Annotated in this window: 46 protein-coding genes (2 of these 46 cut by a window edge); 35 read left to right on the plus strand and 11 right to left on the minus strand. The window is 57.0% G+C overall.

Going from position 1 to position 57,671, the window contains the following annotated elements:
• From CDO73_RS08955 to CDO73_RS08980, 6 genes are all read left to right on the plus strand, one after another.
• Nucleotides 1-896, plus strand: partial view of an HD-GYP domain-containing protein gene (locus CDO73_RS08955; RefSeq protein WP_088488186.1) — the 3' portion only. Its footprint begins 244 nt before the window's first position; 896 of the gene's 1,140 nt are visible here — the last part of the coding sequence; its start codon lies off the left edge, out of view; the stop codon is at nt 894-896.
• Nucleotides 897-992: 96 nt separating this feature from the next.
• Entirely contained in the window at nt 993-2,714 is a 1,722-nt protein-coding gene (locus CDO73_RS08960) for a methyl-accepting chemotaxis protein (RefSeq protein WP_088488187.1), read from the plus strand.
• Nucleotides 2,715-3,089: 375 nt separating this feature from the next.
• A complete protein-coding gene (locus CDO73_RS08965; protein WP_088488188.1) occupies nt 3,090-3,731 on the plus strand; it encodes a helix-turn-helix transcriptional regulator in 642 nt (213 codons plus the stop codon).
• Nucleotides 3,732-3,749: 18 nt separating this feature from the next.
• On the plus strand, nt 3,750-4,553 hold the full coding sequence (locus CDO73_RS08970) for a pyruvate, water dikinase regulatory protein (RefSeq protein ID WP_088488457.1): 804 nt from the start codon (nt 3,750-3,752) through the stop codon (nt 4,551-4,553).
• A gap of 118 nt (nt 4,554-4,671) precedes the next feature.
• A complete protein-coding gene (gene glpX / locus CDO73_RS08975; protein ID WP_088488189.1) occupies nt 4,672-5,676 on the plus strand; it encodes a class II fructose-bisphosphatase in 1,005 nt (334 codons plus the stop codon).
• 327 nt (nt 5,677-6,003) lie between these two features.
• Entirely contained in the window at nt 6,004-6,921 is a 918-nt protein-coding gene (locus CDO73_RS08980; protein WP_088488190.1) for a cation diffusion facilitator family transporter, read from the plus strand.
• 582 nt (nt 6,922-7,503) lie between these two features.
• Here CDO73_RS08980 and CDO73_RS08985 read toward each other — a convergent pair.
• Nucleotides 7,504-8,736, minus strand: coding sequence for an MFS transporter (locus CDO73_RS08985; RefSeq protein ID WP_088488458.1), 1,233 nt, complete (start codon nt 8,734-8,736; stop codon nt 7,504-7,506).
• Nucleotides 8,737-8,944: 208 nt separating this feature from the next.
• A complete protein-coding gene (locus CDO73_RS08990; RefSeq protein ID WP_088488191.1) occupies nt 8,945-9,562 on the minus strand; it encodes a TetR/AcrR family transcriptional regulator in 618 nt (205 codons plus the stop codon).
• Between the two features lie 246 nt (nt 9,563-9,808).
• On the opposite strand from CDO73_RS08990, the gene CDO73_RS08995 reads away from it, so the two are divergent.
• Genes CDO73_RS08995 through CDO73_RS09010 form a run of 4 tightly spaced genes read left to right on the plus strand, consistent with a single transcriptional unit; the run spans nt 9,809 to nt 12,763 of the window.
• Entirely contained in the window at nt 9,809-10,594 is a 786-nt protein-coding gene (locus CDO73_RS08995) for a spermidine synthase (RefSeq protein ID WP_256972625.1), read from the plus strand.
• 2 nt (nt 10,595-10,596) lie between these two features.
• Nucleotides 10,597-11,265, plus strand: coding sequence for a histidine phosphatase family protein (locus CDO73_RS09000; RefSeq protein WP_088488192.1), 669 nt, complete (start codon nt 10,597-10,599; stop codon nt 11,263-11,265).
• Nucleotides 11,266-11,315: 50 nt separating this feature from the next.
• Complete coding sequence (locus tag CDO73_RS26475) at nt 11,316-12,188, plus strand: hypothetical protein (RefSeq protein WP_143536101.1); 873 nt, start codon at nt 11,316-11,318, stop codon at nt 12,186-12,188.
• Nucleotides 12,189-12,223: 35 nt separating this feature from the next.
• Nucleotides 12,224-12,763, plus strand: coding sequence for a YcxB family protein (locus CDO73_RS09010; protein WP_179218643.1), 540 nt, complete (start codon nt 12,224-12,226; stop codon nt 12,761-12,763).
• Nucleotides 12,764-12,924: 161 nt separating this feature from the next.
• On the opposite strand, the gene CDO73_RS09015 is transcribed toward CDO73_RS09010, so the two are convergent.
• The 3 genes from CDO73_RS09015 to CDO73_RS09025 form a co-directional block, all read right to left on the minus strand.
• Nucleotides 12,925-15,702, minus strand: coding sequence for an S-layer homology domain-containing protein (locus tag CDO73_RS09015; RefSeq protein WP_088488195.1), 2,778 nt, complete (start codon nt 15,700-15,702; stop codon nt 12,925-12,927).
• 165 nt (nt 15,703-15,867) lie between these two features.
• A complete protein-coding gene (locus CDO73_RS09020; protein ID WP_088488196.1) occupies nt 15,868-17,226 on the minus strand; it encodes a PFL family protein in 1,359 nt (452 codons plus the stop codon).
• A 45-nt stretch (nt 17,227-17,271) separates the two neighbouring features.
• Nucleotides 17,272-17,541: an ACT domain-containing protein gene (locus CDO73_RS09025; RefSeq protein ID WP_088488197.1), complete on the minus strand. Its 270-nt coding sequence runs from the start codon at nt 17,539-17,541 to the stop codon at nt 17,272-17,274.
• Nucleotides 17,542-17,856: 315 nt separating this feature from the next.
• On the opposite strand from CDO73_RS09025, the gene CDO73_RS09030 reads away from it, so the two are divergent.
• The 4 genes from CDO73_RS09030 (at nt 17,857) to CDO73_RS09045 (ending at nt 29,638) form a co-directional block, all read left to right on the plus strand.
• Nucleotides 17,857-20,703: an S-layer homology domain-containing protein gene (locus tag CDO73_RS09030; protein ID WP_088488198.1), complete on the plus strand. Its 2,847-nt coding sequence runs from the start codon at nt 17,857-17,859 to the stop codon at nt 20,701-20,703.
• A 1,067-nt stretch (nt 20,704-21,770) separates the two neighbouring features.
• Nucleotides 21,771-24,632: an S-layer homology domain-containing protein gene (locus CDO73_RS09035; protein WP_179218644.1), complete on the plus strand. Its 2,862-nt coding sequence runs from the start codon at nt 21,771-21,773 to the stop codon at nt 24,630-24,632.
• Nucleotides 24,633-25,410: 778 nt separating this feature from the next.
• Nucleotides 25,411-28,422 (plus strand): S-layer homology domain-containing protein, encoded by a 3,012-nt coding sequence (locus tag CDO73_RS09040; protein ID WP_179218645.1) that lies wholly within the window; start codon nt 25,411-25,413, stop codon nt 28,420-28,422.
• A 514-nt stretch (nt 28,423-28,936) separates the two neighbouring features.
• Nucleotides 28,937-29,638, plus strand: a complete 702-nt coding sequence (locus tag CDO73_RS09045; protein ID WP_088488201.1) for a hypothetical protein — start codon at nt 28,937-28,939, stop codon at nt 29,636-29,638.
• A 128-nt stretch (nt 29,639-29,766) separates the two neighbouring features.
• Here CDO73_RS09045 and CDO73_RS09050 read toward each other — a convergent pair whose 3' ends face one another.
• Nucleotides 29,767-30,405 carry a TetR/AcrR family transcriptional regulator gene (locus CDO73_RS09050; RefSeq protein ID WP_088488202.1) on the minus strand — a complete coding sequence of 213 codons (639 nt, stop codon included), beginning with the start codon at nt 30,403-30,405 and terminating at the stop codon, nt 29,767-29,769.
• A gap of 183 nt (nt 30,406-30,588) precedes the next feature.
• On the opposite strand from CDO73_RS09050, the gene CDO73_RS09055 reads away from it, so the two are divergent.
• The 5 genes from CDO73_RS09055 (at nt 30,589) to rlmD (ending at nt 34,843) form a co-directional block, all read left to right on the plus strand.
• A complete protein-coding gene (locus CDO73_RS09055) occupies nt 30,589-31,347 on the plus strand; it encodes an SDR family oxidoreductase (protein ID WP_088488203.1) in 759 nt (252 codons plus the stop codon).
• A 175-nt stretch (nt 31,348-31,522) separates the two neighbouring features.
• Nucleotides 31,523-32,005, plus strand: a complete 483-nt coding sequence (locus CDO73_RS09060; RefSeq protein ID WP_088488204.1) for a DUF2975 domain-containing protein — start codon at nt 31,523-31,525, stop codon at nt 32,003-32,005.
• 10 nt (nt 32,006-32,015) lie between these two features.
• On the plus strand, nt 32,016-32,255 hold the full coding sequence (locus CDO73_RS09065) for a helix-turn-helix domain-containing protein (protein ID WP_088488205.1): 240 nt from the start codon (nt 32,016-32,018) through the stop codon (nt 32,253-32,255).
• A gap of 149 nt (nt 32,256-32,404) precedes the next feature.
• Nucleotides 32,405-32,680: a DUF7660 family protein gene (locus tag CDO73_RS09070; protein WP_088488206.1), complete on the plus strand. Its 276-nt coding sequence runs from the start codon at nt 32,405-32,407 to the stop codon at nt 32,678-32,680.
• 207 nt (nt 32,681-32,887) lie between these two features.
• Nucleotides 32,888-34,843: a 23S rRNA (uracil(1939)-C(5))-methyltransferase RlmD gene (gene rlmD / locus CDO73_RS09075; RefSeq protein WP_088488207.1), complete on the plus strand. Its 1,956-nt coding sequence runs from the start codon at nt 32,888-32,890 to the stop codon at nt 34,841-34,843.
• Nucleotides 34,844-34,954: 111 nt separating this feature from the next.
• Here rlmD and CDO73_RS09080 read toward each other — a convergent pair whose 3' ends face one another.
• Entirely contained in the window at nt 34,955-35,785 is an 831-nt protein-coding gene (locus CDO73_RS09080; RefSeq protein ID WP_088488208.1) for a methyltransferase domain-containing protein, read from the minus strand.
• 142 nt (nt 35,786-35,927) lie between these two features.
• Between CDO73_RS09080 and CDO73_RS09085 the strand changes: the two genes are divergently transcribed.
• The 5 genes from CDO73_RS09085 to CDO73_RS09105 all read left to right on the plus strand — a co-directional run bounded on the left by CDO73_RS09085 (nt 35,928) and on the right by CDO73_RS09105 (nt 40,909).
• Nucleotides 35,928-36,338: a DUF6508 domain-containing protein gene (locus CDO73_RS09085; RefSeq protein WP_088488209.1), complete on the plus strand. Its 411-nt coding sequence runs from the start codon at nt 35,928-35,930 to the stop codon at nt 36,336-36,338.
• Nucleotides 36,339-36,435: 97 nt separating this feature from the next.
• Nucleotides 36,436-38,400: an ABC1 kinase family protein gene (locus CDO73_RS09090; protein ID WP_088488210.1), complete on the plus strand. Its 1,965-nt coding sequence runs from the start codon at nt 36,436-36,438 to the stop codon at nt 38,398-38,400.
• Between the two features lie 105 nt (nt 38,401-38,505).
• Nucleotides 38,506-39,492, plus strand: a complete 987-nt coding sequence (locus CDO73_RS09095; RefSeq protein ID WP_088488211.1) for a tRNA dihydrouridine synthase — start codon at nt 38,506-38,508, stop codon at nt 39,490-39,492.
• 129 nt (nt 39,493-39,621) lie between these two features.
• Nucleotides 39,622-40,173, plus strand: coding sequence for a PadR family transcriptional regulator (locus CDO73_RS09100; protein ID WP_088488212.1), 552 nt, complete (start codon nt 39,622-39,624; stop codon nt 40,171-40,173).
• Between the two features lie 10 nt (nt 40,174-40,183).
• Complete coding sequence (locus CDO73_RS09105; protein ID WP_256972626.1) at nt 40,184-40,909, plus strand: CPBP family intramembrane glutamic endopeptidase; 726 nt, start codon at nt 40,184-40,186, stop codon at nt 40,907-40,909.
• A gap of 168 nt (nt 40,910-41,077) precedes the next feature.
• Here CDO73_RS09105 and CDO73_RS27440 read toward each other — a convergent pair whose 3' ends face one another.
• Nucleotides 41,078-41,161: a putative holin-like toxin gene (locus CDO73_RS27440; RefSeq protein ID WP_373446977.1), complete on the minus strand. Its 84-nt coding sequence runs from the start codon at nt 41,159-41,161 to the stop codon at nt 41,078-41,080.
• A 223-nt stretch (nt 41,162-41,384) separates the two neighbouring features.
• On the opposite strand from CDO73_RS27440, the gene CDO73_RS09110 reads away from it, so the two are divergent.
• The 3 genes from CDO73_RS09110 to CDO73_RS09120 all read left to right on the plus strand — a co-directional run bounded on the left by CDO73_RS09110 (nt 41,385) and on the right by CDO73_RS09120 (nt 44,373).
• Complete coding sequence (locus tag CDO73_RS09110; RefSeq protein ID WP_088488214.1) at nt 41,385-42,836, plus strand: DEAD/DEAH box helicase; 1,452 nt, start codon at nt 41,385-41,387, stop codon at nt 42,834-42,836.
• Nucleotides 42,837-42,978: 142 nt separating this feature from the next.
• Nucleotides 42,979-43,533, plus strand: coding sequence for a hypothetical protein (locus CDO73_RS09115; protein ID WP_143536102.1), 555 nt, complete (start codon nt 42,979-42,981; stop codon nt 43,531-43,533).
• Nucleotides 43,534-43,665: 132 nt separating this feature from the next.
• A complete protein-coding gene (locus CDO73_RS09120; protein WP_088488216.1) occupies nt 43,666-44,373 on the plus strand; it encodes a DNA alkylation repair protein in 708 nt (235 codons plus the stop codon).
• Between the two features lie 49 nt (nt 44,374-44,422).
• On the opposite strand, the gene CDO73_RS09125 is transcribed toward CDO73_RS09120, so the two are convergent.
• Complete coding sequence (locus CDO73_RS09125; RefSeq protein ID WP_088488217.1) at nt 44,423-45,316, minus strand: prenyltransferase/squalene oxidase repeat-containing protein; 894 nt, start codon at nt 45,314-45,316, stop codon at nt 44,423-44,425.
• A 354-nt stretch (nt 45,317-45,670) separates the two neighbouring features.
• Between CDO73_RS09125 and CDO73_RS09130 the strand changes: the two genes are divergently transcribed.
• The 7 genes from CDO73_RS09130 (at nt 45,671) to CDO73_RS09160 (ending at nt 53,819) form a co-directional block, all read left to right on the plus strand.
• Entirely contained in the window at nt 45,671-47,302 is a 1,632-nt protein-coding gene (locus CDO73_RS09130) for an ABC transporter substrate-binding protein (RefSeq protein WP_088488218.1), read from the plus strand.
• A 62-nt stretch (nt 47,303-47,364) separates the two neighbouring features.
• The gene (locus CDO73_RS09135; protein ID WP_256972627.1) at nt 47,365-48,288 is read left to right on the plus strand and encodes an ABC transporter permease; all 924 of its coding nucleotides are present in this window, start codon (nt 47,365-47,367) and stop codon (nt 48,286-48,288) included.
• A gap of 135 nt (nt 48,289-48,423) precedes the next feature.
• Nucleotides 48,424-49,317, plus strand: a complete 894-nt coding sequence (locus CDO73_RS09140; protein ID WP_256972628.1) for an ABC transporter permease — start codon at nt 48,424-48,426, stop codon at nt 49,315-49,317.
• A gap of 77 nt (nt 49,318-49,394) precedes the next feature.
• Nucleotides 49,395-50,444 (plus strand): ABC transporter ATP-binding protein, encoded by a 1,050-nt coding sequence (locus CDO73_RS09145; protein ID WP_088488462.1) that lies wholly within the window; start codon nt 49,395-49,397, stop codon nt 50,442-50,444.
• Nucleotides 50,441-51,226 (plus strand): ABC transporter ATP-binding protein, encoded by a 786-nt coding sequence (locus CDO73_RS09150; protein WP_088488219.1) that lies wholly within the window; start codon nt 50,441-50,443, stop codon nt 51,224-51,226. The genes CDO73_RS09145 and CDO73_RS09150 overlap by 4 nt, the downstream gene beginning before the upstream one ends.
• Nucleotides 51,227-51,558: 332 nt before the next feature.
• Complete coding sequence (locus CDO73_RS09155; RefSeq protein WP_088488220.1) at nt 51,559-52,620, plus strand: aminotransferase class V-fold PLP-dependent enzyme; 1,062 nt, start codon at nt 51,559-51,561, stop codon at nt 52,618-52,620.
• Nucleotides 52,617-53,819 (plus strand): amidohydrolase family protein, encoded by a 1,203-nt coding sequence (locus tag CDO73_RS09160; RefSeq protein WP_088488221.1) that lies wholly within the window; start codon nt 52,617-52,619, stop codon nt 53,817-53,819. Before CDO73_RS09155 ends, CDO73_RS09160 begins: the two co-directional genes overlap by 4 nt.
• Nucleotides 53,820-53,865: 46 nt before the next feature.
• On the opposite strand, the gene CDO73_RS09165 is transcribed toward CDO73_RS09160, so the two are convergent.
• On the minus strand, nt 53,866-54,756 hold the full coding sequence (locus CDO73_RS09165) for an N-acetylmuramoyl-L-alanine amidase family protein (protein ID WP_306437517.1): 891 nt from the start codon (nt 54,754-54,756) through the stop codon (nt 53,866-53,868).
• 18 nt (nt 54,757-54,774) lie between these two features.
• Nucleotides 54,775-56,550 carry a VWA domain-containing protein gene (locus CDO73_RS09170; protein WP_088488222.1) on the minus strand — a complete coding sequence of 592 codons (1,776 nt, stop codon included), beginning with the start codon at nt 56,548-56,550 and terminating at the stop codon, nt 54,775-54,777.
• 212 nt (nt 56,551-56,762) lie between these two features.
• On the opposite strand from CDO73_RS09170, the gene CDO73_RS09175 reads away from it, so the two are divergent.
• Nucleotides 56,763-57,671, plus strand: partial view of a WD40 repeat domain-containing protein gene (locus tag CDO73_RS09175; protein ID WP_088488223.1) — the 5' portion only. It continues 654 nt past the right edge of the window; only the first 909 of its 1,563 coding nucleotides appear in the window; it begins with the start codon at nt 56,763-56,765; its stop codon lies beyond the right edge, outside the window.

Genomic DNA, 57,671 nt, shown 5'->3' on the forward strand with positions numbered 1-57,671 from the left:
AGTTTCTGCTGCGCCTGAATCCCGATATCGCCGTGGTGCTGCTCGACGTGGTCATGGAACGCGATACCTCGGGGCTGGAAGTCGTGCGGTATATCCGCGAGCAGCTCGGCAACCGGCTGCTTCGGATCATCCTGCGGACCGGACAGCCGGGGCAGGCGCCGGAGCATCAGGTGGTCGCCCAGTACGATATCAACGATTATCGGGAGAAGACCGAGCTGACGACCCGCAAGATGTATACCGCGTTGATCTCGGCGCTGAGAGCTTACCGCGATATCGAGACGATCCGCCGGCTGAACGAAGAGATCGACCGCTCGCAGAAAGAAATCATTTTCACGCTGGGCGAGATCGCCGAGACGCGTTCGAAAGAAACGGGCCATCACGTCAAAAGGGTGGCCGAATACAGCGGACTGCTGGCGGAGCTGGCAGGGCTGCCCGAATCGGAGTGCGAGTTGATCCGCATGGCCAGTCCTATGCACGATATCGGCAAGATCGCCATCTCCGACGATATCCTCAACAAGCCCGGACGCCTCACGCCCGAAGAATACGCGATCATGCAGACGCACAGCGAAGTCGGCCATTCCATGCTGAAACATTCGGAGCGCCCGATCATGAAGGCTGCCGCGTCGATCGCTCTTCAGCATCACGAAAAATACGACGGCAGCGGTTACCCGGCGGGACTCGCGGGCGAGGAGATCCATCTCTACGGCCGCATCGTGGCGGTCGCCGACGTGTTCGACGCGCTGGCGAGCGAACGGGTATACAAAAAAGCGTGGGAACCCGAGCGGATCGTCGCGCTGTTCGCCGAAGAACGGGGACGCCATTTCGATCCTCGGCTGACGGACTTGTTTTTGGACCATATCGACGAATTTTGGAAAATCCGCAACTTGTACGAATAGGCACGCGGAGAAAAAAAAGGGAAAAAGATCTTATTCATGTTTGTCGGAATTTGCCGATAAACAGGATAAGATCTTTTTTTCGGAAGGGTGGTTCCCGTGTTCAAACGCATGCGCTTCAACAATATTCCGCTCAGCTTCAAAATGATGCTGCCGCTTATTCCGCCGCTGGTCGCGCTCGTGCTGCTTGCGACGCTGTCGGTGAACTCGGTCTCGCGGCTTTCCGATCGTCTAATCGAACGTTTGTACAACGAATCGCACGAGAGCGTCAATTGGCTGCTTAACGCCGACCGCGACTTTTATCAAGCTCTGACGGCCCAGCAGGAGATGGCTGGCGCTTCCGGTCAGGCTTTGACGGATCTCAAAGCCGACTACGACGAGAATGTCGCCCAGACGGAAGAGCGCGTGCTCAAAGCCGAGGCGATCATGAAAGCTCATCCGGAACGTTTCGAGAGCTATAAGCATCCCGACTCCGGCCAAAACGCGTTCCAGTTGTTCGACGATTTCAAAACGCGTTTCGCCAGTTGGAAAGCGGGGGCCGAAGGCGGTACGCCGGAACAATTCAAAGCGGCTCGCGAAGACATCAACCAGATCGAAGAGATTCTCGATCAATACAGCGAAGACATTATCGCCGACAGTCAGGCTTACCAGCAGCATATCCAGCGCATGTTGTGGATCGGCATGGCCGTCGCGCTGGCGATCTCCGCGGTCGTAGGCGTTCTGGTCATCCGGAACGTGCGTCAGCGTACGCGGATCGCGGTCAGCCTGATTCGCAAGACGGCGGATCTCGATCTGAAATACGATCAAACGTACGAGCGTTTTCTGGACGAGAAAGACGAATTCGCGCTGCTGATCCGTTCGGAAGCCGAAGCGCGCAAAGAGTTCCGCACCATCATCGAAGAAGTCAAAAGCGGCAGCACGGAAATCGAACACGCGATGGATCGGGTAGCCGGTCAGATGTCGCAGTTGGACGACAGCGTTCAGGATATCTCTTCGACCACGCAGCAGTTGTCGGCAGGAATGGAACAAGCTTCTTCTTCGACGCGCAGCATGAGCGAGACTTCCGCGGAGATCGGCCAAGCGCTCGAATCGTTGGCGCTCAAAGCTCAAGAAGGCGCGCGTTCCTCGGAGCGGCTCAGCAGCCGCGCCCGCGAATTGAAAGTTTCGTTCGAACAGACGTACCGCGAAGGCGGAGCTTCTTACGAACGAATCAAAAGCAATCTGAAGCTGGCGATGGACGAGTCGCGCGCGGTCGAACGGATCACGCTGCTCGCCGAGTCGATCCTGCAAATCACGGCGCAGACGAACCTGCTGTCGCTGAACGCTTCCATCGAAGCGGCGCGCGCAGGCGAAGCCGGACGCGGATTCGCGGTCGTCGCGGCCGAGATCCGCAAGCTGGCGGAAGATTCCAAGCATGCCGCCGACGAGATTCAGGAAGTGACCGGCACGGTGCTCCGCTCGGTCGGAAGCTTGAAATCGAACTCCGAGAATCTGCTCGACTTTTTCGCGAGCAGCGTTCAGAACGACTACGGTCTTATGTTCAAAGCGTCGGAAGAATACGCGCTCAGCGCGGTCGACAGCGAAGCGCTGGCGACGGATCTCAGCGCGACGACCGAAGAGTTGTTGGCTTCGATGGAGAATCTGGTTCGGTCCACCGACGAGATTTCGGTATCCGCGCGCGAAGGCGCCAGCGGTACGGGCATCATCGCGGAGAAATCGGGCTTGGCGGCGGACAAAGCTTCGGACGTGTTGAACGGCGTGCGCGCTTCGAAGCAGGGCGTCGAAAGTCTTGCGCGCTCCGTTGAGAAATTCAAGCTGTAACATCGGTCATGCCGAGCATCGGGCAGACTCGCCGTCGAGGTCTCCGGGAGGAGAAAACGATGCGCGGTCCGTCCGCTCGGAGTCGAAGAAGCCGTTCGAAATCGGACGGCTTCTTTTTGTTTGCGCCGCTCGACATTAAAGACGTCTTAATCGAAAGAATTAAGCTTTTATTCATTCATTAACGTTTATAACCATCCCTTTTCATTCATATAAACAAAAATAATGATAAATAGTACGTCATATATGTTTCGTTTATCCGCTTAATGGCGTATTATATAACTACGCAAAGGCGGACGCCGATCGTCGCCGGTCTTTAGACGGCAGAAGACGGCGGCGCCCGGCCTTGAAGCGAAAGCAGGAAAGCGGAGGGTAGCCGTGATCGAATTGACGGCAAGACAACTTAAGATCGTGGACATCGTCAAGAAGCAGGCGCCGATTACCGGCGAGCAGATCGCCGAGAATCTGGGACTTTCGCGTCCGACGATCCGTTCCGACCTGTCGCTGCTCGTCATGCTGGAGTATATCGACGCCAAGCCGAAAGTCGGCTATTTCCCGGGCAGCAAAGCGGCGGGAAGCGGCGGCGGAAGCGAACAGCTGAGAGAAGCGAAAGTCCGGGACATTCAGACGGTGCCGATCATCATTCGCGAGACGACCACGATTCAAGACGCGGTCGTGACGTTGTTCTTGCAGGATGTCGGAACGCTGATCGTATGCGACGACGAAGGAAGATTGACGGGCGTCGCTTCGCGCAAAGACTTTCTGAAAGTGACGCTGGGCAATCCCGCTTCCGCTTCGATGCCGGTGAGCATGGTCATGACCCGGATTCCGAAAGTGGTCGCGACGTCGCCGGACGAGACGGTGTTGGAAGCGGCGCAGAAAATGATTATGCATGAGGTAGACAGCCTGCCGGTGATCGAAGCCGGCCCGGAAGAGACGGGCGGCAAACCGGTCATCGTAGGACGGCTGACGAAGACGGCCATCGTCCAGCTTCTCCTCAAGATCGAAACGACAGGGTAACGGGAGGACATGCAGACGATGGAACAAAGCACGCCATTTATTACGATTTGTTCGGATTCGGTCGGCGACACGGCGGAGGCCGTCGTGCAGGCCGTCATTCACCAGTTCGAGCATCGGGAAGTTTCGATCAAGCGTTACGGGAACGTTCGCAACGAAGACGAACTCAGAGCGCTGATGGAAGAAGCGGCCGAACATAAAGGATTCGTCGCTTATACGCTCGTCCAGCCCGAGCTGCGCGAGACGATCCGCGAAGAAGCGGTTCGGCTGGACGTGCGGGTCGTCGATATCATGGGTCCCATGATGCAGGCGTTCATCGACACGTTCAGCGGAGCTCCGCCGACCCGCAGACCGGGCGTGCTGCGCCGGATGGACGAGAATTACTTCCGCCGCATGGAGGCGATCGAATTCACCGTCGCCAGCGACGACGGCCGCGATCTCAGCGCGATGCTCGGCGCGGACATCGTGCTGATGGGCATCTCCCGCACGTCGAAGACGCCGCTCGGCATCTTCCTTGCCCATCGCGGCAAGAAAGTGGTCAACTATCCGGTCGTGCCGGAGATCGCGCCGCCGCAGCAGCTGCTCAGTCTGCCGAAAGACCGGCTGGTCGGCCTCACGATCGCGCCGCAGGCCATGCTCAAGATTCGCTCCGAACGGCTGCGCTCGATGGGACTGCCGGTCGGTTCCCAGTACGACAGCTTGGAACGCATCAAAGAAGAACTGGATTATGCCGAAGCGCTGTACGCAAGGTTGGGCTGCCTGGTCGTGGATATCACGGACAAAGCGATCGAAGAGACGGCGAGTTTGATTTTGTCGAAGCTTTAAGGCGGTACTTTAACGCGGTACTTTAACGCGGGAAACGGCTACCCTTAGTATTGACAAGGTACGAAAGCTGCGGGCTTCGGCCGAAAGGCGCCCGACACATCGAATGGAGGGATTGACCATGGAACGCGAATTGACTTTGGAAATCGTGAGAGTGACGGAACTGGGCGCGCTGGCGGCGGCAAAATGGATCGGCAGAGGAGACAAGAACGCGGCGGACGGCGCGGCGACGACCGCGATCCGTTCGATGTTCGATTCCGTATCCATCGACGGTACGGTCGTTATCGGCGAAGGCGAGATGGACGATGCTCCGATGCTGTACATCGGAGAGAAAGTCGGCACCAAAGAAGGTCCGGAGGTCGATGTCGCCGTCGATCCGCTCGAAGGCACGGAAGTCGTGGCCGCAGGCTTGCAGAACGCGCAAGCGGTGATCGCGATCGCGGAGAAAGGCAGCCTGCTTCACGCGCCGGATATCTACATGGAGAAACTTGCCTGCGGACCCGAATTGGCCGGCAAGCTGAGTTTGAACGATCCGGTCGAACTGACGCTGCAAAAAGCCGCGCGTTATACCGGCCGGTCGTTGTCCGACCTGACCGTCATGGTGCTCGACCGCGAACGCCATTCGGATTTGATCGCCCGTCTGCGCGGCGCGGGCGTGCGCATCAAGCTGCTCGGACACGGCGACGTGGCGGGAGCCATTGCCGCGGCGCTGCCGGACAGCGGAGTCGATCTGTACTTGGGCTCGGGCGGCGCTCCGGAAGGCGTGCTGGCCGCGGCCGCGATGCGCTGCCTCGGCGGGGATATGCAAGGCCGTCTGCTGCCGGACGGACCGTTCGAGAAGCAGCGCTGCATCTCGATGGGGATCGAGGACCCTTCCCGCATCCTGACGTTGGAAGACATGGCGGGCACGGGCGACGTCTTGTTCGCGGCCACGGGCGTGACGAGCGGCGAATTCCTCGACGGCGTGCGCCTGATCGGCAAAGACCGCGCCGAGACGCATTCGGTGATCATGCGCGCCAGCAGCCGCACCGTTCGATATATTCGCAGCATGCATTACCTGCCGCTGAAGCAGTTCCCGGCAGGCCTGCCGGATATTCCGGCCATGGGACGCGCCGTTTCGTTCTAAGTCCGATTCGGGCATTGGGAATTTGCGTTTTTTGATCTTGGATTTTGTTTGGATTCGAATCTCTGTTGGGTTAGACTCTGGAGTCCCGTTTTCGCCACTCGGCGAAAACGGGCTTTTTTTATCGGCCGTCCAAACAGGCGTATGCGGCTCGGTCTTCCCCGGACGTCAATGCCGAATGTTTCTTGCCCGCCATCAACAAAGTTAGGCAGCCGTCAGATTCTTAGGCACGCCCCATAATGTTCGCCCGCGGACATCATGTTGCCGTAGACCCACCGCATACCGGCTTGTTATGCTATTCCTGTAATTCCCGGATGCGGAGGCGGAATCATGACGGACATTTACGACAAAATCAAAGAAGGCGAACGCGGCGCGTGGCTGAGCATCGGAGCCTATCTGTTCTTGTCCGCGCTCAAGTTGACGATCGGTTACCTGTTTCTGTCCAGCGCGCTTCAGGCGGACGGACTCAATAATCTGACCGACATCGTGGCTTCGGTCGCGGTGCTGATCGGGCTGAGAATCTCGCGCAAGCCGCCGGACGCGGATCATGCTTACGGCCATTTTCGCGCGGAAACGGTAGCCGCCTTGACGGCTTCTGTCATTATGGCGTTCGTCGGACTGGAAGTTCTGGTCGGCGCGGCGCGGACGCTATCGGCTGGAAGCGGCGAAGCGCCGCAGTCTTGGGTAGCCGGGGTGGCTCTGCTGTGCGCGGCGGCGATGTACGGCGTATACCGCTATAACCGCAGTTTGTCGATCAAGACGGGAAGCTTGTCGTTGATGGCCGCGGCCAAAGACAATCTGTCCGATGCTCTGGTCAGCGTCGGAGCCGCCGTCGGCATCTTGGGTTCGCAGCTCCGCATGCCGTGGCTGGACGGGGTTACTGCCTTCGTCGTGGGTCTGATCATTTGCAAAACGGCTTGGGAGATTCTGCGCGAATCGCTGCATCGGTTGACGGACGGGTTCGATCAGCAGGAACTGAAGCGCATACGCGGCACGATCGCCGAGGTCGACGGCGTCGAAGAAGTTAGGGAACTGAAAGCTCGCGTGAACGGGAGTCAGACGGTACTGGACGTGGTGGTCGAAGTCGCCCGCGACTTGAGCTTGGTCGAAGGACACGAGATCGCGGACCGCATCGAAGCGGATTTGAAAAAGCGGCACGAGATCTATTTCGTCAACGTGCATGTGGAACCGATCGAAGCGGCCGCGCCGGACAAGAACGAACAGACGGAATCGGGAACGGATCGGTAAAAGGGCACAAAGGAAAAGGGCTCGCTTTGCGCGATACACGGGTTCTTTTCTACGATGAGCGATAAACGATAAGAGCGTTCTTCTTCTCCGCTGAATCCGCCCTGCTAACTCGATCGCCGGCGTTTTGTGAACGTACGCAGACGCGATCCATTCGCCAAACGCGTCCTGTCTTCGCCGGGCATATTCTGTCTTCGCAAAATGTTGTCGAAATCCATCATTTTTGCCGAAATCAGCGATTAACCTTCGAATTGTTGCCGAAATCCATCATTTTCAGCTCTTTACCGGCAAAAACGAGCGTTTATCCGAAAAATGATGGATTCTCGCAACATTTCCGCACTCGAAGCTCGTTTACTTTTGAAAAAAATGGATTTTTGCAACATTCCGTTTGATCGAGACGCCGATCCGCCTATTCGATACCTTGAATCGCTTCTTTTGCGAGTTGCATGAAAAGAAGCGAACTTCCGCTCATGCCAAAAACGGCCGCGCTTTTTTCGCGAGGCCGTTATGAAAGCTTCTGCAAACCAATAAAACAAAAACATGCTCGTGCGCCGACTGAACATCATGCGAGGTTGCGTTCCGCCGTCAAGCGCGCGGGCTCGCCGTCTCGGCGCCCATGGCTTCCGCGCGCTCGCGGTCGCTTCGGCCGACGCGCAGCACCAGCAGGAAGCAGAGGAACAGCACGATTGCCGCGGATACGTACGGATAATTGAGATTCACGTCGAACAGCGCGCCCGCGACGATCGGTCCGGCGATATTGCCGAGACTGCTGTACGCGGAGTTCAGACCGGCGGCGAAGCCTTGCTGGTCTCCGGCGCGACGGGAGATCTGCGTGCCGATCGCCGGCCGCAGAATATCGATCGACAAGAACACGATGAACGTCACGGTCACGATCAGCCAATATTCGTGCACGAACAGCGTCAGCAGCACGAATACCGAAGCGGCTGCCAGACAGACCGAGATCACCGACTGCTCGCCGAAACGGTTCAGCAGCCAACCGAAGATGGTTGCCTGCACGACCGCGCCCGCGATCGAGCCGAAGGTAATGATCACGGCGATATCGCGCGCCGTAAAGCCGAACTTGTGATCGACGAACAATCCGAAGACCGTCTCGTAATTCGCCAAGCCGAACGCGCTGACGAACACGATGACCAGACTGAGGAAATACGGCAGCCGGTAAGAAGAAGCGAGCTGCTTCAGCAGGCTGTCGCGTTTGCCGACCGCTTGAGCGGCCAGTTCCGCGCGGCGTTCCGGACTCAGCGATTCCGGCAGCACGAACAGCGTCACCACGCCGGAGATCAGAGCGGCGATCCCCGCCGCGAAGAACGGCACGCGGATGCCGAACTCCGCCAAGAAGCCGCCGATCCCCGGCCCGATGATAAAGCCGGTCGTAATGGCCGCGTTGATGAAGCCCATGCCTTTGGCGCGTTCTTCGTCGGTCGTGATATCGGCCGTGTACGCCATAACGGCCGGCATGATCAGTGCCGCGCCGATACCGCCCAGAATCCGCGAGACGAACAGCAGCCACGGCGCTTCGGCGATGCCGAACAGGAACTCGGAGACGGCGAAGATCGCCATGCCGACGATAATCACTTTCTTGCGTCCGATTCGGTCCGATACCCGGCCGCCGATCGGCGAACAGATCAACTGCGAGACCGAGAACGTCGCGGTCAGCAGACCGACGATGCTGCCGCCGATATGCAGCGTATTCATGAACGTCGGCATGATCGGCACGACAAGGCCTATCCCGGTGAAAACAAGGAAAATATTGAACATGAGCAGCAGCAGGGCCGCCCGGTTGCGAAGCATCAAAGCCATGATCGTCATCCTCCGGAATTCATTCCATTGAAATAAAAGTACAGATAACACGCTTAACACGCGCAAAAAAAGCAATTGACCTCATCAATCATACTGAACGTTCGGTCTGTAATAAAGCGGCCGGAATGCGGAAAAGCGAAACGGGCCGAAAAGAAAACGGAGCCGAAGCCTACGAAGCGCAAAACGCGGCGTCAATGAAAACGCGGCGCTAACGCTCCGGTTCCGATACGGCCGCCGTTTCGGCGACGCCGTGCAGGAAGACTTCGATCGCCAGACGATAAGTCGTAAGCGCCTGCTCCGTACTGGAACGCCGCGAAATCTGGCTCAGCCCGACAACCAGTGCTTCCAGCACCAGAGCGAGACCGGCGGTGTCACCGCTGCGGAATTCGCCGCTGTCGATGCCTTCTTGGATCAGCGCTCGGTTGAACGCCAGATGGTTCGCGACCATCTCTGCCAGACGGTCTTCGACTTCGCAGGTCTTGTCGTCGCCGACGAAGAACTCGTCCGCCGCTTTGGTCAGCGGATGGTTGAGATCTTCGTTGACCATCTGCTCGGCGAATCCGTACATTTTCTCGGCGGCCGAGGCGTATCGATGCTCTTTCTCCTGCCACTTGGCGATCCAGTCCCGATCCCACTCGTCCAGCAGATACAGGAACAAGCCTTCTTTGCTTTTGAAATGGTAATAGATATTGCCTTTGCTGCTGCCGGTCGCGGCCGTGATGTCTTCGATCGAGGTCGCTTTATATCCTTTCTGCACGAACAGATGCCGCGCGGCGTCGCCGATGCGTTTGCGCGTTTGTTCGCTTTGCAGTTGTTTTTTGTTCAAAAGATAACCTCCTGCTTGCTGCCTGAATGAGGCTTGATGATGCAAGGTATGATACGTTTCGATAATCCTGAACTTTCGTTCAGTATCTTAACACGAACGCTTCGAAAAAGGCAAACGAAAAGAACGGAAGCAGCGAATCGCGCGCGGCTTTGCCGTCTTCCCGTTTTTTTCTTATAATCAAAAAAGATATTCGCCGAGGAACCGGGCATAAGCTCGTATCCGGAGTGACGGCGGGGAGGCGGCAGAGTGATAGAGCGGTTGGATCGGGTCCGAGAAAGCGGTCATGAGGTGACTGTAGAAGACACGGACGAATTATACGGGGAAAAAGGCCGATTCCGCGTGCTTCAGTTTGCCGACGGCGACGTGCAGGGAGCGTTGGATCTGAATCGGCCGGAGCGAATCGTGCTGGAATATCCGCGCGCGATCATTCATCTGATCGAGCGGAATGCGCCGGAGTTCGAGAGAGCGTTTATCATCGGGCACGGAATCGGAACGATCGCCGGCCGTTTTGCGGATCGGGATATTCGAACGGCCGAGATCAGCCCCGCGATCGCGCGATGGAGCCGGATCTATTTCGGTTATGATGGACCCGAAGTGTCGGTCGGCGACGGTCGCGAGCTGCTGGCGCAAGAGCCGGACGGTTCGCTCGATGTCATCGTGCTGGACGCGTTTACGGAAAAAGGCAAGCCCTGGCATCTGTTCACCCGGGAGTTCTGGAAGCTCGCCGAGCGAAAATTGCACGGGAACGGGCTGCTGCTGTTAAACGTGTTCGGCCGCGGCCGCCGGGATTCGTTCGTCGACGCCGTATGGGCGGGATTATCGGAGACGTTCGCTTACCGGCGAGGGTTCGTGCTGCCGCCGGATCGTCCGTATGAACCGGCCAATCGCGTGTTGATCGCGTCCAAACGGCCGATCGCGGCGAAGTTGGGGCAGATGGCGGGATTCGAAGAGTCGGACCCCGAGCGGGGAACGGTATTGGAAGACGAGATGTTCGGTTATTCGAGCGTAGGGGAAAGCGAGGAATCTATATAGAGATGGAGACGACTTATCGAATCAAAGACGGCAAAGGTTCGAACGGCGCGGGAACGACGCTGTATCTGACCCGGCACGGGCAAACGGAATGGAATCTCGAAGGAAGGCTTCAAGGCAAACTCGATTCGCCGCTCACTCCGCAAGGACTGCTGCATGCGAGCTGGCTTAGCGAGTCGTTGGCCGGGACCGCGCTTGACGCGATCTATTCCAGTTCCAGCCCTCGCGCTTTGCGGACCGCCGAGATTCTGCGCGGCAGCCGGCCGCTGGAGATCAAGGCCGTCGACGAACTTCGGGAAGTTCATATGGGCGATTGGGAAGGACGGGTCGGTTCGGAGATCGAAGCGGCTTCGCCGGATGCTTATCATGCGTTCTGGAATACGCCGCATCTATACGAACCGGCGAACGGCGGCGAAAGCTTCGTCGAATTGGGCGAACGGGTCGTGCCGGCGATCGAACGAATCCTGAGCGACAACCGAGGACGCAGCATTCTGGTCGTGACGCATGCCGGCGTATTGAATCTGCTGATGACGGCTTTTCGCGGCCTGCCGCTCTCCGAAATGTGGAGACCTCCGATCCTGCAATCGACCTGCTTGTGCAAGATCGTGTACGACAGCGAAGGCGCGACAGTGGAACTGCACGGAGACGTCTCGCATTATCGGGAGCAGGCGTGACGGATTCGGCCAAATGGCCCGATCCGCAAGTTCAAGGAGGCGGAAGCGCAATGTTGAAAAAGAACGATCCGGCATGGAGCAAACTGACGACGGCTTACGGAGAAGGGGCGGAGGCTTTGGAACTGCTGCTCCGCTTGGAACCGGACGCGGCGGACGAGGAGCTGCGCCGGGAATTGATCGAACTGCTGCTGCATCAAGGCACGATCTACACGGCGACGCTTGCCGCCATGCCGTATCTGGCGAATATGGCCGAGCAGACCGAAGACGACGAAGCGCTGATCGATCTGTATATCTCCGGCGGCTTGATGAAAGCCGGCCGCGAAGGCGAAGAAGGCGAGCCGGTCGAACGTTCCGGCGAATTCCGGCGGGACCGTCAGGGCGAGCTGGACGAAGCGACGGTGCGAAGCATCGCGGACGGCTACCGCGACGGCATCGCGCGCTTGGCCGCGCTGCATGAACGCGCGACCCGGCGAGCGGCGGAAGCGGCGAATGCCGGAGAAGAGGAAGACGCGGACACCGTCTACCTGCTGGCCGCCCGCGCCGCTTATGCCGGACATCTGAACGCGGCCCGGCTGCTGTTCGACTTCTCGGGCGGCGACGAATATGTCGGGGCCTGCCCGTCCTGCGAGACGGACTGGTATATCTGGCCCCGGGAAGAAGGCTCGGATGCCCGGGAAGAATACGGCGCTCTGATCGTCTATCCGTACGATCCGGTCTTGGAAGAAGCCGGAGATCGGGTCGCGGCGGAGATTCGTCCTGCGCGGCGAGATGCGCTGCGTCCGGAGCTGCGGGAACTGGCGAGCGAAGCCCGACGGCTCGGCGCGCGGGGTCTGGCCGATGCGATTCCGTCGCTGGACGGTCATGCGCACTGCCCCGTTTGCGGACAGGAAGAATCGGTATGGACCGTGCTGACGGGATGGTGAGATTAAGAATAGAAGAAGTTCAGAAGGAGCTCAATATGCAGGGAACAGAAGAATTGGATTTCCGGATCAAACTCGATAAAAAAGATTTCGTTTCGTTCAATATGGAATATCGGCGGAAGTTTTATCTGCTGTTTTCGCTCGTTTATTTCCTGCTGGCCGCCGCGATGTTTCTGCTGATCAACAACGACGAACCGCCGACGACGCTCACGTTCGTTTTCGCCGTCGTGGTCGGAGCGGCCGTCGTGGGTGCCGTCCAGCTTTCTTTCCTATTCACCATGAGATTTCAGGTCGGCCGCATGTTCAGTTCGGACCGCCTCCTACAGTATGAGCAGCGTTATGTCTTGAACGATTCGACGCTCGCGGTGCTGACGCAGGTCGGAGACAGCCGCTTCGGCTGGGACAAACTGTACCGCGCCGTCGAATATCGCAGTTCGATCGCGCTGTTCGTCGGCCGCAACCGCGCTTTGATTCTGCCCAAACGCCTGCTGGACGCGCAGCTCCCGAACGGCACGGCCGAAGTCAAAAGGCTGATCCGCTCCTGCTTGCCGCCGAAGAAGGTCAAATTCCGGCGGTAGAACAGAGCGGAAGCTTTGGCGGTTCTCGATTTCGCTATAATAAAAAGGCGGCACATTCGTCGGAATGTGCCGCCTTTTTGCGTTTTTTGCGACGGACGCGCGGCGCGGATCGATCCGATCCGCGCAAACGCGAATGTCGCGGGTCAACCTCCGTTCGGAACTCAGATCAGTCCCGAACGTTGAAGCAGGCGCTGAACCATCTGCGCGACTTCGGCGCGCAGAACTTGTTCCTGCGGAGCCAACTTGCCGCCGCCGCGGCCGTTCAGAAGGCCGGCTTGGACCGCCGCGTTCAGGTCGGCTTGCGCCCATGCCGACACGGATTGCGCGTCGCGGTATACGGACAAGGCGTTCGCGCCGGAATCCGCAGCAAGGCCCGCAATCTTCATGGCGCTCGCCAGCATGACGGCCGCCTGTTCGCGGCTGATCGGAGCGTCGGGCGCAGACGTTCCGCCGCCGTTTTCTTGCAGAATGCCGTAGTCGCGAGCCGCCTGCATCTCCCGAGCTTTGCGTTCGGAAGCCGAAGCGCCGGAAGTTTCGGAGACTTCTTTCAGCGGTTTGAGCCCCAGAGCGCGAACGAGGGTCGCGGCGAATTCGTCGCGGGTCACGCCGCGGTTCGGCTCGAACGCGCCGCTGCCCGTGCCTTCGACGATCAGGCGGGAACCCAGATCGTTAACGGCATTTTCGGACCAATGCTTCGTCACGTCGGCGAAGCGTACCGGATGCCATACGACGGCGTACGTGCTGTTGGTCAAGCTGTTGATCACGGCGCTGTAGACGCCTCCCGAACGCACCACGCGTGTCGGAACGTGGCGGACGGTACCGTCCGCGTCGACCGTTACGCCGGTCGTGATCCGGTTCGGATCGATTCCTGCCGGAAGAACGAGGCTTCGCTCCATGTAGGCGTCGAACCGATCGACTTCGACCGTCCGTCCGCCGTAGACGCCTTCGACGCGGAAATCGACCGGACTGCCGAGCACTGTCAGACCTTCTCGGTTCGCGCCGTCGGTGACGCGCGCCAGCGTTTCGGCGTTCGGAGCGACGATCGAGATCCGTACGTCGAGCTTGCTCAAATCGGCGGCAGAGCCGAGCTGCTGCGCCAAGCGGCTTACGTCGATCTGGGCCGCCGGAAGCGTATAAGACGCGTTCGGAGTCTGGATTTTCAATATTGCTTGTTTGTCGGTCATCGCTTGAACCATTTGTCCGGTCAAGCTTCCGGTCAACGCGTCCGCGTTCTCGGCGAACGGCAGCGTGATGACCGCGCCGGCGCTTTCTTCGTTCAGACGCGACGTCAATTTCGCGGGATCGACCGCGATGACCGCCGAGCTGCGGTTATTCGAGATCGTTTTCGTCAGAGTGCCGGCCGTTTCGGATTTGCCGTTCACCAGAACCGATACGCCGGTCGGCGCCGCAGGCGGATTCGCCGGAGCGGTATCCGGTACGGTCGTTACCGGAGCGGGATTCGTCACGGGAGGATTAGGCTCGGGCGAGGTGCCGCCTCCGTCGTTTCCGCCCGAAGGAGCTTTGCGCTCGATCATGATCCCGTAGCCGCGGCCTCCGTTCGATTCGGGAACGTCGATGTCGATGCGGATATCCATGTATTCTTCAGACAAGCCGAAAGGAATCTCGTAATAGCGGAGCTTGCCGTCCTGCGAGACTAAGTAAGATTCCAGCGACCGTTCTTCGAGATCGCCGAACAGTTCTTTGGCTTCGATCACGGCGTTCGGACTGATCGACTCGACCGCGAGATGCAAGACCTTCGCGTCGCGGCTCACGACTGCCGAATAGAGCTGTTCGTCGGAGTCGAACGGGATGTCGAAATCGGCTTCCTCAAGCTTGAGTTTGCTTAAGCGGTCGTCCTTCAAGGAAGGATCTTCGCGCTCGATCATGATCCCGTAGCCGCGGCCTCCGTTCGCTTCGGGAACGTCGATGTCGATCCGGATATCCATGTATTCTTGAGATAAGCCGAAAGGAATCTCGTAATAGCGGATCTTGCCGTCCTGCGAGACTAAGTAAGATTCCAGCGACCGTTCGTCGAAATCGCCGAACAGTTCTTTGGCTTCGATCCCGGCGTTCGGACTGATCGACTCGACCGTGAGATGCAAAACGCTCGCGTCGCGGCTCACGACTGCCGAATAGAGCTGTTCGTCGGAGTCGAACGGAATGTCGAAATCGGCTTCCTCAAGCTCGAGTTTGCTTAGGCGGTCGTCTTTTAAGGAAGGATCTTCGCGCTCGACAACGATGCCGTACATATAGCCTGCGTTCGTTCCGGGAACGTCGACTTCGACTGAGATGGAGATATCGCTTTCCGAGAGAGGGAAAGGGATAACCGACGGCGTGGCCGAAGCAAAATCGTCGCCGTTGACTTTGACCGTAAGCGAGGCGTTGCGGCTGTAGGCTTCGGCGTCCAAGTGAAGTTCGGTTACGTCGTAACTGACTTCCGTGTAATAATCGATCTCGTTTTCGTCGAATACAAGAGTCGGATTTCCTTCTTCGAGGCTCAAGCTTTTCAATTTAGGACTCAACAGGTTCGAACCTTCCTTGATTACATGCAGCGTATAAGGACTTTGCGAATAATAGTCTTCGAGATCGATTTCGGAAACGATGTCGATCTGTGTTTCGTCTTGGTCCAGCGTAACGGTGTAAACTCCGTTAACGCCTGCATCGTTATTGACAGTAATCACGGAGTCCGAATTTCCGGCTTCCGGTTGGAGGTACAAGACTTGGGTTTCGTCAGATACGGATACGTAATATTCCGATTCATAGGGATCGAAAGGGGTGGTCAAGTTGCCTGCGCTCAAACCGAGAGAAACCAGTTCCGACCCTCCGTCCGCTTTGGCGGGAGCGATTCCCGCGTTCGCGATCAGGCCGACGGCCAGAATCGAAGCCAACGTGCCGCGCATCCACCGTTTGTTGCCGAATAACCTCAAGATTTTGATCATCCTTTCGAGTGCTGCTCTGAATTTTTATGCAAAAAAGACTCTAACAGTCCATTCTGAACATTTTCTGAACAACGCCAGAAAAGGATGGATTTAGAAAGCGAAGATCGCGCAAAAAAGACCTCTTTCCGGATCGGAAAGAGGTCTTCTGGCGTCATACAAACATGATCAGTTCTTAAAACTATGAATCGGCGCCGGAACCCGTCCGCCGCGGTTGATGAACGGCGCGCAGTCGAAACGGTTGACCGGCATGACCGGCGCGTAGCCGAGCAGGCCGCCGAATTCGGCGATCTCGCCGACGTCTTTGCCGATGACCGGAATGAGCCGCACGGCCGTGGTCTTGTTGTTGACCATGCCGATCGCCGCTTCGTCGGCGATGATGCCGGCGATCGTCGTCGCGCTGGTGTCGCCCGGGATCGCGATCATGTCGAGCCCGACGGAGCAGACGCAGGTCATCGCTTCGAGCTTCTCGAGCGTCAGCGCGCCGCGCTGCACGGCTTCGATCATCGCTTGGTCTTCGCTGACCGGGATAAACGCGCCGCTGAGTCCGCCGACGTACGAGGAAGCCATAACGCCGCCTTTTTTGACGTTGTCGTTGAGAATCGCGAGCGCGGCCGTGGTGCCCGGCGCGCCGGCTTCTTCCAGACCCATCACGCGGAAGATCTCCGCGATAGAGTCGCCGACCGCCGGCGTCGGAGCCAGCGACAAGTCGATGCTGCCGAACGGCACGCCGAGGCGTTTCGCCGCTTCCTGCGCCACGAGCTGCCCGGCACGGGTGACTTTGAACGCGGTGCGTTTGATCGTTTCGCAGAGCGTCTCGAAATCGACGTCTTTGACTTCTTCGAGCGCGCGCTTGACGACGCCCGGTCCGCTGACGCCGACATTGATCTCGCATTCCGGTTCGCCCGGACCGTGGAAAGCGCCCGCCATGAACGGATTGTCTTCGACCGCGTTGCAGAACACGACCAGCTTCGAACAGCCGAGCGAATCGCGGTCCGCGGTCAATTCGGCCGTCTGCCGGATAATCTCGCCCATCTTTTTCACCGCGTCCATATTGATGCCGCTGCGCGACGAGCCGATATTCACCGACGAGCAGACGCGTTCCGTCACGGCCAGCGCTTCCGGAATGCTGTCGATCAGAATGCGGTCGCTGTTGGTGTAGCCTTTCTGAACGAGAGCGGAGAATCCGCCGAGGAAGTTGACGCCGACTTCGCGCGCCGCGCGGTCGAGCGTCTCGGCGACGCTGACGTAGCTGGTCGCTTCGACCGGGCCCGCCGCGATCGCGATCGGCGTGACGGAGATGCGTTTGTTGATGATCGGGATGCCGAATTGGCGCTCCAGATCTTCGCCCGTTTTGACCAGATGCTCGGCGAGCCGAGTGATCTTGTCGTAGACTTTCTGATTAAAAGTCTTGAGATCCGGGTGTCCGCAGTCCATCAGGCTGATGCCCATCGTGATGGTGCGGACGTCGAGTTTCATCTCGGAAATCATCGTATTCGTTTCTTGTACCTCGAATTTCGAGATCATGTGCGGTGGTTCCCCTTTCTAACCCTGTTTCTTTTGGTACCTTTTCTAAATTCTGTGCATGCTGTTGAAAATATCTTCGTGCTGAAGCTTGATCTCGACGCCGATGCCGAGGCCCAGCTCGTGCAGATCCGTGATCAGATCTTCGAACGCTTTGGCCGGCGAAGAGATGTCCACGATCATCATCATATTGAAGTAATCCTGCACGATCGTCTGCGAGATGTCGAGAATGTTGACGTTCTGCTCCGCGAGATACGTGCAGACCTTGGCGATAATGCCGACCTGATCTTTGCCGAGTACCGTAATAATGCCTTTCACCGATAAATCCCCCTTGTTCGCATACCGGCCGACGGTCCGATTACGGGCCGAAAACGACTTCCGTTACCGCGTCGGCGCGTTAAGTTATGACTCATTATGTCAGATAGTAGGCAAGGCTTCAATCAAAGATTTTGTGGCGAAAAATGTAAGGGCTTTAATCGGATGAAGCTAGATAGCAACAATGACTTTTGATACAAAAACAAGGCTGAAGACCTTAAATTTGAAGTTGCTCACGAATTATTCATAACTTTGTCAGCCAGACCTGTTATACTGCTCGGTAGAAGGACCATTTGCATACAGAGGGGAAGCGGGCAAATGAAGAAGACAGCGGCGGCTTACGCGGGCAAACGTTGGTTGAGGAAAGGATTTTTGGTAACGCTTACGGTAATGACGGTAGGAGCAACGTTCTCGACGGTCGGGGTAGGGAAAGTAGGGGCGGAACCGGTGGATCGCGTCGTGCAAATCGTGGCGGGGACAGGCGAGCCGGGCAGTCTTAAAGTGCCGGAGGCGGCTTGGTCGCAGCTCGGGATGCCGACGGATATTCATGTGATCGAATGGAACTCCGCTCCGCCGTTCGGACCGGTTGATCCGTCGAGAACTCCGCATCTGTTATTGTTCAATGATCCGGAGAACGGCGAGACGTGGCTGTCCGCAGGTAACGGAATCAGCTATCCGGGTTCGTTCCAGCCTCCGAGCGACTATATGCCCGTGAACTTCAAGACGCCGGACAATCAAGTCGTGACCGCGAAGGAATTCGCTTATCCTCGTAATTCAAGCTCCGGTGCCGGAGTCGGCGCGCTGTACTTTATCGGAAGCGTCGGATCATCGCCCCCTAACGTATTCCGGATCAACAACGCCCAACCGCCTTCCGGCGGACAGTCGGGTCAAGCCATGACGTTCACCGTCGAACCTCTGTTGAATCCCAATCCGTTGACTTCCGCGGCAGGATTGGCTGTCGATGAAGCGGGAAATATTTATACGTACGATGATAATGCGGGAATCGGCTACCGGATTATTCCTTCGCAGGACGGTCGACTGCCGTATACTTCGGAAGAAGTGCCTTACATGAATAATGCTTTTTTCGCGGAGCAGAATTCTCTGAAGGATATCGTGATTCGAGACGGCTACATGTACCTTCTTGACGATCTGACTATGAATCCGAGCATGGTCAGAAAAATCAAAATGGAAGACGAAGGTTCTGAAATATTCCAAATCGGTACAACGAAGCACCCCACAGCTCTAGCTGTCGATCCGTACGGAGAAGTATATATCGCCGATACAGGCAATCATCGTATCGTTCAATTCGGCAGCGAAGATTCTAGCGGCGTTCCGAATCTGATTCCGGTCGCCGGAACGGGCGTCGAAGGCAAAGGAGACCCGGGACAAGCGGCTCCGCTGACGGCTCTCGATTCTCCGCAAGGCGTTGCTGTCGCTGATGACGGAACGTTGTACATCTCCGACACGGGCAATCATCGCGTCTTGGAGGTGGCTGCTAAGCAAGCTTCGCCGACCGAGGTGACCGGGCGGGCAAGCAACGGAACCGTAGATCTGTCTTGGACCGCGGCAGATCAAGCATTGTACTACCAAGTCTATAAATATGCGGGAACATCGGCTCCGTTAGATCCGAAGTCTTGGCAGTATGCCGGACAGACCGATATGGACGAAGCGTCGCCGCCGACCGCTCTGACCGTTACAGGTCTGACCAACGGCCAACCTTATATCTTCGCGGTTCGTGCCAAAGGATGGCGCAGCACCTCCGAATTCGCCGTATCTCCGGCATTAACGCCGGTCGGCCCGCCTCCGACGAATCCGTCGAACCCTTCGACGGGCGGCGGCACTTCGACGCCGGTTACGCCGGCTCCGGCTCCTACGCCGACCAACACGACGACGATCAACGTCAACGTGCAGAACAGCGCGGCGGCGAACGGTTCCGTAGTCGCGTCGCTTGCGATCACGCGCACGACAGGCACGGACGGCACGCTCAAAGACGCGCTTCAATTGACGCCGGCTAAAGCGACAGAGATCATCGACCTGCTGAAACAGTCCGGTTCCAAAACGGCGGCGATCGTGCTGCCGGACCCGAACGACGCCGTTTCGCAATGGGACTTCACGGTTCCTAACGCGGCTTCCAAGCTGCTCGCGGATCAAGGCATCGAACTGGTCGTCTTGAATCCGAACGTGCGTATCCAAGTGCCGGCGTCTTCGTTGACGGGATTGACGGACGATCTGTACTTCCGGTTGATTCCGGTCAAGAGCACGGCAACAAGCGCCGAGATTCAGCAGCGCGCGCTGGCGAATCCGGAGATCGTCGCGCAAGCGAACGGCGGCGATATTAAGGTAGTCGGCCGTCCGATGACGATCGAGACCAACCTGCAAAGCCGCCCTGTGACGCTGACCCTGCCGCTTCCGGCAACCAGCACCTTCACGGCGGCGCAGCAGCAAAAATTGGGCGTGTATATCGAGCACAGCGACGGCACCAAGCAGCTTGTGCGCGGCAAAATCGTCACGCTGGATAACGGTCGAAAAGGGCTGGAAATCAGCGTCAACAAGTTCAGCACGTTCACGATCGTAAGCGTCAGCAAATGGGGCAGCACGCTGAACGCGGCGCCTTATATCATGGGTTACCCGGACGGAACGTTCAAACCGGCGCAGGGCATTACGCGCAGCGAGCTGGCCGCGATCGTCGGCCGGATCACCGGCATGACGGAAGGCATGGCATCGTTCAGCGACGTGAAGAACGGAAGCTGGGCGTCGACGGTGATCGGACCGGCTGCGGCCTCGGGCATCATGACCGGCTACAGCGACGGCACGTTCAAGCCGAACGCGCCGATCACGCGCGGCGAACTGGCTTCGGTATTGGCGAAGCTGCTGCCGCAAAGCGGGCTGGAAGCCCGACCGCCGGCAGCCGGTTTCCGCGATCTGAACGGCCATTGGTCGTCTGAAGCGGTCGCGCAGCTTCAGTCGCAAGATATCGTGACCGGTTACGCGGACGGCAGTTTCAGACCGGAACAAACGGTCACGAGAGCCGAAGCCGTGACGATGATTAACCGCTTGATCGGACTGGACGGCTCGATGGCCCTGCCGGACGCCGGACAATGGAGCGATGTAAGCATGAGTTATTGGGCGTACGACGCGATTCGCGCGGCTTCGATGGCGCGGTAATTCTGAAAAAGAACGGATTTATAACGATATTCGCGAGAACGCTCGAGCCTTTGGCCGAGCGTTCTTTTTTGAGTTTTAAAGATAAAATCGGTTTCCGCTTGCTTGGCGCAGGAAATTTTTTCATCGGAATAGCAAGAAATGACCGAAAAACACGGCAATTGTTCAGTAATTGTTCAGAATCGGATGATACATTCTTTTTACGAGCGAAGAGCTTGTCAATGAAAGATTTCACATACAGAGGGGAAGAATGTGAATTTATGAAGAAACGTCTGAAAGCTTCGCTGCCTCAAAGAGCCAATGCCAAAGGCATGCTGAAGAAAACGGCGCTGGGATCACTGATCGGAGCTACGGTATTAGGCATGCTTCCTAATACGATCGGGGTGAGCTATGCATCTCCTGAGCCGGTAGAGAGTCCCTTGGTCGAAAAAGGCGGCTGGCAGCCGGGGTTGCAGCCGATCAATTTCCTGAACATGAATGGCGGACAAGGAATCGAGCTTGAACATCCTCGCGGATTAAGTATTGTAAGCGTTCCTCCCGATTCCGACCCTGATCCCGATTCAGAGCCTTCGCCGACGTCTGCTTTTATTTTCAGCGATTCTTTAAACGACAGCTCTTTAATATCGAAATATCCTTTATATTTGGGACTCGAAATGCCGGGATTGTTTGCTGCATTCTCTTATGACGTTGAAGATTGGCAATCGCGTACTATCGTAACTACAGATACGGCAGTTGGTCTTGCAACGAGTTCCGATTCGATGCCGCCTTTGTTTGCTACAGGAAAAGCAGTCAATAGCAATAAAGCAGACATTTATCGTTTTTGGGAGCAAGAAGAAGAAACACCGAACGACGCGCAACCTGTTATGACAGCCAATCCGATACTGGGTGAAGATCAACAGCAAATCGTAGATCCTGAAGGGCTTGACCTTGCTGAAGACGGCGAGACGCTGTATGTTGCGGGCGGAACGGATAAATCGATTTGGCGTTTGACGCCGAATCCGGAATTCAATCCTAACGGTAACATTAACGATCCGAACCCGGACAACACATCGACGAGAACGATGCCGACGATGTATATCGCGACTAAGGTCCAGACTTTGGCTGAAAACGGAACGGATCTGTCGGATGTCGCTTACGACAACGGATATATTTATGCAGCAGACAAAGGACTCGGCCGTATCGTGAAAGTGGCATTAGACAATCCTCAGAATTATGAAGTCGTCGTTACAGGATTGGATGATCCCGAGTCGATCGCATTCGATAATCGAAATCACTTGTTGTATATTGCCGACACCGAGAACCATCAGGTGAAAATGTACAACGACAACTCCAAAGAAGTAACAGTCGTTGCGGGAACCGGTATCGGATCTCAAGAATATGACGGCGTTCCGGCAGTTCAAGCTTCGCTTACCGAACCGATGAGCGTAGCTGTAGATAAGTTGAACGGAACCGTATACGTAGCGGATCTCGGCCGTATTCAGAAGCTGACGAATCAGTTCTTCTACAAACAAACCCGAGACGACGACGGAAAAGTCTGGAATCTGGTAGAAAACGCCGAAGGTTTGGATCGTATGCGCGACGACCTTGAGGCCAACTACCGACTGGATAAAAACATTTCCGCGTCGGAATTGCAGAGCTATCTGAATTCCCAGCATCAGATCGAGCGCACGCCAAGTGAAGCTTCTTGGACGCCGATCGGAGAAAACGACGAAACTCGGTTCGAAGGACGTTTCGACGGCGGCGGGCATACGATCGAAGGATTGCAGGTTCTTCCTTACGATGCTTCCAACAACATCGGCGGATTGTTCGGATACGTCTACGGCGCCGATATCCGTAACGTGCGTTTGACCGGCGTGAATTATTCGGTATTCGAAAGCGCCGGCGGTCTGGCGACTTCGGTCAGAAATTCGACGATCGAGAAAGTATCGGTCGAAGGTACGGTTCGCGGTTACGGACAAAACGTCGGCGGTTTTGCCGGAGAACTGATTGATACGTCTGTCAAAGAAAGCTATTTTAACGGCAAGGTAGAAGGACGCAATCAGCTCGGCGGCTTCGCCGGTATGGTCATCATCTACGATCCAAGCAACGTCAGAACGATCGAAAACAGCTACGCTTGGTCGGAAATCACTGACAGATCGTACGATAATCGCTTAAGACGCAGCAGCATTGTCGGCGGCTTTGTCGGATATGTTTCGTACGAAGGACTCGATAACGGATCGACCAACTCGCTGATCCCGACGATTTTCAAGAACACTTATGCTTCGACCGAATTCAAAACCAACGCTCCTGCATTGGATGTTTCTTCCGATATCATTACGGGCTGGCCTTTCGAAGGCATAATCACGGAAGGTCAACCTCCTTACAAAGGGATATCGAGCTATTGGGATTCGACGTTCCCGACTCGCGAAGAATCTTATGTAGCTTCTAAACTCACGACGGAACAAATGAAAAAACAAGATTCTTTTGTAGGCTGGGACTTCAACAACGTCTGGACGCTGCAAACGAATGATGCCAAAAGAGCCGGTTATCCGACGCTGAAGGCTTTCGCTGCTGCGCCGACCACGCCGACCACCCCGACCACCCCGTCGAACCCTTCGACAGGCGGCGGCACGTCGACTCCGGTCGTGAACACGCCGGCACCGACGAACACGACGACGATCAACGTCAACGTGCAGAACAACACGGCGACGAACGGCGCGGTCGTGGCATCGCTTGCGATCACTCGCACCAAAGGCACGGACGGCACGGTCAAGGATCAACTCCAACTGACGCCGACCAAAGCCAAAGAAATCATCGATCTGCTGAAGACTTCAGGCTCGAAAACGGCGGCGATCGTGCTGCCGGATACGAATGACGAAGTGTCGGAATGGAACGTCGGCGTACCGAAAGACGCTTCGTCGGTACTGACGGGCGAAGGCGTCGAACTGGTCATCTTGAACCCGAACGTGCGCATCAGCGTACCGGCTTCCTCGCTGAACGGATTGACGGACGATCTGTACTTCCGTTTGATTCCGGTCAAGAGCACGGCGACGAGCACCGAGATCCAACAGCGTGCATTGGGCAACGCGGAGATCGTGAAAACGGCGAACGGCGGCGATATCACGGTGGTCGGTCGTCCGATGACGATTGAAACCAACCTGCAAAGCCGTCCGGTGACGCTGACTCTGCCGCTTCCGGCCAACAGCACCTTCACGGCCGCGCAGCAGCAGAAACTGGGCGTGTATATCGAGCACAGCGACGGCACGAAACAACTGGTACGCGGCAAAGTCGTGACGCTGGAAGACGGCAAGTTGGGCCTTGAGATCAGCGTAAACCACTTCAGTACGTTCACGATCGTGAACGTGAGCAAGTGGGGCGGCACGTTGAACGCGGCCCCGTATATCATGGGGTATGCGGACGGCAGCTTCAAGCCGGCCCAAGACATCACGCGCGCCGAACTGGCCGCGATCGTCAGCCGGATCACCGGCGTGACGGAAGGCACGGCGTCGTTCAGCGACGTGAAAAACGGAAGCTGGGCGTCGACGGTCGTGGGACCGGCCGCGGCATCGGGTATCATGACGGGCTACAGCGACGGCACGTTCAAGCCGAACGCGTCGATCACGCGCGGCGAACTGGCGGCGGCGCTGGCGAAACTGCTGCCGCAAAGCGGACTGAGCAAGGCGACATCGGCGGCGGGCTTCGGCGATCTGAGCGGCCATTGGGCGGCTTCGGCCGCAGCCGAGCTGCAAGCGGCCGGCGTAGTGACCGGTTATGCGGACGGCAGCTTCAAGCCGGAGCAAGCGGTAACGCGTGCGGAAGCGGTGACGATGATCAACCGTTTGATCGGGTTGGACGCGTCGATGACGGTACCGGGCGCAAGCGAGTGGAGCGACGTGGCGTCGGGGTATTGGGCGCATGACGCGATCCGCGCGGCTTCGATGGCACGAAATTAAGAACTGAGAAAAGATGTTTGTGCGATGTTTATGCACAAACATCTTTTTTTATGAAATGCTATAAATAATTTGCCGATTGCGCCGTAAATATATAAGGCGATTGATACCAAAAAACGTGTTGTTCAGAATTTGTTCAGAACAGGGTGTTAAAGTATCAAACGCATCTCAGAACTGTATACAGAAGGGAAAGATAGACAACATGAATAAAAGTTCGAGACCTCTATGGACGCAGAAGATCAAACCGGCTGCTCTCATGAAAAAAGCGGCTGTCAGTTCGTTGATCGGAGCTACGGTAATCGGTATGCTGCCTGCGACGACAGGTATCTCGCAAGCGGGCGCTGCGCCTTCGAAAGTCCAACCGGGAACGACGACAGGCTGGCAAATGGTCTTGGAAGAGATCAGTTCCTCTGACAACGTAACGCAATCGCCGGTAAACTTGACCTTTTCACGAAACGGCAATGATCTTGTTCTTGCGTTCGTGAACAAAGGGGATAACCGCGTAGCCCGAACGACTGCTTGGTATGATGACCAGTTGTCGTGGTTTTGGTTTTCCAGCTTTTACGATAGCGCTTCTAACCCGCTTGTGCCGCGCGACTTGGTTATGCAACCGGCAGCGAATTCGGATGACATGACGGCCTATGCAACGGTTGACGGCAATGTTGTCAGAGCTGATTTTACGGAAAATACAAGTTCGACGCGTACGGCCAGCAGCCTTTTAGCGAACGATCAAATCAAGGATCCGCAAGGAATCACCCTTTCCGATGACGGTTCCATATACGTGGCGGGCGGAAGCGAAGGCGTAGTATGGAAGCTTGTTCCTTACGCGGATCCTTCTACTCAGACAGACGGCGATCCGAACACGAATGTCAGCAACGGAACGGCTCCGGAGTTTACGGCGGTTCCCGTGGTAGGTCTTACGGGATTGGGGTACGTCAAAGACGTGACTTATCGTAACGGCGCGCTCTATGTCACGGATGCCGAAAAGGACAAGGTATATAAATTCCAAGACGGTATTTTAAGCGAAGTCGAAGGAATGTATGACGATCCGACGGCAATCGCCATAGATACGGAAGGCAATCTCTATATCGCCGATACCGGACATAACCAGATTCAAAAAGTGAACGCCGCAACCGGCAAACCGGAAGTTATCGCAGGAAACGGAAACGCGGCGCCTCAAGGTACGAATGGGCAGATCGCGACTCAAGTATCTCTGAATCATCCGGAAGGCGTGGCGGTTAGCGATGCGGGTACCGTCTACATTGCGGATACCGGAGCCAATCGTGTCGTGAGAATGACCGAAGCCTACACGTACGAGCAGCAAAAGGATGCAAACGGCGAGGTATGGAACCTGATCAAAGATGCCGAAGGCCTTGATCATATGCGAGATGACCTTTTGAGAAATTATTTGTTGACAACGGACATTTCCAAAAATGAATTGGAAACGTATCTGCATACGCAGGACCGCACTTCTTGGAAGCCGGTAGGCGAGGACGATGCGGGATTCCGTGGAAAGTTTGACGGCGGCGGCCACGCGATCGACGGTTTGAAAGTCGACGGACAAGCGGAAGGTTCTCGTTATGCCGGACTTTTCGGTACGATCAACCGGGCAACCGTAAAAAATGTAAGCCTCACGAACGTGCAAATTTCTGCGACCGGAAAAGCAGGCGGCCTGACCGGCGACGCTTACGGTTCCCGTATCGAAAGGGTATGGGTAGAAGGCTCGGTATCCGGGACCGGCTATAGCGGAGGTTTGGTCGGAGAGCTGGAAAACACGGGTGTCAGCCAAAGTTATTTCAAAGGAGAAGTGCAAGGCTCCCAGTGGGTCGGCGGTTTGCTCGGGCACGTTTTTGCAAGTGACGAAGCCGCCGATAATACGATTACCGACAATTACGTGTGGGCCCGAATCGCTCCTGCGTTATCGAGCAACGATTTTAATAGCGCAAGCACGTCCAGGTATACGGGCGGATTCGTAGGCGGCGCGACCTATTACGTATCCGGCAGTGCCGGATCGTCTTCGAGCACTAATCCCACTATTTTCAAAAATAATTACAGCTCCATAGATCCAACGTTCGGCACTTCCGACAGCAGCGAGCTGCATGCGGACGTGACCCAAGGAGTTACGGGCCCGTTTGAAGGCCAAAGCGGTGATCCGCTGCCTCCAAGTTTTTCTAACTATTGGGACAATACGTACGGAATCGACGGAACTTCCAAATTGGCGAGTGAATTGACGAATGCCGAAATGAAGAGCCCGGAAAGCTTCAAGGATTGGGATTTCCAAAATATTTGGACCACGGAAACGAAGGATTTGGCAAGACTCGGTTATCCTGTTTTCAAAGCTCATCCCGTAGAGGAACCGACCACTCCACCAGTCGATCCCACGAACCCGCCAACAGGGCCGACGAATCCGCCGGTAGAACCGACGAATCCGCCGACGGTTCCTTCGAACCCGTCGACTCCTTCGACCGGAGGAACGCCTGAGGCAACGCCTTCGACGCCGAGCGGGCCGCAGACCTCGACGGTTACCGTCGACGTCCAGAACAGTTCCGCGATCGACGGCACCGTAGTATCGCTGTTGACGCTTACGCGGACCAAAGGAACGGACGGAGTAACGAAAGACGCGCTGCAGTTGACGCCGGCCAAAGCGACGGAGATCATCGATCTGCTGAAGAAATCCGGTTCCAAAACGGCTGCGATCATGCTGCCGGATCCGAAAGACGAAGTTTCCGAATGGAATGTGAGCGTTCCGAAAAACGCTTCGAAGATGCTTACCGACGAAGGCGTCGAACTGGTCATCATGAATCCGAACGTGCGTATCGCGGTTCCGACTTCGTCATTGACGGACCTGACGGATGATCTGTATTTCCGTCTGATTCCGGTCAAAAGCACGGCAACGAGCGCGGAGATCCAGCAGCGCGCTCTGAATAATCCGGAGATCGTCAAGACGGCGAACGGCGGCGATATTACGGTGCTCGGCCGTCCGATGACGATCGAAACCAATCTGCAAAGCCGTCCGGTGACGCTGACTCTGCCGCTTCCTAAAGGCAGCACCTTTACGGCGGCGCAGCAGAAAAAACTGGGCGTGTATATCGAGCATAGCGACGGCACGAAGCAGCTTGTGCGCGGCACGGTCGTCACGCGCGAAGACGGCACGCCGGGTCTTGAGATCAACGTCAATAAATTCAGTACGTTCACGATCGTAAACGTCAGCAATTGGGGCGGAACGCTGAACGCGAAGCCTTATATTCTAGGGTACAAAGACGGCAGCTTCAAGCCTGAGCAGGATATCGTTCGCTCCGAACTGGCCGCGATCGTCAGCCGGATCACCGGCGTGACGGAAGGCACGGCGTCGTTCAGCGACGTGAAGAACGGAAGCTGGGCGTCGACGGTCGTCGGACCGGCCGCGGCCTCGGGCATCATGACGGGCTACAGCGACGGCACGTTCAAGCCGAACGCGTCGATCACGCGCGGCGAACTGGCGGCGGCGCTGGCGAAACTGCTGCCGCAAAGCGGACTGAGCGCTTCGGCAACAGCAGCGGGCTTCGGCGATCTGAGCGGCCATTGGGCAGCTTCGGCCGCAGCGGAACTGCAAGCGGCCGGCGTAGTGACCGGTTATGCGGACGGCAGCTTCAAGCCGGAGCAAGCGGTAACGCGTGCGGAAGCGGTGACGATGATCAACCGTTTGATCGGGTTGGACGCGTCGATGACGGTACCGGGCGCGAGCGAGTGGAGCGACGTGGCGTCGGGGTATTGGGCGCATGACGCGATTCGCGCGGCTTCGATGGCGCGGTGATTTTAAGATTGAGAGATCAAGACTTGAAGATCGAAAACTAAAAATCAAGAAGACGTTCGAGCCTTTGGCCGAACGTCTTTCTTTTGGGAAGCCGGTTATGGCTTCATGATTTTCGCTTATCGCGGGAACCATTTTTTACGCGCACGTAGTGATGCGACTAAAAACGGTTCCTTGTTCAGAAAATGTTCAGAACCGGATGGTATATTGAATATGTTGCAACCCGGCGGAGAACCCCAACTCTTTCCGCCGGTAACCCCCGCCGGAACCCTCCCCCCGAATCAGGGTTTCGTGCAAGAAGCCGACACCTGCACTTCCCTCCTCTGTGCAGGTGTCTTTATTATTCCTTCATCTTTTCCCGTGCCCTGATTTGTTCGATAAAATTTCTTTTTTCTGTAAAATCCGTTTGCCAAGACGAAGGGATTCGGGTAATAAAGGGGAAGACCCTACTTTCGCTTAACGATATCGACACCGACGTCCGACCGCTGCCTTTACCCCACAGAAAGGTGTGACCGCCATGACCCGCATCTCCCGCGTGCTGCTGCTCGTCGTATGGCTGGCCTTCATCGTGTATGCGCTGTTCTTCGCGCCCGGAGCGGGCAGCGGCGAAGACCCGTGGCTCAGGCCGCTGCTTACGTTAAGCGCGGACGAGCCGTCGCTGCTTGCCATGTTCACGCTGCTCGGGCTTTATCCGCTCGCTTTCGCCTGCATGCTGCTTCGGCACGACGACCGGATCGTTCCGGCTTGGCCGTTCGTGATCTTGTCTTTCGCGCTCGGAGCTTTCGCGCTGCTGCCGTATTACATTCTGACTTCGCATACGCATGCCGGCTCTCACGGACTGCGGTTGTCGGAAGGCTTGCGCAAAACGGCCGAATCGCCGATCACGCACGCCGTACTGTTCGTGCTGACGGTTCTGGTTATGGGGTACGGATTGCTGCTCGGGGATCTGGGCGTGTATATGGAAGCTTTCCGGACTTCGCATTTCGTGAACGTGATGACGATCGATTTCGGCATGTTGACGCTGCTGTCCGTATACGCCATTTACACCGGTTCCCGCCGCCGTTGGCGTCCGCAGGCGACCGCGCTGCTCGGGTTCGTTCCGGTGCTCGGACTGATCCTCTATATCTGGATGACCCGCATGGATCAGAGCGCCTCGCCTTACGTGCCGTCCCAGACTTCTTCGAGAAGCCGTCGACGCAGCAGAGCAGGCAGCGGCTGATCGGACATTCGATTCCGTGCTTTCTGCCTTTCCGACTTCCGGCATTCCGGAACGGAAAGGCTTTTCGGCGTTGTTCCGAACACGGTATGCGCGAGCGGATTCGGCTGCCGGATGCATGACCGTAATCGTTACCGGCCGCTCCGACGGATCACGTCCATGCCTTCCGGGCGCATGCGGATATAAGCCAGCAGTTGGTTCGCCATATAAGCGGGGGAGTGCGCGAATCCGCCTCGGATCCATTCCAGAATCATGCCCCAGATCGCGTAAGCCTGATAGCCGGCATAGAGCGCGCGGTCGATCGACGGGTCGGCGATTTCGATCTCTAGATCGCGCAGGCTCAGTTCTTTGATGACTTCGCAGATTCGGTCGGATAGGCCCGGAAGCGCCCGCGATTCCACGACCAGCGCATAGAAAGCCGCATGCCGGTACACATGCTCGAAGATCTTGATCCCCGAAGCGGTCAGTTTGCGCAGATCGAGCGAGTCGGAATCCCGATAAGGTTCGCGGTACGAGGCGATGAGGTCGGTCATCGCGTCTTCCACCGTCTCGGCGAGCAGTTCCTCTTTGTCGCGGTAATGCTTATAGAAAGTCCCCCGATTCAGATCCGCGCCTCTTACCAGGTCCGTAATCGAGATATCTTTGAAATCGCGCTGCCGCATCAAGGCGATCAGCGTTTCTTTGAGCGCCTTTTTGGAACGGCGAACCCGCCGGTCGACGGCATTTTCGTTGGGTTCGGGCAAAGCAGTCTCGTCCGTAAACGGGGTCATCTCGTATTCTCCTCTCGTGAATCATTCGATCATGAACAAACGCTTGCCGAAATGATGATTAATGGACAAAAGGCTTTCTTTTTACCGATTGTATGCGTTATCTCTAATTGATTATACTCAAATTGAAAGCAGATAATGAACATTTGTTGACGAAAACCATCTTAGTATACGGGGGGCTAAAGGATGAAACTTCAGGGGAAAACGGCGATCGTGACCGGGGCGGCATCGGGCATGGGACGCAGCATCGCGCTGCTGTATGCGGCGGAAGGCGCGCAAGTCGCGATATCGGACATCAACCTCGAAGCGGCGGAACAAGTGGCAAAAGAAATCGAGTCGGCGGGCGGCGAAGCGTTCGCGATCCGCACGAACGTGGCTTCCGAAGACGATATTCGGCAGTTGATCGACCGGACGGTCGAGCGCTACGGCACGTTGGACATTCTCGTGAACAACGCGGGCATCATGGACGGCTTCGTACCGGCGGGCGAGCTGACCGACGAGCTGTGGGAGCGGGTATTCGCGATCAACGCGACAGGCCCGATGCGCGCGATCCGCAAAGCGCTTCCGATCTTTTTGGCCAAAGAGCAGGGCGTCATCGTCAACGTGGCTTCGGCGGGCGGCCTGAACGGTTCGCGAGCGGGGGCGGCTTATACGGCTTCCAAGCATGCGGTAGTCGGTTTGACCAAGAACGTCGGTTTTCAATACGCGATCAACGGCATTCGCTGCAACGCGATCGCGCCGGGCGGAGTAGCGACCAATATCTCCGCGGCGATGGGCCAGCCGAACGCGTTCGGCATGGAACGCGCGATGCTCGGCATGAACGTCAATCCGCGGATCGGCGAACCGGACGAGATCGCCAAAGTCGCGCTGTTTCTCGGTTCCGACGACTCCAGCTTCGTGAACGGCGTGGTCGTGACGGCCGATGCGGGTTGGACGGCTTACTGAGATTTCGGGTTCGAGCGCGGCAGGACGCATGGCAGCGACAAGAACGATAATATTCATAACCTTTTCGGCACAACGCCGGAAAGGTTATTTTTATTCCTAAACGCCATGTTTTTATTGTAAAACGATAAATAAGCTGATAAAGTAAAACCAAAATAACCGTAAGCGAGGGATGAACATGAAACGGGGAACGACTTTTTTTCTGCGATTGGCTTTGTTGGTTATCGCGCTTCCGATACTCGCCGTCTACATTTTTATAGTGCCGGAGATCGGAAGCTTTGCCGCGGAATTGTACCCGGCTTATACTTATATGAAGTGGCTGGTCTGGATCGATCTGTACGCGACGGCGATTCCTTTCTATCTGGCGCTGTACCGTTCGTACGAGCTGCTCGGGCAGATCGATCGCGGCGAAGCATTCTCGTCGTCGGCCGTACGCGCGCTGCGATCGATTCGAAACTGCGCGTTCGGGGTCGGCGGATTGTTCGCGGCGGGGATGCCGATCTATTATCTGATGGCCGATAAGGACGACGCGCCCGGCATCATCGTGATCGGACTGGTGATCATCTTCGCTTCGTTTACGATCGCCGTGTTCGCCGCCGTGCTGAAAGCTCTTCTATATGAAGCGATCGAGATCAAAGCCGAAAACGAACTGACGGTATGAGGTGCACACAATGACGATTATCATCAATATCGACGTGATGCTGGCTAAGCGGAAAATGAGCGTGACCGAATTGTCCGAACGGGTCGGCATCACGATGGCGAACCTGTCGATCCTCAAGAACGGCAAAGCCAAAGCGGTCCGGCTGTCCACGCTCGAAGCGATCTGCAAAGCGCTGGACTGTCAGCCGGGCGACCTGCTCGAATACCGGGCGGACCCGGAAGAAACGGCAGGCCGGGATCCTTATCCGTGAGTTTGGACCCATGACTTGAGCGGCGGCCGGAAAGTTCCTTTATAAGCCTTTCTTCTCTATGGCACAAGGCTTGATCTTCCGATAAATTAAACGAGTACGCGAGGCGCGTCCGACGCGGCGCCGCAGCAGATACGGACAGGGGGATCGGCATGAATATTCATGAAGAATTGGTGACGGTAAAAGGGCGGGACGAGTTTGTCGCTTTCGTTCATCGACTGACGGAAGATCTGGAACGCAATCCCGAATCTTGGGCGAACGTGACGCTCAAGGATTATTTGCAGAGCATCGCTTCTTGGATCGAGGACGGGGTGCACGAGAACGAAGTAAGGGAGCTCGAACTGCCGGGTACGATGAAACGGCACAAAACGGACGTGGAATGGGAACGTCTGGCGTTCTTGCTGTTTGCGGCGGGAAGATACGAATAAGCGGCCGGCCTTCTCGCGCTTTGCAGGGTTCCGGCCGATCCGCGAAACCTTTTCGCTTCGGTTTTTGCCGGAGCGGACAGGTTCTTTTTTTGCGGTAAAATGGTATAGTGAACACGGAAACAATGCGAACTCGTGCCCTTAACTTCGACAAGGTACTCGACGAATGCGAGCAGTATCCAATTTTAATATAGATGGAGAATCCCAATTATGAGCGAGAACAAAGACAAAGCGACACCTAGCCGCAAAGAGCGCAAACTCCAAACGGCTAAAGAACACAAAAAGAATAACAGGCCGTCGGGCAAAAAAAAGCCGGGCATCAAACGCAGCGCGCTTCCGGGCCGCGAGAACGCGGCGGCGGCACCCGTAGCGGGCGAGCGTACGGAATCGTCCGGCGAGCAGCGCGAGCAGAAACCGGCTCTGCCCCGGGAACGCGGCGAAAAGACGGGCAGAGGCCGTGCCGCATCGTCCGCCCGAGCATCCGAATCGGCTGCGGGCACGGAGCGCCTGAGCCCGGCCGAACGCTACGAGAAGCGGCAGAGCGAGCGTACGAAAGCACCGGCGCCCGCGCGTCCGTCCGGTAAGCCGAGTGCCAAGCGCGGAACGTCGGCTTCGGGACAACCGTATGCGGGCGGCAAAGAAACGGCGTCTCGTCCGCGTCCGGCGTCTGCCGCGGCGAAGCAGGGCGGACAAACGCAGAGCGCGTTCGTTTCTTCCGCGAAACCGTCTTATTCGGGCGCGTCCGGCAAACGTCCTTCCGCTTCGGCTCCGGCGGACGCCGAGCAGGTGAAGATCGGCGACCGCTTGGTCGTGACGATCAAGCGGATCGGCATCAACGGCGAAGGCGTCGGTTATTACCGCCGCAAAGCGGTCTTTATCGACGGCGCGATCACGAACGAAGTCGTCAAAGCCGAAGTGACCGAAGCGCAGGAGAAATTCCTCAAAGCCAAGCTGATCGAAGTAGAGAAAAAATCGCCGGATCGCGTGGTGCCGCCTTGTCCGGTATTCGGGATCTGCGGAGGCTGCCAGCTTCAGCATATCTCGTACGAAGGCCAGTTGAAGGCGAAGCTGGAGATCGTGCGCGAAGCGTTCAGCCGCTACGCCGGCCTGAACGATCTCAAGATCAAGCCGACGCTCGGCATGGATCGCCCGTGGGATTACCGCAACAAGGCGCAGCTTCAATTGGAACGCCGCGACGTGCGCGGCGGGAACAGCGAGATCGTGGCCGGATTGTACGAGATCGGCAGCCACGAGATCGTGGACATCAGCGGATGCCCGATTCAGCATCCGCAGGTCAACCGCGCCATCGACCGCGTCAAAGCGGTGCTGGCCGAGCTGGACCTGCCGCTCGCCAAAGGCGGAAACGCCGCCGGCAGCCGTCGGGGCATTCGCACCGTCGTCGCGCGCCACGGCCTTCAATCCGGCGAACTTCAGATCACGCTCGTGACCGAGATCGCCGACCTGCCGCGCCAAGACGACCTGATCGAGCGCCTGCGCTTGGAACTGCCGGAGATGACCGGCTTGTCGATCAACGTCAATGCGTCCCGCACGCCGCTGATCTTCGGCGAGCGCACGACCAGCTTGTGGGGAACCGAAGCGATGAGGGAATCGCTCGGCGATCTGGAATTCGAGCTGTCGCCGAGAGCGTTCTTCCAGCTTAACCCGGAGCAGACGGTCAAGCTGTACGAGACCGTCCGGGCCGCCGCCGCTCTCACGGGCAAAGAGACCGTCGTCGACGCCTACTGCGGCACCGGCACGATCGGCCTGTGGCTCGCCCCTCACGCGGGCGAAGTGCGCGGCATCGAGGTGATCCCCGAAGCCGTGGAAGACGCGACGCGCAATGCCGAGCGCAGCGGCCGCGATAACGCGCAGTTCTTCGCCGGCGAAGCCGAAGATCTGCTGCCGCGCTGGGTGAAGTCCGGCTTGACGCCCGACGTCATCGTCGCCGATCCGCCGCGAACCGGCCTCGACCGCCGCTTCCTCGACACCGTGCTGCGCACGAAGCCGAAACGGTTCGTCTACGTCTCGTGCAACCCTTCGACGCTGGCGAAAGACTGCAAAGTGCTGCTCGACGGCGGCTACGAGATCCAATCCGTCCAGCCGATCGACATGTTCCCGCAGACGAGTCAGGTGGAGTGCTGCACGCTGTTGGTGCGGAAAGACTGATCACCGAGAAATATCGAAGCATACGTCAAAGGAGCGGGAGATTTTCCCGCTCCTTTTTTGGCATTAAGCGATCATCAAGCGATGGATGTGACAGGGTGTTTCGCGTAGTGACTAGAAAGAGGCATTTACCTTTTTGGCCATCATCTTCGCCATAGCGTGCTGATGCGAAATGCCCGACGAATCGCAGTCGAACACGATTTCCGAACTGTCTTCGATCAGCCAATCGCGATAATGGCCGAGCAGCTCGCCGGAGTGCCATTTAAAAGCATTCGGTTCTTTTTCGGGCGGGGGAGCGATAAAAGGTTTATGTACAAAGACATTCAAGACATGCAGGCCGCCCGGATTCGTGAATTTCTTGTAATTATCGAATACGTCTCGGCGATATTCCGGCTTGAGGTAATGCAGCACGCCGCTGGAGAAGATAATATCGTAATGCGTCTCCAAACGATAATCCGAAAGGTCGGCTTTGAAGACATGGATCGGTACGCCGACCTTTTCGGCAAGCGCTTTTGTTTTGGCGATTCCCGCATCCGACACGTCGAACGCGCTGACCTCGTAACCGTTGCGCGCGAAAAATACCGCATCTTTGCCTTCGCCGCATCCGATATCCAGCAACTTCAAACGCCGGGTCGGCGGCATCAGCCGCAATACCTGGTAACAAGCGCTGTTCGGCTCGGTTCCCCAGTAATAATCTTGCGTTTGGTACGCTTCTTCGTAGATCGAAATCTGTTTATCCTGCGTCGCGTATCCGAGAAGTTTGTCGATGCTGATTTCTAACGTGCTTGATAACATAGGCAGCAGGGAGATGTCGGGCAGAGACTGAGCGTTTTCCCATTTGGAGACGGCTTGAAAAGAAATCCCGAGCGTTCGAGCCAGATCTTCTTGGGTCAATCCTTTTTCTTTTCGGTAAAAGCTTATGTTTCGTGCCAATTGTTCTCGCATCCCATTCACGCTCCTTCGTATACACTTATATTATGAGGGCTGCCGAACGCGAACAATAACTTCGTATTTGATTTTTCGTACGATTCAACCGCGGGTTGAACGGCATCATCATCCCTCGCCCCTACAGAACGGAGCTGATCCCATGAACCTTTTCGACACGTTGACGCGGCACCTCCCGATGCTCGAAACCGAGCCGGCCGGAGAATGGATCATTGATCGCGAAAACGACGGAACGCCGGAGCGGCCGCTGCGCATGCCTTTCGTGAGTTATTCCGAGACCATGAGCCGCTTCCTCGACGATTTTTATTCTTTTGCCGAAGATCATGAAGAGATGGAGCTTAACCGTTACGGCGATCTTCTGCAAAGTCGCGGGATCGAATGGAACTCAGAATCGATGCGGCAAGCCGACGTTTCCGCTCTCGACGCGCAGGGCGTGCTCGCGCTGATTATGGGCGCAGTGAGAGCCGAGCGTTTCGCCGAAGGAACGCTGCTCGACTTCTTCGCAAGCGGCTGTATGTCGAAGTGGCTTCGACGGCTGCGGGAGCTGGGATAAGCGGAGAAGAAGAGAAGGCGTTGATATGCTATAGTAGCGTTAAACAACCAGAAGCAAGCGCACCCGCGAAATTCGGTAGAGGTCAGGGGGGCGGAAGATGTTCTTTTTTATCATATTGGCGATCAGTTTCGGCGTCTTTTTGGCATTGGCTTCGTTTTTGCGTATCAAACATAAATTTATCGTCTCGGCGTTCAGCGCGCTCGCGGTCAGCATGCTGATCCAATTTCTCGAACAGTTCTATTTGAGCGCGATCTTGATCGTCGCTTTCGTGTTCTATTTCTTCATCGGGAGCATCAAGACATTCAAAAGCGAGCAGATCAAACTGATGGCCGCCGTGCTGCTAAGCGCGTCGATCGTGACGCTTATTCTGTCGTTCACCTATTTCGATCAACCCGCCGCGCCGCCGGACGACGAAGTGCTTCGCGTGATGTTCGTGTATTATCCGCTGTTGATCGTGTTCGCTTCGTGTTACGCCTATATGCTGCTGAGCGTGTTCAATTTCCGAATCCTGCAATCCTCGAATCCGTTCGGGTATGTCGCCAACAAGATCCGAGGGTTTCGGCGCATGTTTCGCCTGCTGCGGATCGCTTCGCGCAAAGGGCTGAACCCTTTGATCCGGCAGGATCACGCCCGATTGCCTTACGCGATCGCCGAAGTATTGGAAAGCATGGGCGGCGTGTTCGTCAAATTCGCGCAGGTGCTGTCTACCAAGAAAGACATGCTGCCCGCGAATTATATCGAAGCGTTCTCCAGCCTGCACGATCAGGTCAAGCCGCTCGGGCAAGAAGAACTCCAAGCGATCATCAATGCCAAGATCGGCAATCTCGACGAGACGTATGCTTCTTTCGAGATGAAGCCGCTCGCGGCCGCTTCGATCGGTCAGGTGCATCTGGCGACGCTCAAGTCCACCGGAGAGAAAGTCGTCGTGAAGATTCTAAGACCCGACGTGAAGCAGAAGATGACGGTCGATCTGGACCTGTTGATTCAATTCGTGACCGGATTATCCGAACGTTCTTCCAAGATCCGCAAACTGGGGCTGATCGAACTTGCCGAAGGCTTCAAAGCGAACCTGATCGAAGAAACGGATTTCGACATCGAAGCGCTGAATACGAACCTGCTTAAGCAGGCTTTCCGGCAGCACGGGATTGCGATCCGGGTACCCAAGGTCTATTCCGAATATTCGACCAAACAAATCCTGACGCTGGAATACATCGAAGGCACGAGCTTCAATCGGGAAGTGACGCCCGAAGTCTCGGAAAAGGTCATGCATGCTTTTCTGGATCAGATTCTCGTTATCGGCATCTTCCATGCGGACCCCCATCCCGGCAATCTAATACTGACGGCGGACGGAGAGGTCGCTTTGATCGATTTCGGGTCGGTCGGTTATTTGTCGGAAGAAGAAAAAGGCGGCATGCTCGCGTTCTTGGTCGGATACAGCAGCGGCAATACGAAAGAAATGACGCGAGGCCTGATCGCCGTCTGCGAAGACGGCGAGCTGCTCGACGAACGCGCGCTCGAGCAGCAGCTCGGCCGGCTGTTGTCGGAAGCTTCGTTCTCGCACGATCCTACGGCCGTCATGATGAAGCGGTTGGTGGCGATGATCGCCGATCAAGGATTATCGCTCAGACCGACCGTCGCGGGCGCGTTCCGTTCGATCTTGACGCTGGACGGCACTCTGTCTGCGGCAGACCCGACTTATTCGCTCTCCGCATCCAGCCAATCCTACGCGCAGCGCATGGACAAAAGCCGATTGATCATGGAACGGATCGACCAGACCCGGCAGCGGATCGAAGATTACCTGCCCCGACTGTTGGAACTGCCGCTGCTGAAAGAAAACAAAATCGTGATCGCCCGCGAAGAATCCTCTGGGTTAAGCGATTTCTCGGGCACGCTGACGATCGGCCTGTTCACCGTCATCTGTATGGTCGTGATGCTGACCGGCTTTTTCGTGCAGAGCGAACTGATGCATTTCCTGCTCGGTCCTCTGTCGCTCGCGGGTTTCGGAACGGGCATGATCATGCTGATGACGTCCGTCGTCAAGCAGCTCAAACTCAGGTCTTGAACGTTCGATTTCAAATTGCCAATCGAATCGGCCTTGCGATAAAATGGGAAGACGCCGCCAAGCGCGGCGGGATTCATAACGAATACGCATAGCGAGGTTTTGAAGATGAACAACAACTTTTGGAACGAGCTTCCTCGTCCCTTTTTCATATTGGCCCCGATGGAAGACGTGACGGACGTGGTCTTTCGCCATGTCGTGAGCGCGGCGGCCAAGCCTGACGTGTTCTTCACGGAATTCGCCAACACGGAGAGCTACTGTCACCCGGAAGGCCGGCACAGCGTGCGCGGCCGATTGGCGTTTACCGAAGACGAGCAGCCGATCGTGGCGCATATCTGGGGCGACAAGCCCGAATATTTCCGTCAGATGAGCATCGGCATGGCCGAAGCGGGCTTCCGGGGCATCGACCTGAATATGGGCTGCCCGGTACCGAACGTAGCGGAAAACGGCAAAGGCAGCGGCCTGATCTGTCGTCCCGAGCTTGCGGCGGAGATCATTCAAGCGGCCAAAGCCGGGGGACTGCCGGTCAGCGTGAAGACACGTCTGGGTTTTACCGAGATTGACGAATGGCGCGGCTGGCTGACGCATATTCTCAAGCAGGACATCGCGAATCTGTCGATCCATCTGCGCACTCGCGAAGAGATGAGCAAAGTCGACGCCCATTGGGAGCTGATCCCGGCGATCAAGCAGCTTCGCGACGAGATCGCGCCGCAGACGCTGCTGACGATCAACGGCGATATTCCGGACCGGGAGAAAGGCTTGGAGCTGGCGGAAAAATACGGCGTGGATGGCATCATGATCGGACGCGGCATTTTCCATAATCCGTTCGCGTTCGAGCAGGAGAAGCGCGAGCACGGCAGCGAAGAACTGCTGAACCTGCTGAAGCTGCATCTGGATCTGCACGATCAATATTCCGCGGAGCTGGAGCCTCGCCCGTTCAAAGCGCTGCCGAGATTCTTCAAGATCTACGTACGCGGATTCCGGGGCGCGAGCGAACTGCGGGCGAAGCTGATGGAAGCCAAGTCGACGGCGCAGGTACGCGAGGGATTGGCGGAATTCGAGAGCCGGATGACGGAAGAGGCGGCCGCGGAATAAGAAAAGTATCGAGAAGCTTCAAAGGACCTTCAATCGAAGGTCCTTTTTTTATATTGCGCTTTGCGGATCACTGGTTTATGATGCTCTTATAATATATCTTAAAGATATATAAGAGTGAGGAGGCCAACCATGAAACGCATCAACACGACTCATTTCGCGATCCTCGGCCTGCTGCGGATCAAACCGATGAGCGCCTACGAACTCGTCAAGTTTTCCAAAGAAAGCATCGGCTTGTTCTGGAACGAATCTTACGGGCATATCCACAAAAGCATCAAGCAGTTGGAAGCCGAAGGCGACGCGGAGATCGTGGAAGAATCGGACACCGGACGTAAAAAGATCGTGTACGGCGTGACGTCTCAAGGGCGGGAAAAGCTCGACTCTTGGCTGGCGGTACCGCCCGAAGAATCCGTGATGCGCAACGAGCTGCTGATGAAGATGTTCGTAGCCGAAGAACGTCAGATTCCGCAGCTGATCGAATTTCTCGAAACGGAGCTGGCCGCGAGCGAACAGTTGAGCGGGATGCTGGCCGGGATCAAGTCGAGCGTGCCGGCCGGAGCCGATCGCAAGACGCAGCTCTGGCTGCTGACGCTGGATTACGGCGAACGGTATTTGCGAATGACGACGGAATGGTGCCGGCATGCGCTGGATACGCTGCGACAACCGAACGAAGGGCGAGGATAAGGACATGATCTTGAGCGAAAAAAGAACCCGCGGCGGCATAAGTTCGATCCTGCTGATCACGATCGCGGCCGCCGTCTGCGCGCCGCTGCTGCTATGGTTTCGAAACGATCCGCTGCTTGCGCTGAACGTGTTCGCCGATGCGCGGTACAATGCTGAGCTAAGCTACCAGCTCACGACGTTGGCGCTGGCTGCGCTGATGATCTTCCTCGTCTACGGATTGACGGGCCGCGCGGGGCTGTCCTACTTGAATCTGCGCCGACGCGATGGAGCCATCCGGCCTGAGCCGTGGATCGGCATCAAGCCGAAGCCGAACGAAACGTGGAAGAATCTCGGCTTCAACTTCGCGATCGTGATTACGCTGGTTACCGCCGTCGTGATTTACTTTCAGGTCGTACACGGAAAAAGCGTCAGCCTGAATCTGTTTCCCGGAATTCCGCTGATCCTGCTGTTCGCGCTCGTCAATGCTTTTTGCGAAGAGATTCTGTTCCGTTTCTCGTTCGTCGCCGTCGTGAGCCGCAGCGGTTATTCCCCGTATGTCGCGCAGGGACTGGGAGCGGCCGTGTTCGGCGTTGTACACTATTTCGGCAATCCCGGCGGCATTGTCGGCGTGCTGATGGCCGCATTTATCGGATGGTTTCTCGCCAAGTCGATGCTGGAAACGAGAGGATTCTTTTGGGCGCTCGTTATTCACTTTTTGCAGGACGTGGTGATCTTCAGCGCTTTGTTCATGGAATAGGAGAACGCGTTGAATTTTCGGATAAGCATTGCTATAATCAGGGTATAAATAAGCAAAGCAAAAGGAGCCGTGCGTCAACACGACTCCCGATGCAATAGCCGCTTTTAAGGGCGGTTGGCTTTAAGGGTGATCCATTATAAATAGACCGCTACCTTTGCGTAGGGCGGTCTATTTCTTTTTGTGGAACGAAAGAATCAACACGACCAACGTTGCGAACGAGATCATCAACATCAGAGTTTGATATACTTCCACTTGGCATCCCTCCCTTCCAGGAGATTAGCCGACCGCCCATATTAGCCTTTCTATTGCTCGCTTAGTATACCATGCAAGCGCAAAAAAGTAATTATTCGGCGACTGTTTTGCGCTATTTCGCTTCAAGAAATGTTAAAACGCCCATCCTCTTTTTCCCCGATCTGTGTTACGCTTATCCGATATCCGCACAGCAACAAGCGAGACCGAAGGAGCTACTTTAAACATGAACGAGCAAGCCTCTTTTTCCGAATATAACCTCGATCCCGAAATCATTCGCGCACTCGATACGTTAGGCTACAAATCGCCCACTCCCGTCCAGCAGCAGGTCATCCCGCAGGCGCTCGAAGGGCGCGACGTTACCGTCAAATCCCGTACCGGCAGCGGGAAAACGGCGGCTTACGGCATTCCGCTCTGTCAGCTCGTCGAATGGGAAGAAAGCCGCCCGCAGGCGCTGATCCTGACCCCGACGCGCGAGTTGGCCGATCAGGTCAAAGAAGACATCATGAATATCGGCCGTTTCAAACGCATCAAAGCCGCGGCGATTTACGGCAAGCAGCCGTTCGACCGTCAGAAACGCGAGCTGATGCAGCGCAACCATGTCATCGTCGGCACGCCGGGGCGCGTGATGGACCATATCGAGAAAGACACCATAGACCTTGAACGCATTCAATATCTGGTGATCGACGAAGCTGACGAGATGCTGAGCATGGGCTTTATCGAGCAGCTTGAGAAGATTATCCGCGAACTGCCGACGGAGCGCGTCACGATGCTGTTCTCCGCCACGCTGCCGCAGGACGTCGAGCGCCTCTGCCACCGTTACATGAACGATCCGGTCGATATCGAGATCGGTTCGCCGGGCGACAAGCGGCAGACGCAGATCGAGCACCGATTGTATCGGGTAGGCGAGAAAGCCAAGCCCGTGCTGCTGCAAAAAGTGACCGTGATCGAAAATCCGGACAGCTGCATGATCTTCTGCCGGACGAAAGATAACGTGGACGCCGTAGCGCTGCATCTCGGCCGTCTCGGTTATCCCGTCAACAAGATCCACGGCGGCATGGAGCAGGACGACCGCAACCGCGTGATGAACGAGTTCCGCACGGGCAAATTCCGTTATCTGGTCGCCACCGACGTGGCCGCGCGCGGCATCGATATCGACCGGATCACGCACGTGATCAACTACGATCTCCCGATGGAAAAAGAAAGCTACGTCCACCGCACCGGCCGAACCGGCCGCGCCGGACAAAGCGGAACCGCGATCACGTTCGCCACGCCGTTCGAAGACAAGTTCCTCGGCCAGATCGAAAGCTACATCGGCTTCGAACTGCCGGTCGCCGAAGCGCCGTCCGATTACTCCGTATCCGAAGCGCAAGCATCGTTCGACCGCAAACTGCGCGACCGCCCGGCGGCGAAAAAGACCAAAGGCGAAGAGCTGAACGCGGACATCATGAAGCTGTATTTTAACGGCGGCAAAAAGAAAAAGCTCCGTCCGGTCGACTTCGTCGGCACCATTGCGCGGATCGAAGGCATCACGGCCGAAGATATCGGAATCATCAGCGTGCAGGAGACCGTGACCTACGTGGATATCCTGAACGGCAAAGGCGCTAAGGTGCTGAAAGCCATGCAGGAGACGACCGTGAAAGGGAAACTGTTGAAAGTGCAGAAGGCTCGGAATTAGGACGAAAAGAAACGAAAGCTCAAGATCGCATAAGATCTTGAGCTTTTTGTTTTGTTCGAAAACATGTTAAATTCACTATAAGGGAATATTTTACTCTGAAGAGAGGGGCAAGCGCTATGAAAAACTAGCGAGCCTGATTTTCTTGGGATCGGCCCTTATCTTAATTTTAATCATGGGAATTCGGCTGTATGCCGAACATTCGCAGCCTCAGCATTCAGAAGCCAAGAAAGAAGAGCAGGATCGAAATCATGGATTGAAAAGAGTAAATATGGACGCAAGCTATATCGGCTTTAATACCATCGAAGATCTGGATGCCCACGCCGATCTTATCTTAGTAGGAACTCCCATTTTGCCTTTTGAAGAAAGAGAACATAAAGCCGCTTACTATCAAGACGGCGTAGTTCAGGATTTTTATACGATTACAGATTTTAAAGTAGATAAGGTTGTCAAAGATTCAAAGCAGGCAGTAAAGAACGGCATGATTCAATATTTCGAGCCTATATCTGTCGTAACCCAAGAAACGGGAGCGAAGGTCATTTACTCGATCGCAGACTACCAAGAAGTTCAACAAGGAGAAAAGTATTTGGTCTTCTTGAGAGAGAACGACAACGGACATTATGCGACGATCAATATGAATAACGGGAAATTTGCTTTGGAAGAAAAGGCAACAAGAGCGATTAACGCCCGCAGTATTTAAGAAGATCCGACTTATCAAGCTTTGAAAAAAGCGGCTCTGTCCAAGTATGATTTGAATTAAACAGCCGTCCAAATCGTGATACAATAATCCCAAATTCCTCATTCCTTCTCTACGAAAGGAGCTGCCCTATCCATGAACGCGCAGGAGGTCCTGAACGAACTGCAAGCGCTCGGCACCGAACGCACCAAAAAGAGGTATCTGTCCGAAGGCGCGCGGGAGCCGCTGTTCGGTACGGCGACCGGAGCGATGAAACCGATGTCGAAGATCACCAAGAAGGATCAAGCTTTGGCGGAAGAGCTGTATGCGACGGGCAATTACGACGCGATGTATTTTGCCGGAGTGATTGCCGATCCCGAGGTGATGACCGAAGCCGATTTCGAACGTTGGATCGACGCCGCGTATTTCTATATGATCGCCGATCATATCGTGTCGGTCACGCTGTCGGAAACGAATATCGCGCAGCAGGTGGCGGAAAAATGGATCGCGAGCGGGGAAGAAATGCGAATGTCGGCGGGGTGGAGCTGCTACTGCTGGCTGCTCGGCAGCCGCAAAGACGCCGAATTCGACACGGAGAAACTGGACGGCATGCTGAACCTTGTACAAGAGACGATTCAGGACGCTCCGGATCGCGCGAAATATTCGATGGCCAACTTCGTGGTTGCGGTCGGCGTCTCGTATATCCCGCTAAGCGAGCGGGCGCTCGAAACGGCCGAAGCGATCGCGCCGGTCGAGATCGGAACGGGAACGTCGAAAATCAAAGTTCTGCAAACGGCGGCCAATATCCGCAAAGCGCTGGACAGAGGGCAGCTCGGATTCAAACGGAAACATGTACGATGTTAGCGAAGAAGCCTGCCGGGTCGGCAGGCTTCTTTTTTATGCGCGTCTCCTTTCAATACGGCTCGATATTCAGACAGTCCGACACTTCCCCGACCCCCGGCAGCGCCTCCAGCAGTTCGAACGTCTCGCCGCCCCATTCGCCGTCCGGGTCCCAGACCTGCCGACCGATCCGCACCCGATAGCCGCCGTCTCCGTTTTCGTCCAGATACGGACCGATCCGCGCTAACGCTTCCTCGACGAATCCGTCCGGCAGCGCTTGTTCCTGTTTGCGCGACCAAGCCGTCAGGTAGTTCAACCCGCGCAGCAGATCGTATTCGAAGAACCGAGGGAAACAAGGCTTCAGCCATTCTTCGTTGATGACTTTGCCGCTGCCCGACGCGCAGACCAGCCGATGTTCGATCAGGTAGCGCGCGCCTTCGTCCAGAAAATGCTGCTCCTGCTGCGTGAACGGGCGGTGCGTATGATGCAGGATCGCTTCGAGCGGCGGCAGCGTGGAGACGATCGAGCTTTTGCGCGAGTGCAGATACGCGTCGGCGTCGCAGTTCAGCCCGCCGTCGGGCAGTTGATGCGACAGCAGCCAATCGCGAATCCACGGCATATCCGTGTCGAGATCGCAGCCGCAGTCCGAGAGAATCTTGTAGAACACGGCCAGTTCGCAGTGGCAGCAATCCCAGAGGTCCAGATCTTCGGAGCGGGAAGGCGCGTCTTCCGCGCGGATCACGAAGCGGGGCCAGACGCGCGTTAGCAGAAGTTTTCGGGCCTGCTCGACGGCAACGGCCGGAATCCGGCCTGCTTCGCCCATCTCGCACAGCGCCGACATATGCCACCAAGCGCCGTCCCATTTGCGTCGGCTGATCTCGTCGCGGCCGGCATCGAAATGCGACGTGTTATTAAGGAAACGGACCGAAGCTTCGATCGAAGCCGTTCTTTCGGGGCGTACAGTCATCGGAATTCTCCTCTACATGGGTTATAACGCCACCATACCAGCACGACTGTCTTTTGAAAAGAAAGTGGTTCTGGCGGAGCGTTCGCGTGCAGGTTATCATAAATGAGGATTTCGTGCCGGAAGCAGCAGGAAGATCCCTACACGATCTACAAAGCGATTAGAAACGGGATCGCGCGCTCCGAATTTCCAACTTCGCAAGAGGTATTCCAGTTGTTGGATCGAGCGTATAAGATGTAAGCCTTTTTATTTTGGAGAGGGTTAGAATTTGTTTGACAGCTTGCAAACATTGGCCCATAATCAATCCATACTAAATTCATCAGCTTTATCAGAGTTGTATAAAAGGGGGATTCAACGATGTCTCGATTCAAGGCTTCAAAAGGAAAAGGATTCGGCTGGGCGATTCTGGCGGTACTGGTGCTGGCGGTGATCGCGGGCTGCTCGGGTGCGGGCGGCGCGGACACGGCGAAGAACGATACCGCAGCCGCGAACGAACAGAAACCGGCCGCGACCGAGACGGCGTCGGGCGAAACGAAGACGGCGGCGGAAGGCGGAACGTTCACGTATGCGCGTCCGGCGGCGGTCACTTCGTTCGACCTTCATAACGAGATTACGGCGAACAACGCGTTCGCGATCGACAAAGTGTTCGAATCGCTCGTCTCGTTCGACAAAGACGGCAAGATCGTGGACTGGCTCGCCAAGTCGCACGAAGTCAGCGCGGACGGCCTGACGTACACATTCGTATTGCGCGACGGCCTCAAATTCTCCGACGGCAAAGACGTAACGGCCAAAGACGCCGTATTCTCGCTGAAACGTCACCTCAAAGTCGGCGGACCGCTGGAGATCTCGGCCAAAGTCGATTCGGTAACGGCCAAAGACGAGCATACGCTGGTCGTGAAGCTTCAGCAGCCGTACACGCCTTTCCTGTCCGAGATGTCGAACTTCTCCAACGGCATTCTGCCGGACAACTTCGGCGGCAAGAGCGAAGAAGAATTCTTCAAAAAGCCGGTCGGCACGGGACCTTTCGTCGTCGAGAGCTGGGACCCGACGGGCGACGTGACGTTCGTCAAGAATACGAACTACTGGCAGGAAGGCAAGCCGCATCTCGACAAGCTGGTCTACAAACTCGTCCAAGACGACAGCCAAGCGCTGAACCAGCTCAAAGCCGGCGAAGTGGACGGAATCGAATCCCTCGCGCTGCAAAACGCCGAAGAGTTGAAAAACGGCGACGGCACGGCGGTACTCACGAACGGAAGCTGGGTCACGGAGCAGTTGTTCTTCAACACGCTGGACGAGCATTTCTCCGACAAGCATGTCCGCCGCGCGTTGGCGCTGGCGCTTGATCGCGACGGTCTGACCAAAGCGCTGACGTTCGGTTATGCGCAGACGGCGAATTCGCTGCTGCCGACCTCGATTCCTTATAACTCCAACGACAGTATCAAACCGCTGAACTTCAACGTGGAAGAAGCGAAAAAAGAACTGGCGCAGTCCAAGTTCCCGACCGGCTTCTCTTCGACGCTGCTGGTCGCTTCCGGCAACGATACGAGAGCGCAGGAAGCGCAGATCATCCAAGCGGCGGCGAAAACGATCGGCATCGACTTGAAGATCGAATCCGTCGAACTCGCGGCGTTCCGCGAACGGTTCTTCGCTTACGATTTCTCCGCGATGCTCAACAGCGGCCAAGCCGACTCGCCGGAAGCGAACTCGATCATCGCGTTCCAGACCGACCCGGACGGCTTCAGCAAATCGTATTGGACGCATTACACCAACGACCAAGTGACGAAGCTGCTGCGCGAAGGCCAGACGACGGCCGACGGCGACGCCCGCCAGAAGATCTACGGCGATCTGCTTCAGATTCTCGCGGACGACGTGCCTTATATTCCGCTGTACTACCCGGACATCATCAAAGGGGTACGCTCGTCCGTCGAAGGACTGACCGTTCTGCCGAACGGCAGCCTTCGCTTCGAAGACGCGCATATCGCCCAATGACCCAAACTTTGAGAAAGGCCCGCCGAGAGGCGGGCTTTCCGTCATCTTTAAGATGGCTGGGCATGGCTCTGCTGAGAGCGCTGATCGTGATCTTGTGCGTGACGACGGCGGTATTTTTCTTGATTCGGATCGTACCGGGCGACCCGGCCAAGATGATTCTCGGCGAATACGCGACGGACGAGTCGATCGCGGCGCTGCGCCATACGCTGGGCCTCGATCTGTCGCTCTGGGAACAGTTCGTCCGTTTCGTGCGGACGCTGTTCACGCAGGGCGATACGGGCCATTCGATCGTCTCGGACGTATCCGTGCGGCAGTTGATATCCGATCGCGCGCCGGTCACGCTGCTGCTGATCGCGATGGCGGCGGTGCTCGCGGTGTTCGTTTCGCTGATCCTGGCCGTCGCGGCCGCGACGAACAAGGATAAATTAATCGACCATTTGATCCGCATCTTTCCCGCGATCACGCTGGGCATGCCGGTGTTCTGGGTCGGACTGCTGCTGATCCTGCTGTTCGGGGTCCGGCTGCATTGGTTTCCGGTCGGCGGGGTGCGCGAAGGGTGGGCAGGCATGCTCTACAGCTTGACGCTGCCCGCGATCACGGTCGCTTTTTCCCAGATTCCGACGTTGGTCCGTTCGCTGCGGGCGCAGATGCTGGAGGTGTTGGAGTCCGATTTCGTCGTCACGCTGCGGGCTGCCGCGATTCCGCGCCGGGTCATTCTGTTCAAGCACGTGCTTCGCAATTCCGCGCTGCCGACGCTGATGCTGCTCGGCGTCAATCTGTCGTACATGATCGGAGGCACGCTGGTCGTCGAGCAGGTCTTCGGAATCAAAGGGATCGGCAGTCTGCTGTTCACGTCGATATCGAGCCGGGATTTCCCGGTCATTCAGGGGATCGCGCTCTACTGCGCGGTAGCTGTCGTGGTGATCGGCCTGCTGGTCGAGATCTTCGCTTGGTGGCTGGACCCGAGAACGAAGGAGAAGCGATAAGATGAAGAGACTTAATCAAGAGATCGCCGAACCGGTACGGGCAAAAGGCGAAACAAGCGGGGAACCGCGACTGCGGACGAACCGAGGCTTGCTTGAGCGCGGCGGAGAATCCCCGAAGATCGAGGAGGGACGCGCATGAAGACCGAAAGAATGCTCACGACGCCGGAGATCGGAACCGATCCGGTTCTGCCGCCGGGAACGCGCGGACCGCGCGGCTGGAGCCGGATTCGCCGGATTCCGGCGCTGATGGCGGGCGGCGTCATGCTGCTTCTGCTGATCCTGCTCGCCGTGTTCATTCCGTGGATCAGTCCGTTCGATCCGACCGCGCAGGATCTGTCTTCGTTCCTGCAGCCGCCGTCCGCCGAGCATTGGCTGGGTACGGATCAGCTCGGGCGGGACTTGTTTACCCGTCTGATCTACGCGGCCCGTACCGATCTGGGGATCATGGTGCTCGCGGAGATCATTCCGTTCTGCTCGGGCATCGCGATCGGACTGTTGGCCGGTTATTACGGCGGCTGGGTAAACACGATCGTGTCGCTGGTAACCGATACGTTTATCGCGTTTCCGTTCTATCTGATCGTGATCATCGTGGCGTTCGCCAGCGGCGCGGGAGCCAAAGGGATCTACATCACGTTCGTATTGGTCGGTTGGATCGTGTTCGCCCGCGTCTCGCGGGGGCTGGCGGCGTCGCTGCGCGAACAGGAATGGATCGCGTCGGCGCAGACGCTCGGGCTGCCGGGCTGGCGGATTCTGCTGCGCCATCTGCTGCCGAATATTCTGCCGCAGGCCGTCGTCGTGCTGATGACCGACATGGTCGGGGTACTGGTCGCGATCGTGACGCTGGGTTATCTCGGGATCGGGATCGCGCCGCCGACGCCGGATTGGGGCACGATGATCGCCGACGGCCAGTCGTTCATGACGACCGCTTGGTGGTTGTCGGCCGTGCCGGGCTTCGCGGTCGTCTATACGGGCATCGCGCTGTCGCTGCTCGGCGACGGATTGGCCGATCTGTGGAGAAGAAAATCATGAGCGCGCGGGAGTCGATGAACATGCATGAAAAAGACGCAGCAGCGTTTGAAAAAGCGGGAAAGCTCGGGAAGTTCGGCATGTCCGATAAGTCCGGCAAGACCGGAACGGACGCGAGCGAACCGCCGATTCTGGTCGCGGACGATCTGACGCTGGCGACCGCTTCGGGGCAAACATTGGTCGAAGGCATCGGTTTTGCGCTCAGACGCGGGGAAAGCATCGGGTTGGTCGGCGAATCGGGTTCGGGCAAATCGCTGACGCTTCGCGCGGTGCTGGGTCTGCTGCCCAAAGGCGTAACCATAACGCGCGGCTCGGTTCGCCATTCGGTCCGCAGCGCGATGGTCTTCCAAGATCCGCGCGGCGCGCTCGATCCGCTGTGTCCGGTCGTCAAGCAGGTGGCGGAAGTGGTGCGCTATCGTCAGAACAAGAATCGCCGCGAAGCCAGAGCCGAAGCGTTGAAGCTGCTCGGTCTGCTCGGCCTGCCGGAATCGCTGGCCCGCGAAGACCGTTATCCGAACCAGTTGTCGGGCGGACAATGTCAGCGGATCGTGATCGCGCTGGCTCTGGCCTGCCGGCCGGATATCCTGCTCTGCGACGAGCCGACCACGGCGCTCGACGTGACCGTGCAGCGGCAGATCATCGATCTGATCGCGCGTTTGCAGAGCGAGCTGGGCTTCGCGATGATCTTCGTGACCCACAATCTGGCGATCGCGGCGGAAATGTGTTCGCGCTTGATCGTGATGAAGCAGGGGCGGGTCGTCGAAGAGGGTCCGTCCGTCGACGTGCTGACCGCGCCGCGCGATCCGTATACGCGGATGCTGATCGAGGCGCTGCTGCAGCTGCCGGAAACGGCGGGAGCGGCCGGGACTGATCCGGCATTGACAGGAAACGCGAATCGCTTGAACGGTGAACGAACGGACGCCGAAGCGGCGAATCATCCAAGCCTGAGCGGGGAAGACGGAAGCGGAGCAAGCACAAGCGACGAACCCTCCGCCGTCGAAGCGGCGAAAGCTCCAAGCGAGAGTGCCGAAAACGCCGCGCGAAAAGAGGACTCAGCGATCTCCGACTCCGAGACGGAATCGCAGTTCCCGACGCTCGGGTCGAATACGGAAGGAGAGGATCCGCGATGAGTGCCGATCTGCGTATCGAACATGTGCAAGTCCGTTACGGCGGGTTCACGGCGCTGCATGACCTGACGCTGCATGTGCCGGCGAATACGACGCTGGGTTTGGTCGGCGAATCCGGTTCCGGCAAATCCACGCTGGCCCGCGCGGTCGCGGGGCTGATCGTGCCCGCGGAAGGACGCATGACGCTGGGCGGTCGCGCGCTGGACAAACGCCGCAGCCGCGAACAGCGCAAACAGATCCAGATGATTTTCCAGAACCCCGACGCTTCGCTGAATCCCCGGCATTCCGTTCGCGGGATTCTGTCCGAAGCGCTGCTGTTCCACAAGATGACGAGAGGGCGCGCTCAGACGGAGCAGCGCTGTCGGGAACTGTTGGAGCAGGTGCGCCTGCCGGCGGACTCGCTCGACAAATATCCGCACGAATTCTCGGGCGGGCAGCGTCAGCGGATCGCGATCGCCCGCGCGCTCAGCGTCGAACCCGAGCTGCTGATCGCGGACGAACCGACCAGCGCGCTCGACGTATCCGTACAGCGCGACGTGTTGGAATTGTTCCTGGAGATCCGGGAACGATTGAAGCTCACGGTACTGTTCATCTCGCATGATCTGGGCGTCATTCATGCCGTCAGCGATACGGTCGCCGTGATGCGGCAGGGCGAATTGGTCGAGTTTGCGCCGAAAGAGCGGTTTTTCGTCCGCCCGGAAACGGAGTATGGACGCGAGCTGCTGGCGGCCGTGCCGAAGATGCCGATCGCGGCCGGATCTGCGGAGCGCAATCTTACCTTTTAGTGTCGATAAGGGGGAGGGCGGTCCGCACACGAGTTGAGCCGATCGGCTGCCTTAGATGCGGATGCAGATTCGTTCCCTATATCGATTGGCGGACTCGCAGGAAATGTTGACGTTACGTCAGCAAATTCGCTTTTTTTAGAAAAGCGGATGAAGAATGTTGACGCTGCGTCAACAATTATTGAGATATAGGGCCAAATAGAGAGAAAAACGCTGGAAATGCTGACTTTCCGTCAACATTTGCGCGTATAGGGGTAGTTTTTACGCAAAATGTTGATTTTTGGTCAGCATTTTGCAAGCTAGCGTAGACAGAGATCGAAGGATGGAGGATGAATATGAATACGATACAAACGGGTTTTGTGCCGCTTACGCGCGAGGAATATGATAAGTTGGGCCGATTGCTCGCCGGATTGCTTCGCACGAAACACACGCCGGTTATTATTCCGGGCGAAGCGATTCTCGGGATCGAAGCGATCGCGGCAAGCATCGCCGCGCCGGGCCGCAAGTTCCTGAACATCGTGACGGGACCTTACGGCACGTTGTTCGGCGAATGGCTGGAACGCGGCGGAGCCGAAGTCGAAGAGCTGCGCGTGCCGTTCGACGAAGTCGTGACCGCCGAAGCGGTGGAAGCGGCGATCGAACGTTCGAAGCCGCAGGCGATCTCGTTCGTCCACGCCGAAGTCGTGACCGGCGGTTCCAATCCGGCCGCCGCCATTCTGGAAGCGGCGCGTCGGCATGACCTGATCACGGTCATCGATTCCGTCTCGGCCGTCGGTGGCGAAGAACTGCCGATCGACGAATGGGGCGCGGATCTGGTCGCGATCGGCGCGCAGAAAGCACTGGGCGGCCCGAACGGCGTCAGCGCCGTCGCGGTCTCGCCTCGCGGCTGGGACTATATCGCGTCGAACGAACGCGCGCCGCGCAGTTCGATCCTGTCGCTGCTCGACCTGAAGCCGCCGGGCGAAGGGGAAGCGTTCCGCGTGCCGCCGTACATCCCGACGCTCGAAGCCCGCGCGCTGATCGCGGCGCTGGAAGCGGTCGCAGCCGAAGGCTTGGAGCGGGTGATCCGCCGCCATGAAGCGGCGGCGGAAGCGACGGCGGCCGGACTGCGGGCGCTGGGTCTAGAAGGCTGGCAGCGCGACGCTTCGCGCAGGTCGACGCTCACGACGACGGTACGGATCGGCGGCGAAGAGCGGCTCAAGATCGAGCAGCCGATCGGCATCGTCGCGCCGGGCGACGGCGAACTGCGCGGGCAGCTGCTGCGCGTGAACCATTTCGGAGCGAACGCTTCGCGCGTCGGCGTCGAGACGGCGATCAAGACGCTGGCAGGTCTGCTTCAGATCGACGCGGCCCAAGCGATCGAAGCCGTTCGCGCCGCCTGGGAGGCGCGGTTATGATCTTGAAGAAGCCGGAGCGCAAAAGCTTCCGCAATATCGCGATCGTCGGGATCTCGGACAAACGGTTCGATATCGAAATCGAACACGGGCGATTCGTGTCGGTAACAGAAACGCGAACAGAAACGCGGGAAGGGTTCGAAAAGGAAGAAAGCCGGACTCGAGAATTCGCGGAAGCCGAAATCGTCGACGGCTCCGATCTATGGATCTCGCCGGGCCTGATCGATCTGCATACGCATATGGCGTGGACGGATTTCGATCACTCCGATCAGGATAAACGAGATCCTGCCGAAGTCGAAATCATGCAGGCTCAAGCTTTCGAAGCGACCCTTCGTACCGGCGTAACGACGGTGCGGGACGCGGGCGGGCTGACGCCGCGAACGGCGAAGCATCTGGTCCGGCATTACCGGCATCCGCTGCGCGTCGATAACGCCAGCCATATGTTCGGTTCGGACGATGCGCGCGGCATCGATCATCTGAAGCGCAAAGCGGACGAGGTCTTCGCGTCCGGAGCGAACTGGATCAAGATCATGGCGACGGGCGGCCTCGGCGCGCCTACCGAGCAGGTCACCGATCCGACGTTATCGGAGGAAGAGTTTGCTTTCCTCGTGCGTTACGCGCACGAGCACGGCCGCCGGGTCTTCGTGCATGCTTGGGGCGGCGTCGCGATCGATTGGGCCGCGCGCTATGGAGCGGAATCGATCGAGCACGGCATGTTCCTCACGCCGGATCAAGCCGGCCGTTTGGCCGAAGCGAACGTCGCTTTCGTGCCGACGGCTTCGATCTACCGCATCGCCGCCGACCCGCGCGGCGTGCTGGCGCTGCCGCCGGTCATTCAAGACCGCGCCGCGCGTGCCGTGGCGGCGCACGCGCAGGCCGTGAGCCATGCCGAGCGCGCCGGCGTGCGCATCGGCTTCGGCACGGACTACGCCACGCCCCATTTGCACGGGCGCAATCTCCAAGAGCTGTTCACGCTCTTGGAGTACGGCCTGAGCCGGAAGGCCGTCTGGGCGGCGGCGACATCGGACGCCGCCGTCATTCTCGGGCGCGGCGGCGAGCTGGGCCGCATCGCCGAAGGCTATCTGTCCGACGCCGTCGTATTCGGCTCGGACCCGGACCTTGCGCGCAGCGAAGAAGAGCTGCGCGGAAGCATTCTGTCCGTCCTGACCGGGGCGGACGAAGAAGAACTGGCGGCCGATTAAGAGGCCGCCGCAGGACTGACAATCGAAAAAGTCAGACATACGGAAATCAAGGTCCGTGTTCCGGCTTCGAACTTTTGGAGGCATAATACGAGTCGAGTCCTTTTTTGATGCCGGTCACAATCTGGTTCTGATAGGCGTCTTGGCTCAATTTACGATCTTCGTCGGGATTGGTCATGAATCCGGCCTCGATCAATACTGACGGAATCGTCAGCCAGTTGAAGCCGGTCAGATCTTCTCGCGGCTTGAATCCGTTAAAGGCCGCGGAAGTCGTTTCGACAAGACCGTCTCTAAGAAAGCTTGCTGCGGCAAGACTCTCGGCCGAAATTTCTTTTGTATAAGGACTATCCGGAGACGGGTACAACAGCGACATGCCGTGCGTCTTCGGATTCTCGCTTCCGTCGGCATGAAGCCGGATCATCAGATCGGCTCCCGAACGGCTGCAAAATTCGGCTCTTTCTTTGTTTGATAGATCCACGTCGTTTGTTGTGCGAACCATAACGACTTGATAATCCGAAGCAAGCTCGTTTTGCAATTTTAAAGCAATCTCAAGATTCAATTCGTATTCGGGCTTGCCTGTAGAGACGCCGCGAGTTCCGCTGGAAACCTTGGGTTTCATTACCGAGCTTCCCGGAGCGATCGGTTCTTTATCCGAGTTGCCTGAACTTTGATGCCCGGCTTCGATACAGAGCACGGGCTTTTGAACGTTTACCGTTCGGGGATCTTGTTGCAAAGCTTCTTCCGCAGGAACGTCCGTCTGATCAGCAGGGTCGACGGGCTCGGGCAGCGTTTCTGCTTCTTCGTAAGCTCGAGTGAGTGTCAGCTTTTCTTCCTGCTGTGCGGAATAGGCGGGTTGGTTCGAAGGAGTCGAACAACCGGACATGAGGATCGCCAAAAGAAACACGCAAGTCGTCAGTTTTGAGAAAATGGAATATGGCATCGCTATAGGCTCTCTTTCTTAATTATACGTCCATGGATTGCCGCTGAATTCGCGGTTTTCGCCTTTGCCGCAGGCGCTGCCGGAATCGTATTCGTCCCGGTAAATGGAACATTCGTCACGCAAAAATTTGCTGACTTGCCATTTGGACGTGGAAGAATTTTTCGTCATTACATAAGTGTTCAAGTCAGCTTCGTATTTAGGAGTACCCTCTTCTTCGAAACCGAAAAGCTTAAAATATTTGATCTCATAAGAACGGTCGGAAAGCGCTTTGATCGATTGGATGCCTGCGTTTTGAATAGGATCGACCATCTTCGGTTTATTTGCGTAATCGATCTCGATTCGTTTCAGCAAAGCTCCGTAGAAGTCGGAATCCGGATCGATATTCCCGCTGACAAGTCCGAAGTCGAGTTCGTTGACGGCGCGCGTATAATTGGTCTGATATTCGGATAGACCGCTTTGAACGTCAATCAGGGTCGAATCTGCTTTGCGAGTGAACACAAGGCTGCCGGTATGCGCGGCATACAGCGGAGCATTCAGATCAAGCGAGAGCGAAAAATCTTGTCCGCTATCGACTCTCTGCGAAGGCGAATAGGTGATTTTGTACTGTTGGGTGTAACGCGCGAAGACATTAGAATAGATTTCCTTCAGTTCCTCCCGCAGATCGTCTTGTTCGGAGATCGTGTAAGATTGGCCGCCCGTTTGTGCCGCTATGTCTTCCAACGCGGTCTGTTTATCGCCGAATCCGACCGTATAGATCGGAATGCCTAACTGGCGCGACAGCGCAATGACGGATTGGGCGGAAGCTCCGTAACCGGAATCATAGCCGTCGGTGAACGCAATGATATATTTGGGCCCGTGCTGCAAATCGGTCGCGTAAAGCGCTTCGGTCAACGAATCGTATAGAGCGGTTTCTCCTCCGTCCGATTCCAGATTCCGAAGTTCGGCAGCGGCTTTTTCAAGGTCGAAAGTGAACGGCAGGTCGGGAGACGAAGGGGCGTAACTCGAGAAAGACATCATGGCGAACTGGCCTTTCGCGTCCGAAGGGACGCTTTGGATAAAATCGGTCGCGGCGCTTCGGACCAAGTCGATCTTGCTTAAAAGGGTATCCGACGAAGCGGCTTCGTCCATACTGGCGCTTTTGTCGAGCACTAGATTGACACTGACGCTGTCATTATCGAGCACCGGCGCAAATTCAGAGACCTCTTTGCCGTCGATGTTGAACATGGTTTTGTTAAGCTGATCGGAGTTCAGCGGCTGTTCAAGTTCTGGATCGGCGAATAGCGAGAAATAAACGTCCACTTTGCCTTGATCGTATTCGGCGGAATCGACTTGGTTGATGCGTATGTAGGCGGGAGAAGCCGCTTCTTTCTTTTCTGCGAGCGATTGGGCTGGAGCGGCAGATTCTTCGGAAGATGAATTCGAGAGCGGTTCTTGCTCGGCGGATACGATCGAACGGCCGGAAGAATTTGACGTTCCCGACTGCTGATTCCACAGCAAGAGGCTTAGCAAGACGACTAAAGCTCCGGTCGATAGAATGAGCCACTTACGTAAAGGGTTTTTTGCAGGTAAAGGAGGGTAGATCTCGCTGCTGCGTGCCAACTGCTCTGAAACCGGCAAGTCGGAGATTGCGTTTGGCGTCGGCTGCTTCTCTTGTACAGTTTGGGAATCGGGCAGCGACAAGGATTTCCCGCATGACGTACAGAAGCGAGAGTTTTCCGAAACTTGAGCGCCGCAATGGTGACAAAACATTTCCATCACTCCTACATTTTCACTTGTTTTCTTATAGAGTATCATGGTTGAAGGTTGCTTACTATGTGGTTTTTTAAGAAGAATCGCCTAAAGTGGCAAGAAAAAGGATTTTATCTTGAACGAATCGAAATCACGAGTTTCACGTTCCGATCGAGAGACGAATCGTCCGAAGGCGCTTTTGCTTGATATCCGTTTGCCTGTAAAATAAATGCTATAGATCATGCATTCAAGCCGAAATCGCAGAACGGAGTGGACGAATGAACGAAGAAGTATTCATCGGCAGGCTGCCGAGCGGTGCCGAAGGCAAAACGCTGCGCGAATGCGAAGACGCGCTGGACGGCGTCCCGGAATTGGAACGGCTGTCCGAACGCGTATGGCGGTACGAATCCGGAGGTCGGGAGATGAAGATCGAACTGATCCCCGAAGGATCGGCCTCGGGCAAAGCCCGCGTCGAACAACAGGCATCGCCGGAGCCGAATTCCTTCTTCGGCGCTCTGCATACCGAAGTCTCGGAAGACGCGCTGCGCGTTCGGGAAGCGGGCTGGGCGTACATGCAGCTTCGCCTGAAACTGGCGGGGCTGCTGGGCCTGGAGCTGCAAGACGCCCGAACCGGCGAGCGGTACCGGCCGGCCGATCCGGCGGATGTCGAGCCTCTGCCCGCGCTCAGCGCCGCAGTCGGCAAAGGCACGGTGCCCGCGAAACTGCTCTCGGGCACTCACGCCGTCGGGACCGAGCATTACCGTCCCAAAGCGAAGATGATCGCCAAAGACCAACCCCGTTCTTCTTATTCGGCTTTGGTCGCGCTCGGCGACGGGCGTGTGCTGCACGGCTACAAAGGCGGTCCTTACGTCAGCGACGTGCCCGGCATCCAGCTTCGCGAAGGCGATGCGCTTGACTGCCGCGAAGAATTGACGGGAACCGGCCGCGCGATCGTGCCGCGCGCGGACGGCGAAGCGATATTGACGGACGGCCCGCTGTCGCAAGGGCGCCGCGCCCATGCCGTCGTCTGCGGACTATCGCCTTTAGGCCTTCGCGGCGAACCGCCGCTTCCGTTATCTCCGCCTTTCGTTTGGGTGCCGGACACCGAAGCTTTTCTGGCCGCAGTGCCGAGAAAAAACACGAGCGAGCGGGATTTTCCGCACAGCCCGCCTTCCGCCGAAGTCGGC

Source organism: Saccharibacillus sp. O23 (assembly GCF_002205895.1).
GTDB lineage: Bacteria > Bacillota > Bacilli > Paenibacillales > Paenibacillaceae > Saccharibacillus.

Coding starts and splice junctions, on each gene's coding strand:
- CDO73_RS09085 (WP_088488209.1), top strand. CDS start 35,928: ATGAACCTTTTCGACACGTTGACGCGGCACCTCCCGATGCTCGAAACC.
- CDO73_RS09165 (WP_306437517.1), bottom strand. CDS start 54,756: ATGCCATATTCCATTTTCTCAAAACTGACGACTTGCGTGTTTCTTTTG.
- CDO73_RS09090 (WP_088488210.1), top strand. CDS start 36,436: ATGTTCTTTTTTATCATATTGGCGATCAGTTTCGGCGTCTTTTTGGCA.
- CDO73_RS09045 (WP_088488201.1), top strand. CDS start 28,937: ATGACCCGCATCTCCCGCGTGCTGCTGCTCGTCGTATGGCTGGCCTTC.
- CDO73_RS09030 (WP_088488198.1), top strand. CDS start 17,857: ATGAAGAAGACAGCGGCGGCTTACGCGGGCAAACGTTGGTTGAGGAAA.
- rlmD (WP_088488207.1), top strand. CDS start 32,888: ATGAGCGAGAACAAAGACAAAGCGACACCTAGCCGCAAAGAGCGCAAA.
- CDO73_RS08980 (WP_088488190.1), top strand. CDS start 6,004: ATGACGGACATTTACGACAAAATCAAAGAAGGCGAACGCGGCGCGTGG.
- CDO73_RS09010 (WP_179218643.1), top strand. CDS start 12,224: ATGCAGGGAACAGAAGAATTGGATTTCCGGATCAAACTCGATAAAAAA.
- CDO73_RS09150 (WP_088488219.1), top strand. CDS start 50,441: ATGAGTGCCGATCTGCGTATCGAACATGTGCAAGTCCGTTACGGCGGG.
- CDO73_RS09070 (WP_088488206.1), top strand. CDS start 32,405: ATGAATATTCATGAAGAATTGGTGACGGTAAAAGGGCGGGACGAGTTT.
- CDO73_RS09110 (WP_088488214.1), top strand. CDS start 41,385: ATGAACGAGCAAGCCTCTTTTTCCGAATATAACCTCGATCCCGAAATC.
- CDO73_RS09130 (WP_088488218.1), top strand. CDS start 45,671: ATGTCTCGATTCAAGGCTTCAAAAGGAAAAGGATTCGGCTGGGCGATT.
- CDO73_RS09160 (WP_088488221.1), top strand. CDS start 52,617: ATGATCTTGAAGAAGCCGGAGCGCAAAAGCTTCCGCAATATCGCGATC.
- CDO73_RS09080 (WP_088488208.1), bottom strand. CDS start 35,785: ATGCGAGAACAATTGGCACGAAACATAAGCTTTTACCGAAAAGAAAAA.
- CDO73_RS09100 (WP_088488212.1), top strand. CDS start 39,622: ATGAAACGCATCAACACGACTCATTTCGCGATCCTCGGCCTGCTGCGG.
- CDO73_RS09125 (WP_088488217.1), bottom strand. CDS start 45,316: ATGACTGTACGCCCCGAAAGAACGGCTTCGATCGAAGCTTCGGTCCGT.
- CDO73_RS09065 (WP_088488205.1), top strand. CDS start 32,016: ATGACGATTATCATCAATATCGACGTGATGCTGGCTAAGCGGAAAATG.
- CDO73_RS09095 (WP_088488211.1), top strand. CDS start 38,506: ATGAACAACAACTTTTGGAACGAGCTTCCTCGTCCCTTTTTCATATTG.
- CDO73_RS09050 (WP_088488202.1), bottom strand. CDS start 30,405: ATGACCCCGTTTACGGACGAGACTGCTTTGCCCGAACCCAACGAAAAT.
- CDO73_RS09015 (WP_088488195.1), bottom strand. CDS start 15,702: ATGATCAAAATCTTGAGGTTATTCGGCAACAAACGGTGGATGCGCGGC.
- CDO73_RS08985 (WP_088488458.1), bottom strand. CDS start 8,736: ATGGCTTTGATGCTTCGCAACCGGGCGGCCCTGCTGCTGCTCATGTTC.
- CDO73_RS09060 (WP_088488204.1), top strand. CDS start 31,523: ATGAAACGGGGAACGACTTTTTTTCTGCGATTGGCTTTGTTGGTTATC.
- CDO73_RS09145 (WP_088488462.1), top strand. CDS start 49,395: ATGTCCGATAAGTCCGGCAAGACCGGAACGGACGCGAGCGAACCGCCG.
- glpX (WP_088488189.1), top strand. CDS start 4,672: ATGGAACGCGAATTGACTTTGGAAATCGTGAGAGTGACGGAACTGGGC.
- CDO73_RS09170 (WP_088488222.1), bottom strand. CDS start 56,550: ATGATACTCTATAAGAAAACAAGTGAAAATGTAGGAGTGATGGAAATG.
- CDO73_RS09035 (WP_179218644.1), top strand. CDS start 21,771: ATGTATATCGCGACTAAGGTCCAGACTTTGGCTGAAAACGGAACGGAT.
- CDO73_RS09135 (WP_256972627.1), top strand. CDS start 47,365: ATGGCTCTGCTGAGAGCGCTGATCGTGATCTTGTGCGTGACGACGGCG.
- CDO73_RS26475 (WP_143536101.1), top strand. CDS start 11,316: ATGTTGAAAAAGAACGATCCGGCATGGAGCAAACTGACGACGGCTTAC.
- CDO73_RS09120 (WP_088488216.1), top strand. CDS start 43,666: ATGAACGCGCAGGAGGTCCTGAACGAACTGCAAGCGCTCGGCACCGAA.
- CDO73_RS09020 (WP_088488196.1), bottom strand. CDS start 17,226: ATGATCTCGAAATTCGAGGTACAAGAAACGAATACGATGATTTCCGAG.
- CDO73_RS09000 (WP_088488192.1), top strand. CDS start 10,597: ATGGAGACGACTTATCGAATCAAAGACGGCAAAGGTTCGAACGGCGCG.
- CDO73_RS09055 (WP_088488203.1), top strand. CDS start 30,589: ATGAAACTTCAGGGGAAAACGGCGATCGTGACCGGGGCGGCATCGGGC.
- CDO73_RS09140 (WP_256972628.1), top strand. CDS start 48,424: ATGAAGACCGAAAGAATGCTCACGACGCCGGAGATCGGAACCGATCCG.
- CDO73_RS09155 (WP_088488220.1), top strand. CDS start 51,559: ATGAATACGATACAAACGGGTTTTGTGCCGCTTACGCGCGAGGAATAT.
- CDO73_RS08970 (WP_088488457.1), top strand. CDS start 3,750: ATGGAACAAAGCACGCCATTTATTACGATTTGTTCGGATTCGGTCGGC.